The following is a 57,671-nucleotide window of genomic DNA, read 5'->3' on the forward strand; positions in this document are numbered from 1 at the left end:
TCTTCCGGGTTCTCCAGCACGTCGGCAATCAGGTTGCCCACCTGCTCGGCTTGCGCCGGCCCGAAGCCACGCGTCGTCATCGCCGGCGAACCGAGACGGATGCCGCTCGTCACGAACGGCTTTTCCGGGTCGTTCGGGATCGCGTTCTTGTTCACCGTGATGTGCGCCGCGCCGAGCGCCGCTTCCGCTGCCTTGCCCGTGATGTTCTTCGCGCGCAGGTCGACCAGCATCACGTGGCTTTCCGTACGGCCCGATACGATGCGCAGGCCGCGCTTCACCAGCGTTTCGGCCAGTACGCGCGCGTTCTCGACGACCTTCTGCTGATATTCCTTGAACTCCGGCGACAGCGCTTCCTTGAACGCCACGGCCTTTGCCGCGATCACATGCATCAGCGGGCCGCCCTGGATCCCCGGGAAGATCGCCGAGTTGATCGGCTTCTCGTACTCGGCCTTCATCAGGATCACGCCGCCGCGCGGGCCGCGCAGGCTCTTGTGCGTCGTCGTCGTCACGAAATCCGCGTGCGGCACCGGGTTCGGGTACACGCCCGCCGCGATCAGGCCTGCGTAGTGCGCCATGTCGACCATCAGGTACGCACCCACCGACTTCGCGATCTTCGCCAGACGCTCGAAATCGATCTTCAGCGCAAATGCCGACGCGCCCGCGACGATCAGCTTCGGCTTGTGTTCCTGCGCGAGCTGCTCGGCCGCTTCATAGTCGATGTCTTCGTTTTCGTTCAGGCCGTAGCTCACCACGTTGAACCACTTGCCCGACATGTTCACCGGCGAGCCGTGCGTCAGGTGGCCGCCATGCGCGAGGCTCATGCCCATGATCGTGTCGCCCGGCTTGAGCATCGCGAAGAACACGCCCTGGTTCGCCTGCGAACCGGAGTTCGGCTGCACGTTCGCCGCTTCCGCGCCGAACAGTTGCTTCACACGGTCGATCGCCAGCTGCTCGACCACGTCGACGTACTCGCAGCCGCCGTAGTAGCGCTTGCCCGGATACCCTTCCGCGTACTTGTTCGTGAGCTGCGAGCCTTGCGCGGCCATCACGGCCGGGCTCGTGTAGTTTTCCGACGCGATCAGCTCGATGTGATCTTCCTGGCGGCGGTTTTCCTGCTCGATCGCTGCAAAGATTTCGGGATCGACGTTCGCGATGGTGCTTTGGGCTCTGTCAAACATACGGTTTCCGTTAAGTGTGTACAGGTTGACCGGAGTGGCCAAGTACGGTGCGCTGCTGGCGAGACCAGCTCGACGTGGCGGAAGAATCCGTATGACGCGAGGCAGGACAGCCACCGGCGATGCACGCGACGGCGCACAACGGCTGCCCAGGCGAACGGCAAAAACAGCGCCCCGCGCTTCACGGTGGGATGCTCCACCTTGAACCCGAAGGGTTCTATCGCCAGTCACGCAGGGGTGATGAGCGCATTAGTGTATTGGATGCGTCATGAATAGGCAACCGCACGGCGGGGCGCCCGAATCAATTGGGGCCAGGTTTTACGCGCCCGTGCCGAAACGCTTCGTCGCCTTGCCGCGGTGCGGCATTCTCAGTAGGCTTGCGGGATTCCACCCGCTATCACGTCACCGACCAGGAGCAGCAATGATCGTGTTCGTCACAGGCGCGTCCGCCGGTTTCGGCGCCGCCATCTCCCGTGCCTTCGTCAAGGGAGGCCACCGCGTGGTCGCGACCGCGCGCCGCAAGGATCGTCTCGATGCGCTCGCCGCCGAGCTCGGCGACGCCCTTCTGCCGCTCGAGCTCGACGTGCGCGACCGCGCGGCCGTCGAAGCCGTGCCGGCCGCCCTTCCCGCCGAATTCGCGGCGCTCGACGTGCTCGTGAACAACGCCGGCCTCGCGCTTGGCGTCGAGCCTGCCCATAAGGCCAGCCTCGACGAATGGCAGACCATGATCGACACGAACTGCTCGGGCCTCGTGACCGTCACGCATGCGCTGCTGCCCGGCATGATCGAGCGCGGCCGTGGCCATATCTTCAATCTCGGCTCGGTTGCCGGCACCTATCCGTATCCGGGCGGGAACGTATACGGCGCAACCAAGGCTTTTGTCCGACAATTCAGCCTGAACCTGCGCGCCGATCTGATCGGCACGCCGTTGCGCGTGACCGACATCGAGCCGGGCCTGTGCGGCGGCACGGAATTCTCGAACGTCCGCTTCCGCGGCGACGACGCGAAGGCGGCGAACGTGTACCAGAACGTCCAGCCGCTCACGGCCGAGGACATCGCCGACACGATCTACTGGATCGCGACGCGCCCGGCGCACGTGAACATCAATACGATCGAGATGATGCCGGTCGCGCAGGCGCCGGCCGGCCTCGCGATCCATCGCGGCTGACGCATCGCGCACCGCCGCGGCGGCCTCCGGCCGGCCCGCGGCGTGCCGCGTCGTACTACATTCCGTTACGAAACCGTTACGAATCCGGTTCCTGCGTTCCGGTAGAATGCGCGCCATGACTCAGCCCACCCGCTCCCCGGAAGCGCCGTCCGGCTTTACCTGGCCGGTACGCGTGTACTACGAGGATACCGATGCAGGCGGCATCGTCTTCTATGCCAACTACCTGAAGTTCTTCGAGCGCGCCCGCACCGAGTGGCTTCGCGCATGCGGCGTCGACCAGCGCCGGCTCGCCGACGATACCGGCGCGATCTTCATCGTGCGCAGCACGTCGCTCGACTACCGCGCGCCGGCGCGACTCGACGACACGCTGACGATCACGAGCCGGCCCGGACGCATCGGCCGCGCGTCGGTGGAATTCACGCAGGAAGCTTGGTGTGGCGACACGCTGCTCGTGGCCGGGCACATCCGCCTCGGCTGCGTCGACCGTCACGGCATCCGGCCCGCGGCCATCCCGCCGGCCGTGCTCGACGCGCTGCAACGCGGGCCCGTCATCGACGACGCCGGGCAGCCTGACCTGTCAACGAAGCTCGCATGAGCGCCGTTTAGACACAGCCTATGAACTTGCCGTTCTGATTCGATACTAAGCAAGGTTCGGCGTCAGGCATGGCCGGCGCGCCGCGCCGCACGCACACCGGACGCCCTTGCCGGGCACTCCCGAAGGGACGTTACTCAAACCTCTATGAATACTGCTCAAGACCTGTCGATCATTTCCCTCGTCCTCAATGCGAGCGTGCTGGCCCAGGCCGTGATGGGACTGCTGCTGCTGCTGTCGCTGATGTCGTGGACCTTCATCTTCCGCAAGTGGTTTGCGATCCGTCGCGCGCGCGCGCAAACCGAACGCTTCGAGAAGGATTTCTGGTCGGGCGGCGACCTGCAGGCGCTGTACCAAAGCGCAGCCAACAACCGCCACACGATCGGCGCACTCGAGCGGATCTTCGAATCGGGGATGCGCGAATTCCTCAAGGCGAAGGAAAAACGCCTCAGCGATCCGGGCCTCGTGCTCGACGGTGCGCGCCGCGCGATGCGTGCGTCGTTCCAGCGTGAAATGGACGTGCTCGAAGCCAACCTCGCGTTCCTCGCGTCGGTCGGCTCGGTCAGCCCGTACATCGGTCTGTTCGGCACGGTCTGGGGGATCATGAACTCGTTCCGCGGCCTCGCGAACGTGCAGCAGGCCACGCTCGCGAACGTCGCGCCCGGTATCGCCGAAGCGCTCGTCGCCACCGCGATCGGCCTGTTCGCCGCGATTCCGGCGGTGGTCGCGTACAACCGCTACGCGCACGACATCGACCGCCTCGCGATCCGCTTCGAGACCTTCATCGAAGAGTTCTCGAACATCCTGCAGCGTCAGGCCCAGTAAGGAGCGCGCCATGGCAGGAAGCCCCATCCGATCCAGCATGCGCGGCGGCCGCTCGCGCCGCGCGATGGCCGACATCAACGTCGTGCCGTACATCGACGTGATGCTGGTGCTGCTCGTGATCTTCATGGTCACCGCACCGCTCGTCGCGCCGTCGATCATCAACCTGCCGACCGTCGGCAACGCCGCGCCGCAGGAGCAGACGCCGCCCGTCGTCGTCAACATCAAGGCCGACCGCACGATGAGCGTCAAGTACAAGGGCGACTCGGGCGCGACCCAGGAAGACACGATGACGAAGGCCGAGCTCGACAGCTTCATCTCGGCCCGGCAGGCCGATCACCCTGACCAGCCAGTCGTGATCGCAGCCGACAAGACCGTGCAGTACGATGCCGTCATGACCGTGATGTCCGATCTGAAGGCGCGCGGCGTCAAGCGCGTCGGCCTCCTCGTCAAATCGCAATGAACCGGCAGCAATCCACGCGCAGATCCGCATACCCGCTCCAGCCTCCCCGCGAGCGTGGGACGTGGCGCGCGTTCGCGCTCGCCGCGCTGATGCACGTGCTGCTCGCGCTGTTCCTCTATCACGGCGTGCAGTGGCAGAACAGCACGCCGGCCGGCGCCGAAGCCGAGCTGTGGACCGAAGTGCCCGACGTCCCCGCGCCGCGGCCCGTCGTCACGCCCACGCCGCCCGCGAAGGTCGCGCCCCCTCCCCCGGTGCGCGACGAACAGGCCGACATCGCGCTGCAGCAGAAGAAGCGTCAGCAGGAAGCGGCCGCGCGCGAAGCGCAGCTCGAGCAGCAACGCCGCGCGCAGCAACTGAAGGCCCAGCAGGAAGAAGAAGCGCGCCGCGCACAGCTCGCCGCGCAACAGGCCGCCGCGCTCGCCGCCCAGAAAGCCGCGGAACGCGACAAACAGAAGCAGGCCGAGAAACTCAAGCAACAGCAGCTCGCCGAGCAGCAGAAGCTCGAACAGCAGAAACTCCAGCAGCAAAAGCAGGCTCAGCTCGAAGCGCAGCAGGCGGCGAAGGCGAAGGCCGACGCAGCCGCGAAGGCAAAGGCGGAAGCGCAGGCCAAGGCGAAGGCCGAAGCCGCGGCGCGTGCGAAGGCCAATGCGGCGGCGAACGCGAAGCTCGACCGCGAGCGCAGTGCGCGCCTCGCGCAGCTGCAGGGGCTGTCCGGCGCCGGCGAAGGCGGCGGCGAAGGCCTCGCGAAAAGCGGCACGGGCACGGGCTCCGGCGGCAATGCCGCCACGCCCGGCTATGCCGACAAGGTGCGCCGCCGCGTCAAGCCGAACATTGTTTGGGGCGGCGAGCGGGCAGGCCTGACCACCGTCGTCAAGATTCGGTGCACGCCGTCCGGTGACGTATTGAGCGCATCGGTCTCCCGCTCGAGCGGGAATTCGGGGTGGGATCAAGCCGTGGTCAATGCGATCCACGCATCGGTCCCGTTGCCGCCCGATTCTAACGGTCGTACCCCGTCTGACATTACGATCACCTTCAAGGCGGCGGAGTGAAACGAAATGCGCTTACACTCCGGGCGTCGCTGTCAGATGGGAACGAATCGGGTATTTTTACTGTCTCTGCCGTTGCGCAGCGATCCAAGCCATACGGGAAGCAAGAAGCATGAGTTTGATGACAAAGCTAGGTTTCAGGGCACTCGTGGCCTCGTGTCTGATTACGGCCGGCAGCGCCGCTAACGCCCAGGTCAACGTGCTGATCACCGGTGTCGGGTCGACCCAGTTCCCCATCGCCACCGCGAACTTCACGAACGAGGCGAACCTGCCGCAGCAGGTCACGTCGATCGTGCGCGCCGACCTCGCCCGCAGCGGCAAATTCACCAACATCGACGCCGGCAGCACGCCCGTGCCCGAGACCGCATCGGTCGATCTCGGCGCATGGAAGGCCAAGGGCGCGAATGCGTTCGTGGCCGGCAGCGTGAACCGCGATGCAAACGGCCAGTACAAGGTCAACTTCATCCTGTACGACACCGTGAAGCAGCAAAGCCTCGGCGGCCTGTCGCTGACGGCCACCGACACCACGCTGCGCACGGCCGGCCACAAGATCGCCGACTACATCTACCAGAAGCTGCTCGGCGTGCGCGGCGTCTTCGCCACGCGCCTGTCGTACGTGATCAAGACCGGCAACCGCTACCAGCTGCAGATTTCGGATTCGGACGGCCAGAACGCGCGCATCGCGCTGTCGAGCACCGAACCGATCATCTCGCCGGCCTGGTCGCCGAGCGGCACGAAGGTCGCGTACGTGTCGTTCGAGCGCAAGAAGCCGATCGTCTACATCCATGACCTCCCGACCGGCAAGCGTTACATGGTCTCCGATCAGAAGGGCAACAACAGCGCACCGGCGTGGTCGCCGGACAGCAACACGCTCGCAGTCGCACTGTCGCTGACGGGCAATACGCAAATCTACACGGTCAACGCGAACGGCGGCGGCCTGCGCCGTCTCACACAGAGCAGCTCGATCGATACCGAACCGTTCTACTCGCCGGACGGCCGCTGGATCTACTTCACGAGCGACCGTGGCGGTGCGCCGCAAATCTACCGGATGCCCGCACAGGGTGAAAGCGCCGGCGCCGCACAGCGCGTGACCTTCACCGGCAGCTACAACACGAGCCCGCGCGTGAGTCCGGACGGCAAGCTGCTCGCATACATCTCCCGCACGGGTGGGGGCTTCAAGCTGTACGTTCAGGATCTGCAGACCGGCGCGGCGAACGCCATCACGAATACCAATCGCGACGAATCGCCGAGCTTCGCGGCAAACGGCCAGTACCTTCTGTACGCGACCCAGTCGGGTGGTCGCAATGTTCTGGCTGCAGTGCCCTCCGACGGCAGCGCGCCGCCGCAGATCCTGTCCGTCCAGGGCGGCTCCGTTCGCGAGCCGTCGTGGGGGCCCTTCATGCAATGACCACAAGGAGAGTAACCATGATGTCGAATAAAGCTCGTCTGGCCCTGGCCGTGATGATGATCAGCGCGCTCGCAGCGTGCAAGTCGGGCGTGAAGCTCGACGACAAGGCAAACAACGCGGGCGCAGTCAGCACGCAGCCGAGCGCCGACAACGTCGCGCAAGTGAACGTCGATCCGCTGAACGACCCGAACAGCCCGCTCGCGAAGCGCAGCATCTACTTCGACTTCGACAGCTATTCGGTGAAGGACGAGTACCAGCCGCTGATGCAGCAGCACGCGCAGTACCTGAAGAGCCACCCGCAACGCCACGTGCTGATCCAGGGCAACACCGACGAACGCGGCACGAGCGAGTACAACCTCGCGCTGGGCCAGAAGCGTGCGGAAGCCGTCCGCCGTGCGATGGCCCTGCTCGGCGTGAACGATTCGCAAATGGAGGCCGTGAGCCTCGGCAAGGAAAAGCCGCAGGCAACGGGTCACGACGAAGCATCGTGGGCGCAGAACCGTCGCGCCGACCTCGTCTACCAACAGTAAGTAACGGAAGAATCGCCGTATGACGCACCGTTTAACCTGGCTGCGCGTTGCCGCAGCATTCTGCGTCGCGGGCGCGGCGTGGTCGGCCGCGCCGGCGCACGCCGGCATGTTCGACGACAACGAAGCGCGCCGTGCCGTACTCGATCTGCGCAGCAAGAGCGACAACTTGTCGAGCCAGTTGTCGGCCGCCCAGCGTACGATCCTCGATCAATCCGGCCGTATCGACCAGCTGAATCAGCAGGTCGCGACGCTGCGCGGCGAGAACGAGGATCTGACGAACCGGCTGACGACGCTCGAGCGGCAGCAGAAGGAGTACTACCAGGATCTCGACACGCGGCTGAAGAAGTTCGAGCCGCAGCAGGCGACGATCGATGGTGTCGAAGGCACCGTGCAGCCGGGTGAAACGGATGCGCTCAGCGCGGCGCAGCAGCAGTTCCGCAACGGCAACTTCAAGGCGGCGGCGGCTTCGTTCCGCGCGTTCATCGCGAAGTATCCGCAGAGCCCCTATCAGCCGACCGCGCAGTACTGGTACGGCAACGCGCAATACGCGCTGCGCGACTACCGCGGTTCGACCGCGACGTGGCAGGGGATCGTCAGCAAGTTCCCGCAGCACCCGCGCGCGGCCGACGCCCTCGTGGCGATCGGCACGAACCAGCTCGAGCAAGGCCAGAAGGCGGCCGCGAAGAAGACGTTCGAGCAGGTCGTGTCGCAGTACGCCGGATCGAACGCGGCGCAGACGGCGCAGGGCAAGCTCGAAACGATCAAATAATTATCGTGACGGGTTGTTGACAGCCCTGCAACCCGTCGCTATAATCTTTTGCTCTTTAGGTCGTTGCCCAAGTTGCTGAAGCAACGAACCGACAGGTTTCAAGAACGTGGGGTGGTAACTCAGTTGGTTAGAGTATCTGACTTTTAATCAGAGAGTCGAGGGTTCGAGTCCCTCCCACCCTACCAACTATCTTCGATAGTGCAAACAAGCCTCCCTCGCGGAGGCTTTTTTGCGTCTGTTGTGTCGATGTTGAACCCCCCCCCCTCAACTGCCGACCGACAGGCCGACGAAGTCGCGTCCGTAAGCGTCGCGAGTACCGAGAGACAGCCCGGTGCAGCACCCGCAGCGTGCAATCGGCCGTCACTTCCTTGCCTCCAAGGGCCGCGCTACACAAACACAAAGCGACTCATCGCCCCTACTGAGGCGAGGATTCGGCAAATGCCTCAACGAGCGCTAATAGTGCCTCTCGTTTGCGCACATTAAGCGATCGAAACCCTGCAACTACTCGTTGCTCCTCATCATTCTCGAGGGACGTTCCTACCTGCCCTGTGAGCAGATAGTGAATGTCCACTCCTGCTGCGGCAATCGCAATCAAATAGTCCGAGTTAGGACGCCTCAAGCCCTTCTCGTACTGATATTGCGCGCGTTGTTTAACGGCCCCGAGAGCTGCGAACTCTGTTTGGTTGAGGCCCAATCGTGAACGCTCATGCCTCAGTCTCTCCCCAAATACGTCCATTCGAGGTAATTTCCTTCTTGACACAGGATCAATTGATCCTATAATTGGCGATACACAAGTCCGAATGAGTCATCATGGCAGCGCCCGAGGTCACCCCGTACGTCGGGCGGACAACAAGGGCGCCCCCCCCTTCACGGAGAACCACCATGTCGACGACTTACGAAATTTGCGGTGCATTGCCCGTTCTCGATCATTTTCGCCCTAGCCACGCGCAGCAATTCGTTGACAGGATCGGATTCGCCGCACGCGTCTACTTCGCCACGGATGCAGTCACGCATACGCTCATGCTCCGTATCAGCGGAGCACTCACGGATGCAGAGATGAAATCGATCGAAACCGCGCTAACCGGATTTTCCCAGAAATGGGCGCGAGGTGGAGCCTTCTTCCGTCGAACCCGCTATGGTGAATCGACATTCGTCCCTATCGGCATAGCGTTGCATGTCGGCTCATCGTGTCCCACCTCGGACAGCGTATGGAATTGATGTTGTTGCCCCACTTCAGCGGAAAAGCGAAAGCAATCGATCTGCTCAGGAGCCACCATGGAAGAGCCCGCAATCTATACGTTGTCTGGAGCGATTTCAGTCCAAGAGGACATCGAGAACGAACAACTTGATCGGGTTTCGCGCCATCTGTGCGGCATCGCGACCGTGCACCTCCACCATGATCCGATCGCAAACACGGTATCTTTGCGCATATCCGGCACGCTCATGCGTGATGATAAGCGCTATATCGAACAGCGCATCGAGCGATTCGCCGAGGAAAACGCCCGTGTCGCTGCGATTCTTCTAAGTGAGTGGAATGGCGTTACGAGCGAACTCGTCGTGGGAATGAACTGGGACGCCCAATGCCTCATTCACTTGGGAGCAGTACAAGAGCAACTGGCAAAGCTGTCGACTCGGTACTTCGACTTCATTCTCCGTCTTGAGCCGCCAAGCTCTCCGGCACACGGCGAACCGCTTATGTGCGTCTCAATTGAATCATCGGACACGCAACAGTCCTGACTCAGTCCACGGCAACCCGTCGAATGTGCGCGCGCAGCAGAAGCTCATGAATGACAACTTCAAACTCAGCACGCGCCCTCTTCCAGAGGGAGCAGCTACGCCCGGTCCTTTTGAAACCAGAGTGAGTCCAAGGGTCGCCGAACCCGCCTCGGTGACCAAATGTGCACGACTGCCCGCCGTGATACTCAATTGCTTTCATGAAAGCGATTTGCTCGACTTCATCGAACAAGCAGCCGATGTCGATCACGCTGAGCCAACTACGGAAGCATTAGTGCAGCGGCAGTCCAACGGAACGTTACCAAGCCACACCCCAGCACTGAAGTGTGCAGGCCGAACTATCCGCGGATAACCCAAGCGAAACGCATTGGCGTGGATCGGATGACATCGTCGATGCACCATCGATCCATATCATGACGCCTTGTCGATACAGAGCTGCTTGCGCGTCGCTGCAATTGTCCCTAGTGAGAAATGTCACTGTATCGCGCGACAAGCCCGCCCATACAGGTGGTCATCCAGAAAACCGTCCTTGCCTGAAAGTCGCTGATGGGGCAATTGCATTTCTCCGATGCGGCGCACCTCACGCGAGTCGCGGAACAATGTTGCACGCCTCCTACGGGCGGACTGCATCCGGCAGCATCGGTGCAGATGGAACTTCTGCGGCTTGCAAGTCGGTCAGCACGACAGCAATGCTCGCATGAGGAACCCTCCTGACTTTAGTAGTTGTCGCCTTCGCGATACTTGCTTAGATTAAAAGTCAACATCTCGGACCCGAACCGCTCGCCGCAGATAGCACCATTGATCTGCGGCAGCTCTGGGCTGTCTTTTCCGATTTTGAATCGCAGCGCGTCTTTATTGCAGCCAATCGAACGATCGAGCCGTTCGAGAAGCAATTGCCAAGACATCACCTTCGTTGCCATCTCGCAGCGAAGCGCATGAACTTACGGATGTCGGAGGACCATCGATGACTACGAGCGTACGACACAAGGCTGGTACACCTGGTCGGTCTCGACTAAGCGTGGAATTGGGAACGCTAAAATCCCGATGGGCAACATGGTGTGCGCAACGTGGTGTGACGCCGAGTGAGGAATTGAGGCGAATCATTACCGAAACAGTTGGTGTTGCAGAAACTCAACCCCGGGCGCCGCAGACGCTACCTGCTCGCAATGGGCCGTGCGCACGCGTCTCGATCGGACTTACCAACGCCGAACTGGAACGCGTTAGGGGGATAGCTTACGTTCGCGGTTTCACGCCGAACCGTTGGATCGTCGCCTTGGTTCGGGCGAAGCTTACCGGCGAACCGCAACTTAGCAGCAGAGAGATGGTGCTTGTTGCGGAGTCAAATAAGCAGCTCGCAATAATCCGAACGCTGCTCGGCGAATGTGCAAGAGAAGCAGCCACGAACGATTGCAATAAGTCGTTTAACTGGGAGCAAGTCCGCACCACAATAGAGGCACATTTGCGTACCACAGCGACGCTTTTGCGAAGCAATCTAGATCGCTGGAGTCGTTAAAATGCCGTTCCCAAAGACCTATGTTGATGCACTCTTGGTGAACTGGGGAGATCGGCTATTCCCCAGTGCACTTCGCCACGCCCGTGGCCTGCATCTGCCCCACTGGGCCTTACAGCAGGACGCGCTACATTTGCGCGAAAGGATCGCCCGAACGCTTCGAAGGGCGCCCGAAGTAATGGTGAAGATATCGAACAGAGCAACGGGCACGCAGGGAATGAAGGCGGTTCGGCGCCATCTGCGATACATTTCGCGACATGGTAGCGTTGATCTGGAGGATCAAGACGGACGCATGATCTCCGGAGAAATGGCATTGCAGGATCTTTTCGAGCAGTGGCACTGGGGCAGTTGGGGCATTCCAAATGAAAGCAAACGCAGGGAAACCCTCAATGTGGTGCTCTCGATGCCGCCTGGTACCGATAGCGAGGTCGTATGGGATGCAGCAAGGATGTTCGCCCAGGAAACATTTGGTGATGGACGACCATATGTATTCGCACTGCACAATGACGAAGCGCATCCCCATGTACATTTATGCGTCCATGCGCGTGGCCCCGACGGCCGTCGGCTCAATCCCCGAAAGCAGGATTTGCATCGTTGGCGAGAAGCATTCGCGCAGCAATTGCAGGCACGCGGCGTCGACGCGAACGCTACTTCTAGAACAGTACGCGGGCAAATACAGTACTTTCCTAAACAAGCGGCGCTCCGGGTGGCGTTACGAGGCGGTCACCCTTTCAATGGCACGCATGCCATCGACATCGAGACCCGATGTGCAATGTCGGGCGCCCACATGGAGACGCTAGGCAACTGGTATAAAGTCGCGCGCACCTTGGCTCATTCCGATTCCCCCGAAGACCGCGAAATGGCGATGAACATCGCAGACTTTGCTCGGCGAATGCCAGTCCGGACCCTAAACCCAGAGGCGCCACAGTCGCCTCGGGCTGTCACGCAGGGGTTTCGCGATTCGTATTACATGCAACGTACGCCATATGCGGACGAGCCGCGCCCTGAAAATAGTTGCGAGCCATCGATAGAGATAGGTCGCTAATTAGCGAGGCCGTCGGCATCCAAAGTATCTTCTTCGTCATGCACGATGGCATAACGAAACGAAAGGACGGCAGGCGCCCGCTGCACGCGATATCACTCGTGGACCGACGGCGCGGAATCGGCGTCGGTATAGCGCGGCTTCGCGTTCTGCAAATCGCGCGTGTTCTTCTGCACGGCCACCGAGCCGAACAGCGCGAGCACGAACGACATCGCGTAAAAGCCCTTCTCACTCAATTGAAGCGTCGCGTTGAAAAGGCCCACGATCAGCAGCGCGATCGACAGCAGCAGCGCGATCCAGCTGAGACCGTAGTAGATGCCGGTGACGGGAATGCCTTCCGCGCGGTCGCGCACGCTTTTCTGCAGCGAGATCGCCGCATAGAGGCCGAACACCAGCACGGTGAAGTAGTAGCCCTTCTCGTTGAGCTGCATGCCGGCGTTCCAGAGCCCGATCAGGAATGCCGCGAAACCGGCGAGCAGCGCGGCCCACGAGGCGGCCACGAACGCGAACGACGGTTGCTGGATGGTGGTCTGGTTCATTGCTTTGCCCTCTCTTTCTTGTTGTTCGAAATCGTTTTCGTTGAACTGTGTTTTGCGCATGGTAACAGCTTTGACGCGCGTCACGACGCGCGCGCTCGCACGCTCACGTTTCGCGCCGCGCGCGCCGCCAGCGCCCCGGCGTCGTGCCGAGCACCGCGCGAAACGCCTTGCCGAATGCGGCCTCGGACTGGTAGCCGACCGCTTGCCCGATTTCCGCCTGCCCGCGTTGCGTGTCCTGCAGCAGCGCGCACGCATGCATCATCCTGATCTGCGCGACGAATGCGCCGACGCTCATCCCGGCCTTCTCGCGGAAATGCCTCGCATAGGTCGCGCGCGACATCGCCGCCGCGGCGCCGAGCGATTCGACCGTCCACGGTTGCGCCGGCGCCTGCAGCACGGCCCGGACCGACGGGCCGAGGCGCGCATCGGCCGCCAGCGCGAGCCAGCCGGACGGCACGCGCGCGCCGCGGCCGTATGCACGCAGTGCATACGCGAGCAGCGTCTGCCCGAGCGCGTTCACGATCGCGCCGGCGCCCGGCTGCATGTTCGACGCCTCAGTACGCAGCACGCTCGTCAGCAGTTGCAGCGGCGCGGCACCCGATGCGTCGCGCAACCCGACGTGCAACACCTGCGGCAGCGTGCGCATCAGCAGTTCGCCCGCGCCGCGCGCATAGACAAACCGTCCGCAGAGCAGATCGACGCTCGCGCTGCCCGGGTCGGCCGGATCGAGATTCGATTTGACCGGCAGCACCGCGCCGTCGCCGGCACTCGAATCGCGCAGCGGCACGAGCGGCTTCGACCGGCTGCCCGCCGCATCGAGCAGGTCGTGCGCGCCGCCGGCGGGCAGCAGTACGAAATCGCCTTCCGCGAGTTGCAGCGTGCGCCCGTCGGCGACACGCAGCCGGCACGTTCCTGCGAGCACCAGATGGAACGCCGCCTCGCCGGGCGGCAGCGGGTCGTGCGGCATCGCGAACGGGCCGTCGAGCAGGCAGCGCACGTCGAGCTCGACATGGCTGCGACCGAGCGACAGCAGTTGACTCAATGCATCCATGAGACGATCGCACTAAAAAACAACACTCTAGCGTATCGAAACCCTCGGCGCGAGCGCTCAGAATAGCCATGCATCGCCTGAGATCGCGGCACCCGCCGCCCTCCTCACTCTTCTCGACAAGGACGCATCATGCTGAACTGGAACGAATACCGAAAGGAACTCTCGACGCGTATCGGCGACATCGCCAAGCTGTCGCCCGACACGCTGGCCGGCTACAAGGCGCTGTCCGGCGCAGGCGCCAAGACCGGCCATCTCGACGCGAAGACACGCGAACTGATCGCACTCGCGGTGGCCGTCACGACGCGCTGCGACGGCTGTATCGCCGTGCATACGGCCGAAGCCGCCAAGCATGGCGCGACCAAGGAGGAAGTGGCGGAAGCGCTGGGCGTCGCGATTGCGTTGAATGCGGGCGCGGCGCTCGTCTATTCGGCGCGTGTGATGGACGCGCTCGGCGATTGAGCCGGCGGCTGCGGCACGACCGTCGGGCCGCGTCGCATTGTCGTGTTGCGCCCGGTCGCATGGCCGGGCGGTTGCGCATCGCGCGGAAGGCCTGCGATGCGTGAAGCGCGTGCTGGCGACTCGCCTGGACGCGTCAGCGTCGCGGAGTCGGCTACCATGCGCGAACGATACATCGCGAAGGAGCGCTTCATGTGCCGCTGGCTCGCCTATACGGGTAATCCGATCCATCTGGAAACCGTGCTGTTCCGCGCGAAGCATTCGCTGATCGACCAGAGCCTGCATTCGGAGCTGGGCGCCACGACCACCAACGGCGACGGCTTCGGCATCGGCTGGTACGGGCATCCCGACGAACTCCCGTTCCGCTATCGCTCCGTGCATCCCGCGTGGAACGACCGCAACCTGCGCGAAGCCGCGCGGGCGATCCGCTCGCGAATGTTCATCGCGCACATCCGCGCGGCGACCGACACGCCCGTGCAGGAAACCAACTGCCATCCGTTCCGCCACGGCCGCTGGCTGTTCGCGCACAACGGGCTGATCCGCGACTTCCACAAGCTGCGCCGCGACCTGACGATGAAGGTCGATCCCGCGCTGTTCCCGACGCTCGAAGGCTCGACCGACTCCGAGCTGATGTTCCGCCTCGCGCTGACGTACGGTCTCGAGCAGGCGCCGCTACCGGCGCTCGAACGGATGGTCGGCATGGTGGAGGAAACCGCCGCGCGGCATCGCGTCGCCGATCCGCTCAACATGACGATCTGCGCGACCGATGGCGAACGAATCGTCGCGGTGCGTTACTCGAGCGAACGGCAATCGCGCTCGCTGTTCCACAGTACGTCGTTCAAGCACCTGCACGAGTTGTACCCGCATAACCCGCGTATCGCCGAGGTCGGCGACGATGCGTTCATGGTCGTGTCGGAGCCGCTCGTCGACCTACGCGGCGCGTGGGAGGAAGTACCGGAAGGAATGGCGATCGTTGCACACGGCGCCGATGTGCAGCAGCGGCCGTTCGGGCCGCGGCACAAGTAGGCAGACACGCGATCCGGATACGTACCGAATCGAGTTCGGCGCGCAGCAGCGCGAGCGCTGACGCGCACTCGTCATGGATCACCATCACCGGCCAGCACCGCGCCACGGGCGCCCACCGCGACCCGAGAACCTTCCACGACGAAACCGAAGTGCCTGTTGATCCATCGCCATGATTTTTTGCTCTTTGGATTGTTGGCGCAGTTGGCCGAGAGCGGACCTTCAATCCGTTGGTCGCGTGTTCGTGTCAGGCACGACCTATCATCAACGTGTACGCACGCCTCCGGGTACACCGGAATCCTCTGTGCCGATCGGCAATTGGTTGCGGTTCTGTTCCGCAAATCGCGACGGTCGCAGACATGCTTCATGCATTGCCCCCGGCAACTGATTCGCGCCTCGCTGCATGTCAAAATCGTCACAAAGACATCGCTTCTCGCGACTCTCACCGCCGAGTCTTCGTCGACAAATCGCCCTTTCCGTTCTCGTCGGTTGACCACCTCAGATGCGCCCTCTCGCTAAATGCAGATTTGTGACGACAGCGGCAGACAGTGGTACCGAAAAGCACAAAAGCGGCATGGCTTCTAAGGTACACTCCCGGCGATAACTATCATCTGGCCAATGAGGACGCGAATGCTGAAAGGGATTCTCAATCGGAACGTAAGAAACGCCTTTGATGAAACACCGGAAGCCGATGCGACTCTGTCGGAACGCGAACGCATGTCACGTGCCGGATTACGTGCCGCTTACGTCGGGATACTGGGCCGTGAGCCAGATGCAGCCGGCTTTGCGAGCAACCTTCGTTTTTTCGAGGACGCGGAATTTGAAGACGCGATGGCGACCGTCCTTGGTACGTTTCTGAAAGGCCCGGAAGCCGCTCCAATCCTGATGTCGCACCTTGTGAATCGCATGCGCCCGGAAGTCACCAAACACCGGATTGCCAACCTGCCGACCTTTCGACATGTGGTCAGCCTCGGGTGGAATTGCATGCCATCGTCACTGTTCAAGCGCCATGGCTTGAAACGTTACTCGCTCCCGTTCGACTGGATCTTCGGCGGTCCGGACGTTGTCGATCACATGATACGTGATGAGTTCCGCGAACTTATGTCGCCGCGGAACCATTTGCATGTTCCCGTCGAGAAGCGCCCCTCTCCGAACCTAGGTCTCTGCGACCATCGGTTCTACCTCGAGAATTTCGGCGTGAAGGACATGTTCAATCACTACGATCCCTCAATACCCGGGGACCGTGGCTATCTCGGCCGATGTGTCTATCGTTTCAAGAAACTCTATGAGATCGACGAGCCGAAGCTATATGTCGCAACCGTGAAGGACGAAAAGTATTCACCGCAAGTCGCCAGCAGGCTGAACGATGCTATTCATGCAAATTCAAAGAACGCAAAGCTGCTGTTTGTGCGTCTCGGGACCGCCCCGACTGGCTCGCTCACGCCGATCGTCACCTCCGAGAAGCACGGTGCAAATTTCGAGGTAGTTCGCTTCCTAGGACTTGGTAGCCTCGCGGATGTCATATTCCCAAACATGCTCGACGAAGCCGCTTTCATGTGGATGATTCTGCGACATGACATTCAACCGTCGGACACCATTCCCGGCTGATAGCAGTTTTCCCATCAATCCGGAATGGACGATACAGCTCGGTGTTGCCTAACGTTCTCGATAGCAACACGCGAGCTGCACGTTCGCCGACATCGTTGCCGATGCCGGCCTGCCAGAAAGATATCTAACGCCAGGGCAGCACTCGTCCAGATACCTCGATCGCCGTTCGCAGCGACAGAAACGAAACAGCTGGACCTCAAGCCATCCCTCCAGACTGCGCGTCGCGTCTGGTCGCGGTCTTTCCGGAGCGTATGAAACCCACCCACGCCGCCTTATAGGCCACGCGCTGCGCGGCGCATGGGAGGGCATACCCGAAAGCATCGCGATCATCACGCGGAGGGAGGATGTGCAGCTGCGGGCGTTCGGGCCGCGGTACAAGTAGGCGGGGAACGCGTTCGCGCCGTCAACCGCGGCGCGCGAGCCGCATGCGTACGGCATCGAGTTCGGCGGGCAGCCTGCGCGACCGCTGGCGCAAACGCGTCTGCGCAACAAAGTCGAGCCGCTCGTATAGCACACGCGCACGCACATTCCGGCTCAGCACGTCGAGCACGACGTCACGGCTGCCGTCGGTCGGCAACGCGCCGGTATCCAGCGCATCGCGAAACAGCGCGCTGAAGATGCCCGTGCCGCGCTGGCGCTCATCCGTCGCGCAATGTGCAATCAAAATCTGCGAACGCTTCGGCGCCGGAATCTCTGTCTCGAGCACCAGTCCGCGTAGCAGCTGACCAATCGTACGGCGCAGCCCAAAGAAGCGCATCAATGCCCACACGACGTGCACGTCGTCGAACGTCGTCCGCTGCCCGTCGTGAATCGCCATCACCGCGAGCACCGTGCCATCGTCTGCGACTGCGACCCGATGCCGGCGCCACGAGAAGCGTCCGTGGCGCGACCGAAATGCCTGTTGCAGGAACGCGATGCAGCGCGCGTCGCTTTCGCCAAGAAAGAACCCGAATTCGGCCACACCGGACGCAAATACCAGCGGCGCGCATGCTGCCGCGTCATCCGCATCGGCCGCGCGAAACCGCGCCGGTTCGCCGGCGCGCGGGACCGCTTGCGAAACCACGGCGCCCCGCGTCACGCACTGCGCCCTGCAAGACGCGACAACACGGCAACCGCCCGACTGATCTGCTCCGGCTCATGCGTCGAACAGATGAAAAAGCGCAGCCGCGCGGCCTTCTCCTCGACGGCAGGATAGAAGATCGGCTGCACGTTGATCCCTTCGTCGAACATCGCATTCGCCCACTGCGCGGCCTTCAGCGAGCTGCCCGTGATCACCGGCACGACCGCATACCCGGCGCTCGTGCCCGTATTCAGCCCGGCGGCACGCGCCTCGGTCAGGAACTGGCGCCCGCGCGCCTGCAGTTGCGCGACGCGCTCCGGCTCGGCCTGCAGGCGTTCGAGCGCGGCCAGCGACGCTGCGGCGAGCGTCGGCGCGAGTCCGACGCTGTACAGGAAACCCGGCGCCAGATGGCGCAGCATGTCGACGAGCGGCTGGCAGCCGGCGATGAAACCGCCGCAACCGGCCAGCGTCTTGCTCATCGTGCCCATCCACATGTCGACCTGGTCGGGCGCGACGCCGCCATGCTCGCGGATGCCCTTGCCGGTCGCGCCGAGCACGCCGAGCGAATGCGCCTCGTCGACCAGCAGGAATGCGCCGTGGCGCGTCTTCACGTCGACGAAGCGCTGCAGGTCGGGGAAATCGCCGTCCATGCTGTACAACCCTTCGATCGCGATCAGCACGTGCCGATATTCGCGGCGCACGCGCGACAGCAGCTCGTCGAGCGCCTGCCAGTCGTTGTGCGCGAAGCTCAGCCGCTTCGCACCGCTCAACTGCGCACCCTGCACGATGCTGTTGTGCGCGAGCGCGTCGTGGACCACCAGGTCGCCCGGGCCGAACAGCGCGCCGATCACGGTCACGTTGGTCGCGTGGCCGCTCACGAACGCGACGCAGTCGTCGGTCTCGTAGAACGCAGCCAGCGCCCGCTCGAGCTCGCGCTGCACCGGGCGCTCGCCCGCGACCATCCGGCTCGCCGAGGCCGACGTGCCGTAGCGGTCGATCGCGGCTTTCGCGCGCGCGGACACCGCCGGATCGCCGGCCAGGCCCAGATAGTTGTAATTCGCGAAGTTCAGGTATTCGCGGCCGCCGATCTGCGTGGTCGCTCCGGCGACGCCGTCGTGCACACGGAAAAACGGCGAGTCGACCCGCAGCTTCTCGCCCATCTCGCGCATGATCCGGACCTGCTGATACTGCGGCATCGATTCGAAGCGGCTGCGCGCCGACGTGGCCTGCGCCGCCGGCGTGCCCGGCACGCCGGGCGCCGCCGCGGCGTCGGTCGCGCGCTCCAGTTGCCGTTTCAGCGCTTTCGCCGCCAGTTGCTGGCGAAGATGCTCTCCCAGTGCCATTGCTTCCTTCGCGTTATCTCGAAAAGACGCTATGTTACGCCGCGTATTTTTAAAAGGCGTGGTGTCACGCGTCGGAAAAGTCAGCCCACTGCCACGCATCGGGCGTGGCCAGCAACGCATCGACCAACCGAAAATTCATCTCGTGGCTCGGCCGCAGCGCGCTCACGCGCGCGAGCAGCGGTGCGCCGGCCAACGCGAGATCGCCGATCAGGTCGAGCACGCGATGCCGGACGAACTCCTCCGGCAGCCGCATCCCGCCCAGCACGCGATTGCCGACGATCGACGCGGTGCACGACGGCCGCGCGCCGCGCAGGATCGGCACGCCGCGCAGATAGCCGGCGACGATCGCCGGCACGGCCCACTTCACGCGCCCGTACGAGCGCGACGGCGCGATGTCGGTCGCGAATGCGGCCGGCGTCAGCGCGCCGTCCCAATGCATGTCGCCGAAGCCGCGCAGGTCGTTGCGTACGCTCAGTTCGTAGCGCGGCGCCGGCTCGAGCCGCATTTCGCGCCGCTGGTCGCCATCGCCGTCCGTGACGACGACCGGCCGCAATACGCGGATGAAGCGCTTCGGCGCATCGAGCGCGACGCGGCCGCACGCGCGGATCGCATCCACCCATGGGGTTGCGCTGCCGTCGAGAATCGGCACCTCTTCCGCATCGAGCTCGACGATCGCATGATCGATCTCGCATGCGAGCAGCGATGCAAGCAGGTGCTCGACCGTGCGCACGCCGATGCCGTCGGCATTGCGCAGCATCGTGCAGAGCGGCTGCGCACGGCGCAGCGCGGGATCGACGGGCAACGTCGCAACCGTGCGCCCGTGCTCGACCCGACGGAACACGATACCCGTCACGCCGTCTTCCGGACGCGCGGGCAGAATCCGCACGGCGACCCGGCGGCCCGTGTGCAACCCGTGCCCGTCGATCGTCAGCGGGCGCGCCAGCGTGCCCTGCCGCGTCGCCCAGCCGGTCGGCGCGCTCACCGCGCCACCTCGAGCGACGGCGGCGGCGACGCCTGGCCGACAACCGATGCCGGCCGCGTATCGAGCATCGCACGCGCTTCGCCTTCGATCGCATGCTTCGCGGCGAGCGCCGCGACGGCCTCTTGAGCGGCATCGGTCGCCGCCACGGCATCGGCGCCGGTATCGGCCGACGCGCCGATCGAATCGACGATGCGCGCGGCCAGCGTCGTCACCGACGCGCCTTCGGCGATCGCCATCACCGACAGCTTGACCTCGAATGCTTCCTCTACCGCGAGGCCGAGCTCCATCCCCATCAGCGAATCCATGCCCATATCGAGCACCGACTTGTCGAGCGCGATGCGATCGGGTGTCATGTGCAGAATCCGCGCGATCTGCGCCTGCAGCGTCCGCGCGACCAGCGCGATCGCTTCGTCGCGCGGCAGCGCGAGCACCTCTTCGCGCAGCTGCGTGCCGCCATCGCGCGCATCGCCGCCCTTCGCTTGCGATTGCAGCAGCGCATACCGGCGCGCCTTCGCGGCCGGCATCCCGCGTGCGACCGCGTGCCAGTCGAGCCGCACCACCGCTTCGCCGGCCGCGCCCGCGGTCAGCACGCGCTCGAGCGCGGCCATCGCTTCGTCGGACGTGATCGACGCGCCGCCGATCCGCGACTGCAACGCTTCGCGCGTATCGGCGTGGCGTGCGAGGAAGCCGACGTCCTCGAGCGGCCCCCAGGCCATGAACGTGCCGGGCAAGCCCGCTGCACGGCGATGTTCGACCAGCGCCTCGAGGAAGGTGTTGGCCGCGACGTAGTTCGATTGCCCCGGATTGCCGAGATAGGTCGTCGCCGACGAATAGACGACGAACAGGTCGAGCGGCAGCCCGCGCGTCGCGCGATGCAGGTTCCATGCGCCGGCCACCTTCGGCGCGAGCACCGCGGCCATCCGCGCATCGTCGAGATTGCGCACGAGGCCGTCGTCGATCGACATCGCGGAATGCAGCACGCCCTTCAGCGGAAGGCCGCGCCGGACGATCGCGGCAATCATCGCGTCGACCGCCGCGGCATCGGTCACGTCGCACGACACGACGTCGACGGCGACGCCGAGCGTATCGCGCCAGCGCGCGACCTCGTCGCGCGCCGGCGTAGCGAGTTCGCCGGAGCGGCTCGCCAGCGTCAGCCGGCGTGCGCCGCGCTCGATCATCCAGCGCGCGCTCGCGAAGCCCAGGCCGCCCGTGCCGCCGACCACCAGGTATGCGCCATGCGGATCGAGCGCGAGCGCCTCCGCCCGCGCGACGCCGCGCGTCGGCGCGGGCGTACCGGACGGATAGGTCACGAGCACCTTGCCGATCTGGCGCGCCTGCTGCATGTAGCGGAACGCATCCTCGGCCCGCTCGGCAGGAAACGCGCGATACGGCAGCGGATGCAGCACGCCTTCCGTGAACAGCGCCATCACTTCACCGAACAGCCGTGCGGTCAGCGCCGGCAACGCGCCCATCAACTGATCGGCGTCGATACCGAAATAGCTGATGTTGTTGCGGAACGGCCGCAGGCCGATATGGCTGTTTTCGTAGAAATCGCGCTTGCCGAGTTCGAGGAAACGGCCGAACGGACGCAACGTATCGATGCTGCGCACCATCGCCTCGCCGGCGAGCGAATTCAGCACGATGTCGATGCCCTCGCCGCCCGTCATCGCGCGAATCTCGTCCGCGAAGGCCAGGCTGCGCGAATCGAGCACGTGATCGGCGCCGAGCAGACGCACGAACTCGCGTTTCTCGTCGCTGCCGGCCGTCGCGAACACTTCCGCGCCGAAGTGGCGCGCGAGCTGAATCGCGGCGATCCCTACGCCACCCGCGCCGCCGTGCACGAGCACGCGCTCGCCGCGGCGCAGCCGTGCGAGTTCGACCAGTGCGTAGTACGCGGTGAAGAACGTGGTCGGCACCGTCGCCGCTTCCTCGAACGACAGGCGTTCGGGCTTCGGCGCGATGGCCTGCGCGCGTGTCCTCACGCGCGTCGCGAACGATGCCGGCGCGAAGCCGAGCACCGCGTCGCCCGGCGCGAATTCCGTCACCGCGCGGCCCACCCGGACGACGCGGCCGGACAGTTCCATGCCGATCGTCGCGCCCGCGAAGCCGGTCTCGACCGCTTCGTCGGACAGGAGCCCCATCGCATACATCACGTCGCGGAAATTCAGGCCGGTGGCAACCGGCTCGATTTCCACCTCGTCGTCGCCCAGCGCGCTTTCCGGCAACGCGAACCATTCGAGATTGCGCAGCGAGCCCGGTGCATCGAACGCGAGCACCGACGCGCGCGCCATCGCGCCGTCGCTGCGCGCCGCGGCCTGCGCGGCCGTCAGCATGCGCGGCACCAGTCGCCCGTGTGCGCTCAGCACGACTTCTTCCTCGACCGCCGCGCCGGTCAGCTCGCGAATCAGCGCATCGGGAATCCCTTCCGCCGTGCGATCGACGTCGATCAGCCGGCACGCGAGTTCGGGATGCTCGTTCGCCAGCACGCGACCGAGGCCCCACAGCGTCGCCTGCTCCGGGTGCGCATGCGCGGCCCCGGCGAACGGCGCGCCGCCGCGCGTGACGACGGTCAGTCGCGTGGCCGCGTTCGGCTGCGCGCCGAGCGCGCGCACGAGTGCTGCCAGCGCGATCACGCCGTGACGCAGCGCGGCCATCAGGCCGTCTCCCGTCGTCGTATCGGCGAGCGGCGTCTCCGGCGCGCAGAACACGACATGCGCCGGCTGCCCGGCCGGCAACGACGCGATCGCGTCGGCCGCATGTGTGACGTCGACGATATCGGCCGGATAGCCCGCGTGCGCGAGCGCATCGGCCAGTCGCCCGCCGAAACCGCCGGCCGCGTCCGGGGCGTGCATCACGAGCCATTGTTCGCTGCGGGCGAGCACATCGAGATCGCTCGCGTCGCTGCCGTGTTGCGCGGCAGCGGTACTGGCCGGGTTGCGCGCGACGACGAACGTCGGCGTGCCATCCAGATCGAGCCCCTGCTCGACATGCCGCACGACGTCGACGTAGCCCGCGCGCGCCAGCGCTGCTTCGAGATCCGCCGGCGCCAGCGGCGCGGGCGCATCGGCCTCCGTCGTCGCCGCCTGCGGGGCGAACACGATGTCGGAGAAGCGGCCGCGACGCGACTCCGCCAGCAGCAGCAAGCCGCCCGACGCCAGCCACGACCGCATCGCATTCAGTGCATCGGCCGGATCGTGACGGCCGCTCAGCGCGCGATTCGCGACGATCAGGTCATAAGGCCCGGCATCGTCGGCGGACAGCGACAAGCGTTCGCCCGGTTGCAACGCCACCGTGCGCACCGTCGCTTGCGCATCCGTATCGAATCCGGCCAATTGCCCGGCCGTCGCGGCGATCGTGTGATCGCAGCGCGCGGCGGCGAGATGCATGCCGAGCGTTTGCAGCACGTCGCCGTCCGTCGCGCCCAGTTCGAGCACGCGCAGCCGGCGCGTCGGCTGCCACGCGTCGACCGCCTGCTCGACGCCGGCCGTCAGCAGCGCATGCACGTGCTGCCAGGTCGGCGATGCGGCAAGCAGTTGCTCGACCAGACTGTGCCCGGTCGGCGACAACCAGCGAGCATCGTCCTTCGCACCGTTGAGCACGTCGGGCAGCGCCGCGCCGCAATGGGCGAGCAACGTCAGCTCGGCCACGTGCCCCGGCGATTCGGCCAGCAGCCCGCGCCACAGATCGTCGAGCGGCGGCAGCGCCGCGCACGCCGCATCGTCGCGCACCAGACGCGCGCCGTCACGAGCGGCAAGACCATCCTCGACGAGCATGTCGGCCAGGCGTGCAGCGAACGCCGCCCGCTCCGGAGCAGGCTGCCACGTGCCGGCGAACACGCCGAGCGCATCGAACGCGCGGAGCACGTACAGGCTTGCCAGCACGTCGAGCAGCGGCAGGATTTCGGTCAAATGCTGCGTCCGGCGGCCGTCGAGGCCCGCGGCATCGACGCGCGCGACGGCTTGCGCGAGCAGCGCGTCGGGCGCCGGCAACGCGGCCGCGTCGACGTCGTTCGGCAGCGGCATCTCTTCGAGGCGGTAGACGAAATGCGAAGGCAGGTTCTGGCGGCGACCGACGAGATCCACGCGCCGGAACCGGCATGCGCCGAGCCGCGCCACGATCGCGCCTTGCGCGTCGAGGAATTCGAAATGCGCGACGATCGAATGCGGGCTACGCCGGTCGATCCGCGCGAGCACGCGGGCGACCGTCTCGCCGCGCAGATAATCGACCCGGCCGATCTGCACCGGCACGTAAGCCGGATGCTCCCCGTCGCGCGCCTGCGCCGTCAGCAGCGCGAACAGCGGATGAAACCCGCTGTCCATCAGCGCCGGATGCAGCAGATAGGCGGACAGCGCCCGCGCATCGCCGCATGCGGCCGGCGCGGCGACGTCGGCCAGCGCGACGTCCTCGGCCGCGGCAACCCGCACGGTGCGGACCCAGCGGAACGCCGGCCCGTAGCCGAGGCCGATCGCCGCGGTATTCGCATACAGCGTGTTGCCGTCGGCGGCCGGCAGCGCGAGCAGGCGCTCGAGCGTCTCGGCCGGCACGCTGCTCGCGGCGCCGAGCGCGTTGCCGCTTTCGAGCATCCGCCCCGTCACGTTCAGCGCCCATGCGCCGTCGGACATCCGGTCGCGCGTCTCGATCGTGAACGTCGCGGTGCGCGGCTCGATCACGAGCCGGAACAGCTTCGCCTGCTGCGGCTGGAACACGACCGGCGTGCGGATCTCGACGTTTTCGAGCGCCGCATCCGGCGTATCGAAGAAGGTCCGCGCCGCGGCGAGCGCCATTTCCACGTAGCCGGCGCCCGGGAACGCCACGCCGCCGTCGACGACGTGATCGGCCAGCATCGGCAGCTTCGCCGGATCGAGCTGGTTTTCCCAGCCGAATGCGTGTTCGTGCAGGCGATAGCCGAGCAGCGGATGCTCGCGGCGCCGATCGACGAGACCGTAGCCTTCGACGGTCGGCGTGAGCCAGAAGCGGTCGCGCTGCCACGGATAGGACGGCAATGCCGCACGCGATGCGCCGGGCGCGAAGCGGTCGGGATCGACGCTCGCGCCGTGCGCGATCGCCGCGAGAATCGCTTGCCGCAGCGTCGCCGCGCTGCCGTGATCGCGCTTGAGCGTCGGCAGCGCCACGCCCGTCACGCCGGCGGCCATCAACGCCTGCTTCACGTACGTGCGCAGGATCGAATGCGGCGAGACTTCGATGAACAGCCGGACGCCCTGCTCGATCAAGTGCGCGATGCCGTCGCCGAAGCGCACCGGCTCGCGGATGTTGCGCCACCAGTAGCGCGCATCCAGTTCGTTGCCGGCCAACGGGCCGCCGGTCACCGTCGACACGAATGCGCCATTGCCCGGTTGCGGCCGCACGCCCGCCAGTTCGGCCAGCACCACCGGCTCGATGCGATCCATGTGGCTGCTGTGGAACGCATAGTCGAGATCGAGCATCTGGAAGAACTTGCCGCTGCCGCGCAGCGCCGCTTCCAGCGCCTGCAAGCCCGGCAGTTCGCCTGCGAGCGTGACCGCATCGGGGCTGTTGATGCCGGCCACCTCGACCCGGCGCGCCAGCCCGTGGCGCGCGATCAGCTCGCGCGCCGCCGCCTCGCCGATGCCGACCGCTGCCATCCGGCCGCTGCCGCGCGTCATCGCCTGCGCGCGACTGCGGATCTTGATCACGCGCACCGCGTCGGCGAGCGACAGCGCGCCCGTCACCCACGCCGCGGCAATTTCACCGACGCTGTGGCCGATCGCCGCGTCGTAACGCATGCCGCGTGCGTCGATCACGCGAATCATCCCGACCTGGATCGCGAACAGCAGCGGCTGCGCGTTCTCCGTCGCGGCGAGCCATTCGGCGCCCGCGCCGGCCAGCCATTCCGCGCTCGGGCCGCCGCGCATCACGTCGACAAGCGACGGGCTGCCGTCCTCGCACCACAGCGCGTCGACTTCGTCGAGCGCCGCACGGAAAACCGCGTTCTCCGCATAGAGTTCGTTGCCCATCCCGACCCACTGGCAACCGTTGCCCGAGAACACGAGCGCGGTGCGCAACGCGTCGGCGGGCGCCTGGCCGGTCGCGACGCAGGCCGGCAGCCCTTCCTGCGCCGGCTGCGCGAGCGCCGCAAGCGCCGCACGGCCTTCCGTCACGTCGGCGGGCGCGACGATCGCGCGATGTTCGAACCATTGACGTCGTCGCGCGGCCGCGCCGGCAAGCGCCTGCCAGTCGGCGCCGTTGTCGAGCATGGCCAGATAGCGGCCTGCGAGTGCGACGAGCGCATTCGCGCTGCGCGCGGTCAGCACGAGCGGCGACGGTTGCGCTTGATTCGGCGCGGGCGCTGCCGTCGATACGTCGTTTGCGACCGGCGCCTCGGTCAGCACGACGTGGGCGTTCGTTCCGCCGAAACCGAACGAGTTGACGCCGATCGTCAGCGGCGCGCCGCCCGCGTCGAGCGGCATGTAGCGATCGACGACACGCAGACGCCCGCCGTCGAAATCGATCCCGGGATTGGGCGTGACGAAGTGCAGCGAGCGCGGCACCGCGCGATGCTTCAGGCACAGCACGGCCTTCAGCAGGCCGGCCATGCCGGATGCCGTTTCGAGGTGGCCGATGTTGGTCTTCACCGAACCGATCAGCAGCGGACGGTCCGCCGGGCGCTCGCCCGACACGACGTCGATCAGCGCGCGCGCTTCGATCGGATCGCCGACCGCCGTACCGGTGCCGTGCGCCTCGAGATAAGCGAGCGACTGCGGATCGATGCCGGCGCGTGCATACACGCTGCGCAGCAGCGCTGCCTGCGCGGCCGCGCCCGGCACGCTGATCCCGCCCGGCGAGTGGCCGACCGAGTTCACGCCGGAGCCGGCGATCACCGCATGGACCGTGTCGCCGTCCGCCAGCGCGCGATCGAGCGGCTTGAGCAGCACGACCGCACCGCCTTCCGAGCGCACGTAGCCATCGCCGGTCGCGTCGAATGCGCGGCAACGGCCGCGCGGCGACAGCATCGACGCCTTGGAGAAGCTGACGAAGCCGAACGGGTGCAGCAGCAGGTTGACGCCGCCCGCGAGCGCCACGTCGGCTTCGCCGGACTGCAGCGCCTTGACGGCCTGATGGAGGGCGACGAGCGACGACGAGCAGGCGGTGTCGACCGTCATGCTCGGGCCGTGCAGGTCGAACAGATAGGACACGCGGTTCGACGCGATGCTCAGCGTATTGCCGGTCGCCGAATACGGATCGATCACGTTCAGATCGTCCATGTTGCGGTTGCCGTAATCCATGCTGGCCGCGCCGACGAAGACGCCGCAGTTGCTGCCGCGCATGTCGGCCGGGCGCACGCCGGCGTCCTCGAACGCTTCCCATGCGAGTTCGAGCAGCAGGCGCTGCTGAGGGTCCATCTGGGCCGCTTCGCGCGGGGAAATGCCGAAGAACGCGGCGTCGAAGCCGGCGACGTTGTCGAGCACGCCGGCCGCGAACGTGTAGCTCTTGCCCGGTTCGCGTTTGGACGGGTGCTGGTAGAAATCGGTGCCGAAGCGGTCGGCGGGGATTTCGGTTACTGCGTCGCGTTCGTCGCGCAGCAGTTGCCAGAAGTCGCCAAGATTGTTTGCGCCCCCGGGAAACCGACAAGCCGCCCCAACAATTGCAATCTTGCTTTTCATTATTACGTCGTGCTCTCTAGTGCGCACGAATTTTTCAAACGACTTCGACACCCTTGCACCGTGTGCAACAGCAACGAGCCCAATTCATCCGCGCTAATGTTCTTGTCATGAGTGACCGCCGCGCCACGATTTCGCCAAACGAAATAATCGGTGCTCTCCGGAAGAACGCCCAGCTTTTCAAACATTGCCGGCATGGCGGGAACGTGGTCCCCATAAAAACACACTACTGTTTCGCGCTCTCGCTCGCGCAATCGGTCCAGCAATGAGCCAATCATTGCATCTGCGTTGGCAATATGCCGCAGGTAGGCCGTTAGGTCACGCCACAAGTCACCATCGCCAAGGGTATGCCGCGAAGCCGATTCACCAGGCACAACGTGTTCGAGATGCAATGGCCCATGATTCTCCATCGTCATGGCAAATACGAACCGAGGCCGATCTCCGGGCGCGTCTATCGCGGCAAGAATTGCGTCGGCAACAGCGGAATCTGCTATATATTGCCCTTCGCGTCGCGCATTCACGAAGTAATTAATATCGAGAAAGGTTTCGAATCCTAGCAGTGGAAAGGCGCGGTTCCGCCCAAAGAAGTCTGCGTAATACGGGTGAATTGCTACTGTCTCGTATCCGGCCCTGCCGAACCAGCTGGCAAGCGACGCGCATGCGTGCCTAACAAACGCATACGGGTAAAAACGAGCATATCCAAGGGATACCGGAGGCACGCCCGTCAACACCGCAAATTCGGTGCGCATCGTGTTCGCTCCCCACGCCGGCACGGCCAGTTCACCGCAATACTCGGCATCTTGTCTCGCGCGAGTGAAATTCGACAGTAAGGACGACTCGATGGCGCTACTGATGCGGCGCACATCAAAAAACGACTCACTCTGAATAACGATGACATCGGGACCGCTGTGCGACGCCGGTCCCGCGAATGGCCCTGCCGCCATTACACGCCGAAAGGCGGCAAAGGTCGCAGGACGCAGTCCATTCAGAAGGTACGCCACGAACACTGCAAAGCAACCGTGCGTCGCCTGGTCCGCGGATGGTTCAAGCGTCAGAGGAAGCCTTGCCGCAATGAGCCGAGCGACCACAAATATACATAGGGAGAATACCAATGCAATCGGCAGAGAATATAGCTTGACAGGCTGCTCGGCGATGCATCCAGCAAGCATGAAGGCAACACCACCAGCTATCGAAATTGCCTTGCCAGCACTTAAAAATGGCAGGTAGAGGCGCGGATGCGAGAACAGCTGACTGAACAAGCTCAGATCGGTAAAAACGAAAGGCTCGCGCAGCGATTCATATTTCGCGTTGCTGACCGTCGCTATCAAGCCAACCAGAGCGGCCGCAACGAAGGCGGCGAAGATCGGGCGACATGTTACAGCGAATACCACGTTGACTACCCATATCACCGAAAGAATGTGAAGCAGCAAAGGCGCGACGGACCGCGGCATCGGAGCCCGAGGAATCGCGATGCGATCCAGAGCGAATGACAGCATGAGTGCAACGCCAGTCGCCAGACAGAATATCCCGTTCACTTGGCACCTTCCTCCTGGGGCAAGTAGGATAACCGATCAAGAATCACATCAGCGATCACGGCGGGCAGGAGCGGAAGAAGACGCATGCCGAGAACGAGCAGTCCTGGAAATGCTATTTCCGCGCGGCCCGTACTGAGTTTGCGGCGAATGTACATTGCCGCCCGATCGGCACTCCACATTAACGGTTTGTCACCGGGAAACACGTCGCTCATCTCGGTTTTGACAAAACCAGGAAGGATGATTGACACGCCGACCCCATGGCCGCGGAGCAGAGGTCGAATCGAGTCTCCGTACGCCTTGATCGCTGCTTTGCTCGCGCAGTATGCGGGAGAAATCGCCATTCCTCGCAGCGCGGCAATCGAGCTCACCATCGCAATTCGTCCACACTTGCGTGCACGCATCCTGTCCACCACCGGTAAGATCGTGTGAACGGCCCCGTAGAAATTCGTATCCACGACCTCCGCAATTCGCTCAACCCCTTCCCAGTCACTGGCATCCTTGAGCGTACTCGCCACCCCGGCATTGGCAATCAACAATTCGATCGGGAATACGTCATCGAAAGAATGCAACCAAACCTTGAGCGCGCCCGAGTCGCGCACGTCGAGTACCCCAGTGATAACCTCCGCTCCACGCTCCTCGCAGGCATCGGCGCACGCCCGAAGCCGCTGCTCGTGACGTCCGACTAACCCTAGTTTCACGCCCGGATTCGCATACGCAAGCGCAAGCGCATAGCCGATCCCTGAACTCGCCCCGGTAATAACGATCCGCGTCGGCGCCTCAACCATTGGACGCCTCCAGACGTCGAACAGCGCCAGCAACCGCACGCTCGATTCCCGAACGCGTATAAAAATCGCCGTTGATCTGCGTATGGTGAATTACATAGTCAAGAAATGACTGGTAGAGTTGCTCGTCGGGTTGCACATTCGCCTCCCAGAATGCATCGATACCCGACTGCCAAGTCAGCCCCGGCATGTCATAAATCGCATCGCCAAGCGCGATTAACGGGCGCCGATGATGCAATGCCGACAATCCCACCGTACTGTTTACGACCACGACGCCGCGCGCATACTCGAGCAAGGTTGGCAAATGACCAGCATCAATAAAACGAATCCGATGGCCGACCCCCAACTCCAACGCGACGCTGTTCGCGTAACGGCGGTAATCGACCAGGCCAGTGTCCAGCGGGTGGTTCTTGATGGCAAGCAGCGTTTGACTGGGTGCATGACATGCGAATGACCCAATAACATGCCGGATCGCCGCGCAAACGCCCTCAAATGGCGAATGTACAACGATTTGCGCATCCGAATTCAGTTGTAACGGGAAAAGGTAGTACCCCCCCGGATCCTGCAGCAGTTCACTGGTGATCCCTCGCGCATAGCACTCGTACTTCCGCTGTGACATGGCTCGCCAAGCGAGTCCCGAATATTCCACGAAGCCGTTTCTGGGTCGATGGCTTCGATAGTGCGGAAAGCGCATTGCGAACAGCGAGTTGGCGCCTCGGTAGACAATATCGTGATATGCACGTTCCGCCAGATTGTAACCGGTCGGCGCAGCGGGCGGGCTTGCCGGCGTCTCCTTGCGGCGCGCACGATACCAGTCAGGATCTCGTGGCAACAACGACCGCCCGTTGACACCGTGCCGTTCGAGCGTCACCCAGTGCGGACGGACATAACCTTCCTCAAAGACATGCACGCGCAAGCCTGCGACATCCGCTATCGGATGCATATGACGATGCACCTCGCGACAATCGCCGAACATGATGACATCGGTGAATTCGCCGGTTTGCACCTTGTCTGCATACCAGCCAGGCAGTTCGGCCGAACGGCCCGCATAATTCCAAGCTTGCTCGCTGCGGCCGCCATAGGCAAGATCACCGCCGCAAAAGTTCACCCGTCTCACCAGGTGCCCTTTGGCACGCAGCCCATCAGCAAGTCGTCGAAAAAATGGGGACGCCGTGCCTTGCAAGGCGAGGAATGAACGACGCATGAATTATGTTGAGCAGTCGGGGGAATGCGGAATGATGCTGCTGCGAAACTGCCGCCCCGCAAAAGGCGAGTTCCACCCCGGACACAGTACGCCGTGTTTACGGACGCTGCATTATCGCACCGGCGCAGCGAACGACTATTAAATATTCAAAACTTTGCTGCAAAACGACAAACGATAGCGCGACCCGATCTGGCTGGCTATAATCACCCGCCCTCGTGGAATCTGGATGGCCCCCGGCGGCAATCAGACGCGTGGATCGCCCGGAACCGACATGGCAAACCGGATCTTAATATGCTTGACATGTGGCGCGTTTACAGATTTGTCAAGGACTTCAGCAACCATCTTTGACGGACACGACACGTTGACAGCGTCGCCCCGCCCCATCGCGAACGACGCTGGCGACCAGCCGCAAGATCGCACTCAGAGTATCTAGGACCAAGTTGGAAAACGTATCTGGCAGCACAGCGGACTCATCGCTGAAACCCAAGCGAAATGTGCTTGAGAAAATGAGCGGCATTAATCGACTGTTCGCCTTGACCGTGATCGCACCGACCGTGCTCGCGACTGCTTATTTTGCCGTGATAGCGTCGGACGTCTATGTGTCGGAATCGCGCTTTGTCGTTCGTGGCGCCGAACAGCGCCAACAGATGAGCTTAGTTGGCGCGATATTGCAAGGCACCGGCTTCGCACGCTCGCAGGATGACACGTATCCGATCATTGACTACATTCAGTCTCGCGATGCATTGCGCGAACTGAATCGCAGCAACGTGATCCACGATGCTTACTCCAGGCAGGGAGACTTCATCAGTCGGTTCCATACGAGCTTCAACGACAGCTTCGAATCCCTGTGGAAATACTATGGAAAGCACGTCGTCACCGTGGATCTGGATGCAACCTCCGGAATCACGACACTTCAAACTCGTGCTTTCACGTCGGACCAGGCGACGCGCTTCAATCGTGAATTGCTGGATCTAAGCGAACAGCTAATCAATCGAATGAATAAACGCGCTGCGGCCGACACGGTCGAGTTTGCGCAACGTCAGGTGGATACCACCGCCGAAAAGGCGAAAGATGCCGCTGCCGCACTGGCCGCATTTCGCACTTCGCACACAGTCTTCGATCCAGATAAACAGTCCGCACTCCAGTTGCAACAGGTCACGAGCCTGCAAACCCAATTATTTGCAGCACAAACGCAGCTGACCCAGTTGCTGGCTATTTCACCGCAGAACCCGCAAGTCCCGGTCCTCAAGGCCAGCATCGAAACGTTGCAAAAACAAATCAAAATCGCAACGGGCGGCGTCACGGGAGGACAAGATTCGCTCTCACAGAAAGCAAGCGGTTACGCTCGCCTGCAGCTGGATGCCCAATTTGCCGACAAACAGCTCGCGTCCGCAATGGCCGCGCTAGAGAGCGCACGCAGCGAAGCAGAACGCAAACAGCTTTATCTTGAACGATTGGTAGAGCCGAATCATCCGGATATTGCCATTGAGCCGAAACGAATCCGAGGGATCCTGACCACATTCATTGTCGGGCTAGTCACTTGGGGCGCGCTAAGCCTCTTGCTTGCAAGCGTCCGGGAACATCGAGACTAACATGGAGCGCAAGGAGGCAACCCCGCTGCTGCGATCGCTGACCATTCAAGGTCGAGTCATCTTTGCGCTCATCATGCGCGAAATCATTACCCGCTACGGGCGCCACAATATCGGCTTTGCATGGTTGTTTGCCGAACCAATGCTATTCACACTCGGCGTGATGTTGCTATGGGGACTATTTCATGACGTGAGTTCGGGTCACCGCGTCAGCCTCATTGCGTATGCACTGACAAGCTATTCAACTGTACTCGTCTGGCGCAACACCATCAGCCGGTGCGCTCTCGCGGTCGAACCCAACGCATCTCTGCTGTTCCATCGCAACGTGCGAGTGATCGATCTGTTCCTGGCACGTATTGCACTCGAACTTGCCGGGATAACGTTGTCCGCGATGGTGCTGTTATGCATCTTCGTCGGATCCGGCATCATCGCTCCCCCCGCTGACCCGCTGAACATGATCGCGGGGTGGGCGCTCCTTGCATGGTACTCGACCGCGATGGGACTCATCATCGGCGGCCTGAGTGAGTACAACGAAATGGTGGAGCGTCTCTGGCACCCGATCGCATATTTTCAACTGCCGATTTCCGGTGCGTTTGCGATGGCAAGCTGGCTTCCACCCAACATACGCAATATCGTTATGATTTTTCCCGTGCCGCACTGTGTGGAATTGTTTCGTTACGGGTATTTCGGAAATCAGATCAAACCCTACTACGACATACCCTATGTCAGCGTGATCTGCCTCGTACTCACTTGGATCGGCTTAGCTGTTGTTCGCGATGCTTCACGCCGCGTGGAGTCCCAATGATCGAGCTCACCGACGTCTGCAAGCGTTATCAGGTCCGTGCCGGAAAGCGTGCCGTACTGGATCGGATCAATCTGAAGATCGCAAAAGGCGAGCGAGTTGGGATATTGGGACGCAACGGTGCCGGTAAGTCAACGCTCGTTCGCTTAATCGGCGGATCGGAGCTGCCGACTTCAGGGAAGATCGAACGCAGGATGAGCGTTTCTTGGCCTCTGGCGTTTTCCGGAGGATTTCAAGGCAGCCTTACCGGCCTCGATAACCTCCGCTTCGTCTGTAGAGTGTATGGTGCGTCGTATAAAGCAGCCCAGCCGTTCGTCGAGGAATTTACGGGCCTCGGTCAATACCTGCGTGAACCCGTCAAGAAATATTCGAATGGCATGCGTGCTCGCCTCGCATTCGCCATCTCCATGGCGATCGATTTCGACTGCTTCCTGATCGACGAGGTGATTGCCGTCGGCGACGACGACTTTAAGCGGAAGTGCCACGTCGAACTATTCGAGAAACGGGCCGATCGAGCAATGATTATGGTTTCACATGACCCGCATATGATTCGCGAACATTGCTCGCGCGCATACGTCCTCGATTCAGGAGCACTGCATGCGTTTCCAGATGTCGATGCTGCATATGCCAGCTACGGGAAGTTGTAGATAGATCGACGCAACTCCGAACAGGGCAAACGGCCCTCTTAGCGCTACGGCCTTGAATCGCAGACCGAGCGAGCCCATGTCGGCATCACCGGAACGGCCGCAGAGGATGATGTCGCGGCCCCAACTTCCGGGAGGGCATTTGGGGCCGCTTGTTCATCGTGGCATCAGACGACTTGCATGTCCCGACGATCCATAATTTCGAGACGGAACTCGAAATCATCCGGATCACACAACCCGAATTCGCGGAAACCAATCCCGATATTTCGCCGATCTCCGCCGTCGGAGTACTGAGCCATACTGGTCAACTCGCGGTGGTCGACTGCCAGCACGTTATACAACTGACTCTGCGGATCGACGAGCCACGACTTCTTGGCACGAAAACGCACGTACTCGACCGCCGTTGCTGCCAAAGTCACCGAACCGAGGACATGAACGCCTAGACGGAACGTTGCGCTCAGCGGCTGAGGACCACAAGAAACCTTCATATAGACGAAAAACTCCTCGCGCTTCAGCGCCCGCTCTTCGGACAGTTTGAACGCAAGCTTTGCCGTCTTGTTCTTAGCCCAGCAACCCCACGGCTCGGACGGATACCACGTCAGCTCGTGCCGTAACGTTTCTGCCGTTGCGCGATTTTCGTTGGTCCGCTCCTCGAGCGCGAGGCTGTAGAGCACCCCCGGCACCACCCGCGCGACCGGTGATTCATCTCGCGCCTTCGCCACCGAATTTCGGAAATAGGTTGTCACGCCATCAACGAGATCGCGCAGCAATTCTTCCCAGCGACGCGGACGAAACTGAGATGCGATCTCGGCTTCGCGCGATTTCCGGTATGCCTCATCGGAAATGAGCTTCTCAAGCCCGCGCAACAGGTCCGACACCGAGTCGTTGTCGAAATAGTCGGCAAACTTACCGCCGGCTTCCGGCAATGAGGAATTACTCGCGCTGAGACACACCTTACCGAAACTCAAGCTCTCTGTGACCGGCAACCCCCAACCTTCATAGTGGCTGGCATACACGGTGAACAGACATCCTCGATAAAGCGATGCCAACTCATCATCCGAGATGCCTGACAACATCAGCACCTTGCTGGCGAGCTGGCCATCTGATTCGAGCACGGCATTGGCTTGATCAAACAACCATCCGCGCTTACCAACGCAGACGAGCATCGGCGCGTTTTCGATTCCGAGCTTCGCGATCATCCGCTTCCAGGCCTGGAAGACGCCAACATGGTTCTTACGTGATTCGAGCGTGCCGACGAAAAGTACATATCGGCCAGCCATCAAGCCGCAATCGGTCACGAAACTGTCGTCGGCGGCAAATGCGGGATTCCGCGCAAATTCCGCGTCAAGCCTCACCACCTGCGGATCGTAGGCAAGCGCCTTGCGTGTCTTTGCATAGTTGACGACGTCGGTTTGGGTATTGACCGAGTTCACTGCGATAAAGTCGGCCTGAAGCATGACGAGCTCGATCCATGCCTTGAACTCTTGAACGAGTCCCTTCGAGCAGTGTTCAGGCGTAAGCAGCGGTATCAGATCATGCACAAACGGTACATATCGCAATCCGTACTTTTGCTTCGCTTGGCGGATATATGCACCATAGTCCTTGATCCACCATGAAGTACCGATATTGATGAGCGTTGCACCACGCGGGAAACGCACCGGCATCTTTCGAGACAGATTATCCAGTACCTGGTTGAGTGCCCCGACCCAGACGGGATCGTCGGTTTCACCTGGCAAAGAGGACAGATCGCACAAACGGCGGAATGCAATCGGGTCGATCTCGACCCAGAAGTCGGTCCCGTCGACGAACGCGCATGCCCGGATCGGCACATCGAATGCAGCCTCCTGAGCCGCCTTGAAGAGTTCGATCTGAACACGTTGAATGCCCGTCGGAAATCGGTTGTGACGGAAATACTGTACGAGATCGCTGTAGTCGAAGTAAATCGGGGCCAAGCCGTTTGCTTCTGCGGTGGGTTGCGGAAGCTCAACTTCTCCCGCATGGCTGTCGAGGTAACTGAAGACAATGGAATCCTTCGACCCCAGGGTTACTGCCGAACGATAGTGTTTGACTGCATGGCGTACGTCACCACGCACCGAGAATAAATGTCCGAGTTGGGTGTGCGTATCGTCGTTATTTGAATTCAGCTCCAGCGCCCGTTTATAGCTCGCTTCGGCCTTGCCAAACATGCCCAGTTCTTTCTGCGCATGTCCGAGTTGCACCCAAATATTCTCAGCCTTGGGATTGACTTCCAGCGCTTCCTGATAAGCACTGACCGCCCGCTCCCACGCACGTGCGTCGCGCGCTGCATCACCGGTTTTCACACACTCGGTGAACTGTTGTTTCTTTGTGTTCGGAAAAACGGACAACCCCTGTAGCATGATTGCTCCCTCAGAAAGACGAGAATTTTGATTAGAAAACGCGTTGATATAACTCATTCAACCGCGCCCGGTAAATGGCCATGTTGAACCGACCCGCCCTCTCGATTCCGGCAGCAGCCAGGCGTGTGCGCAAAGCGCTGTCGCGATCAAGCTGGGTCAGACCGCGCGCTATAGCGGTGACGTCATATGGATCCACACTCAACGTAGCGTCTCCCGCTATCTCCGGGAGCGAACCTTCGGTCGAGCTGAGCGTTGGTGTGCCCAGTTGCATCGCTTCGAGCACCGGCAATCCGAAACCTTCGTATAGCGACGGAAATACGACGGCCTTCGCAGACCGCACCAGGCTCACGAGAAACGGTCTCGGCGCGTAATCGAACACGCGAATCCGATGCCGCAATTCCGGCCGCATCTTCAGAAGACTTTCGACGAGTTTCATCTCTTCGGCAGACTTCCAGGCGAGCGAACCGACAATAACAAGGCTTGCATCGAGCGGGACCGACAAAAACGCTTCGACAAGCCTCCCGACGTTCTTCTTCGGTTCAATCGCCCCAAAAAACAAAAAATAGCCGCCAGGTTGCAAACCATACAGCCCAGCGACTTCGTGTTCGACCTCGCTACGGCTTCGGTCCGCGTTACCCCACGACGACTCGACCGCCTGGTAAGTATTGAAGACCCGCTCCTCAGGAACGTCGAACAAATCCACAATGTCACGCTTCGACTGTTCGGATACCGTGCAAATCAGATCACCTGATCGCACACATTCTCGGATCAATCGAAAGTAATACCTTTTGTTGTCGAGCGTCGTATACGGCAGCTTGAGCGGAACGAGATCATGGATCGTATAAATGTTCGGTACGCCCGTATACCGAATTGGCAACGGATAAGTCCAGTGCATCACATCTGGCTTGAGCTCCCCCTTGATTTCGAGAAAGCGTCCGTAGCGCTGAAAGTGCCGTCGCGCTACACCGAACATGCCCTCGACATTCAAGACCGTAGCCTGCTGAGGCAGTCGCGACGCAAAGCGCCGAATCTCGACACTTCCCGTCACCGGAATCTCGACTGCAGTGCGCCCGAATGGACTGGTTAAAACCTCCTTCACCCAGCCCATCACTTCAGAGAATGCACTTCTCTTTGTTTGAATCCCTCCGAGATAATCGAAGAAAGAAACTTCGCGCAGCAACGCCGGCACCCGATGGGATACAGGCGCACCGTAGACGGTGTGCACCCCCCATCCCATAGATGCAATTGCATCAGCGAGATTCTTCGCATAGGTCGCAACTCCGGTTCCGTGCTGCAATGCCAGATTGTGACCATCGATCGCTATTGTCCGACTCATATTCCCTCGTGCCTCACGAGCCTCGTCCCCACACCCATCCAAATGGTCCTTGTGGCGTGTGTCGTTAATATTCGCAGCTGGCCGCTACCGATCATTTATTTCGCGTATAACGACGCAAATCACAAAATGTGGCATCATCGCAGCGCCACGTGCAGTTACATCATCGGAATGTCTGTACACCGGTTACAACGGGGTAGGCAACAGAAAACACCAAGTTCAGTACTTTTTGGATTTCCGTCACGGGTGCGTTCGACACGTACAGAACGTCCCTGTTATCCATCATGAAGCTCTGCGCAACAAAAAATGCGTTCGGGTCTTTCAGGTCGATTCGGTAAATGACCGGCACCCTGCCGTCAGCCGTCGCCCGTACTGGTGATATCGGCCATCGCATCGCATCAGCATGCTCGAGGCGAAAAATGAATACCCCGCGTGCATCCGACCGCGTATCCTCGAGACCACCAGCCCGTGCCAACGCCTGGGCGAGCGTGATACCCTGCGCTTCGAAATTGATTTCTTGATTCTTCCCGGTTGCGCCGAGCGCAGTGAAGCTGAACGGCTGGAACAACGCCGTAACGACGTCCCCTGCCTGAAGCGGCACATTCTGCCGGGGATCTCGAATAACGACGTCCAATGGCAACGACGCGACAGTTGAGCCTCGCGTGACCTGCAGCATGATCTTGTCGATCGGCTGGCGAACCCCTCCTGCTGATGCCAGCGCGTCGAGCAGACGTTCTCCGCGAGGCGTCAGTTGCATCCGATTGCTGCTTGCAACATCACCTACCACAGTGACATAGGACGTCACATTTCTCGATAGTTTGACAAGAACCTGCGGATCATGCGCAATCGGCCGCAGCTTCCTCGCAATCTGCTGCTGCAGTTCGACCGGCGTTCGCCCAGACGCCTTAATCGTGCCAATAAAAGGCACGTCGATGTTTCCGTCACTGTCGATCATCTGGTCCGGCAATACCGTTACCCGCGCGTTGCTCGGACTGCTTCGTGCGTCGACCTGCGCTGCTCCGAACAATGTCGCGGGCGGTGCCTCCCAAATCGACACCTCGATCGTGTCCCCAATACCGAGTTGCTGCTGAAACTTAGGGCGATCGCCGAAGACCGTCGAAAAGTCCGTGCCGCTGCGTTCCGCATGCAGCTTGCGCGCAACCTCATCCGTCAAGTCGATGACCTGGATGCCAAGTGGATTATTCTGCGAATCCGCCACGCCACCAATCTGCGCCGAGCTCGGGCCAGACGAAGGAATGCCGGCGCACCCCGTCAATACGATTGCCGCACCGACAAGCCAGGCAACCAACGCGCTACGAGACAAATGCAACATTTTCGAGACACATGATTAAGTTCGGAGCGAATTGTCTCATGCCGTAAATTACAATAGATGGTCGCTGACAAAAAAACGACGCACTCCGGTCGTCTCGCCCTAAACACAACGCTTCCGTAACAGTGTTAAAAATATTCCTGGACATCTCCCGGCTATTGTCACGTCTTTACGGCGGGTTATTGCCTACCGGGGTGGACCGTGTCGGCCTCGCATATATCGAGCGGTATCGCTCGAACGCCCGCGCCGTGCTGAGCGAGCGCGGCTTCGCCACGATTCTGACGGAAAGGAACTCGCAGCATGCGTTTGATGTCCTGTCCTCGGCCGTCCGCGATCGGCACACGATTCGTCGGATCGTGGCTCGTGCATGCACCGACCAGATAATATCGCCCCGAATGGATGCTGACCGTGCTGTGCTCCTGCATACCAGTCACAACGGCATGGAGCACCTGCGTTATTACGCGGCGATGAAACGCCGGAAAATTCGGCCAGTGTTCATGGTTCACGACCTGATTCCGCTCACGCACGCCGAATATTGCCGTGCGGGTGTCGATGCCATACATCGTCTACGTATACATACCGCACTCCAACATGCGGCCGGACTGATCGCCAACTCTGAAGCGACACTCGCATCTCTGCATGCAGAAGCGCACGACGCTGGTTTGCCAACCCCTCAATCTGTCGTCGCAAAGCTCGCTCCGGGCGTCAAATCTGCCACGAGCACGTCGCCCCCCCTCCACGAACCGTATTTCGTGATGCTGGGAACGATCGAACCTCGCAAAAACCACTGGTTCATTCTTCACATCTGGCGACGCCTAGTCGAACAACTCGGCTGCGAAGCACCGAAACTCGTCATTGTCGGCCGACGCGGCTGGGAATGCGAGAACGTCGTCGATATGCTCGAGCGGTGCGTGCCGCTACGCGATTCGGTAATCGAAGAATCCGACTGCAGCGACGAGCGGCTTCTCGCTTGGCTCCAACATGCGCGGGCACTGCTGTTTCCGTCGTTCGTCGAAGGCTACGGGATGCCCCTCGTCGAAGCTCTCACGCTCGGCGTACCCGTTCTCGCCAGCGACTTACCAGTCTTTCACGAGATTGCAGCAGATTCCCCGGATTACATTGATCCGCTCGACGGCCCGGGTTGGTTAGCGCGAATCCATGCGTATTCCCGTCCCAACAGCATCGAACGAGCGACGCAACTCGCGCGAATATCCGACTTTCGTCCGCCAACATGGGCCGAGCACTTTCGGCAAGTGGATGATTTCCTTGAGGCACTTCGATAATGGCCCCAGTGCCAGACAAGTCGCAGCGCGCGCCCGCCATACCCGCGTTTGACGTCCGGACCACTCCGCGCGGCCATCGACTGACCGGCTGGCTGACCGGGCATGCGCCATTCGCCTGGATTGAGGGACGAGCAAGCGCAATATGTGCTCGAGTCGCTGCAGCCGCCGGCTTGCCAGTACAACCCGTCTGTGCGGGCCCCATTTTTGCGAGACGCAAGCGACACGCGCCGCCCTTGTCCTGGTTCCACATTCCGATAGAACTGACTACCCGTGGCGGACTTCCTGCCGCGATCGAAAGGGCGCTGGTCGAAGCGCGGAGTAGCGCGGACGAGACGCGAACATATGCCCTGATGCAACGCATTTTGGCGACGAATGCATTGCACCCGCGGCGGCGCATCGCCGATCTCCCAACAACGTGGCACTCGACCGGTAATGCACCACGAATTGTCATCGTCGACGAACGCGATGCATCACATGCCGACATCTGCACACCGCGCCGCACTCGGCTATCCGCATTTACAGCGCTGATCAAGGCCGTTTGCTCCGAGCATCCTGGCGCACCGCTATGGATCTTGCGTTCGGCCGACGAAGGAGCGGGCCGCTGGTTATCTGAAAGAACGAATCTGCCGCTCGACGCTAGATTCCTCGGTGGCGGACACTCACTGGCGCAAATACTCGAGCAAACGGGAGCAATCTATACGATCGGCTCATCGGAAGGCATGGCAGCGCTACTTGCGGGCGTTCCTGTCCACACTTTCGGCACGCCATATTACGCAGGATGGGGCCTGACAACCGATCACGCGAAAATGTCAGGACGTACGGCACGTCCTACGCTCGCCACCTTCTTCAACACGACGTTTCTACAGCTCGCCGCCTACCTCGATCCGCGTTCGCGCACGATCGGCACGCTGGATGCCGTACTTGACAGCATTGAATTGCAACACTCCGTCGCAACACGTTATGGCGATCTAAGTCGAATCGCATGCGTCGGCTTTCAATGGTGGAAACGCAAATACGCAACCCCGTATCTCTCGGCGGGAGGCCATCGCTTACGCTGGGTAACCGGTGCGTCCCGCGTGCGCTCCGACGAATGTGCGGCGATCTGGGGCGGCCGATTGGCCACCGGGCTAGCCAGCAATATTCGCCATATCCGGATCGAGGACGGTTTCCTTCACTCCGCCGGGCTCGGATCGGACATGTCACCGCCGCGGAGCCAGGTTATAGACAAAAGCGGAATCTATTTCGATGCGAGTCGCCCGAGTGACTTAACAGCGATCCTCAACACGGCGGTGTTCGACGATGTCGAGTTGAGCCGAGCAGCAGCGTTACGGCACGAGATCGTGCGACTGGGGCTGACCAAGTACAACTTAGGACGCCGCGCGCCTACATGGCACGCGCCACCAGGTCGTCGCATTGCGCTCGTCGCCGGTCAAGTCGCCGATGATGCATCGATCCGGCTCGGCACCGGTACCATCGCCACATCGGAGGACTTGTTGCGTGAAGTCCGCCAGCGGCATCCGGAAGCATTTATCGTATACAAGCCGCACCCCGATGTACTCTCCGGCAACCGCGCCGGACTCATTGATGCGACTCGCTTGGCCAATATCGTTGATGCAAACGCTGATCTAGTCTCTCTGATCGAAGCCTCCGACGAAGTACATACATTGTCGTCCCTCGCGGGTTTCGACGCGATCATACGGGGAAAACCAGTCTTCACCTACGGTTTACCGTTCTATGCCGGCTGGGGATTGACTCACGACTTACTGCCCCAACCCTGGCGAGAGCGTAGCTTATCCCTCGATATGCTCACCGCAGGCGTACTCCTCCGCTATCCGCTCTATTGGGATTGGCAACTGAGTATCTTCACCACACCAGAAGCTGTCGTCCAACAGCTTGCCGAGGCAGCCGCGCGCCCGCTTGGCAAAATCAATGGAAATCGCTGGCGCCCGTTCATCAAGAGTTGGCGCTGGAGCCGTAACGTACTCTGTCACGCCATCTGTCGCAGCAGGCATGCAGTTACCGGAAATAATGATGAAAGATCCTATCAAATATCGGATTAATGCATCGCGCACAAAGCCATTCAATCGAATATCTATAGATATCAAAACCGGAGAAAAATCATGATTCATCCCGTCATTCTGTGCGGTGGAAGCGGAACGCGACTGTGGCCTATGTCTCGAGGTGGTTATCCAAAGCAGTATCTTAAACTGACGGGTAACGATACGCTCGTTCAGCAAACAGCTCTTCGTCTGAGGAACATCGACGACGTACGGGATCCGATCATCGTCACCAATAACGAGCAACGATTTCTCGTTGCCGAACAACTCCGCCAAGTCGGTGTGACACCATCATCAATCGTTCTCGAGCCCGTCGGCCGCAATACGGCGCCTGCCATCGCAACCGCTGCGCTGCTTGCGCTTCGGGACTCTCCCGACGCGCTTCTCCTCGTGCTCCCATCGGATCACGTGATAACGAACGACGCCGCGTTCACGGCAGCCGTAGACGCCGCATCGGCTGTCGCTCGCGACCAATATCTCGTGACATTCGGCATCACACCCACGGCCGCGCATACCGGATATGGCTACATTCGCCGCGGCGCGAAAATCGCATCGTGTGAATCGACCTATGAAGTCGAAGCTTTTGTGGAGAAGCCTGACGCTCCGACCGCCGAACATTTTGTTTGTGATGGGAAATACTACTGGAACAGCGGCATGTTTATGCTGAAAGCGTCCACCTACATCGATGAACTGAAGCGTCACGCGCCAGACGTCGCTCACCATGTCGAATCCGCTCTCGAGTCTTCGAAACGAGATAGCGACTTCATTCGACTCGACGCCGACACGTTCGGCGCGTGCCCGAATATCTCTATCGACTACGCAGTAATGGAAAAGACCGAGCGAGCCGCCGTAATCGCGACAACAAGTCTCGGCTGGAATGACATCGGCTCATGGAGTGCACTGGCGGATATCGCGTCGGCTGACGATCGCAACAACGCACTTATCGGTGACGTCTATACGGATACAACGACCAATTCGTACATCCGGGCAGAGCATCGAATGGTCGCTGTGATCGGCCTGGAAAATGTAGTCGTCGTCGAGACGGCAGACGCCGTTTTGGTCGCCAATCGGAACCAGACACAAAACGTTAAGAAGATTGTCGAGTGGCTGAATGCATCCGGTCGGCACGAATCGGTCACGCACCGTCGCGTGGTTCGCCCATGGGGATCATACGAGGGCCTGGATCAAGGTGATCGGTTCCAAGTCAAACGTATTATCGTAAATCCGGGCGCTCAATTAAGCCTTCAGATGCACCATCATCGAGCGGAACACTGGATTGTGGTCAAGGGAACCGCGCTGGTAACGAATGGCGACACAGAAATCATGCTGACCGAAAATCAATCAACCTACATTCCGCTGGGTGCAACGCACCGCCTCACGAACCCGGGCAAGATTCCACTCGAACTGATCGAAGTGCAATCCGGCGCGTATCTTGGCGAGGACGATATCGTTCGCTTCGAGGACACCTACGGCCGCGCGCCAAAGTAACAGGAACGGTTCCCGCATCGTCAGACTGAATTCTTGCCGGCCCGCCATGGCGGGCCGAGGACCTTCTGCGCGATGCGCGCCAACGAGCCGCCTCTCACGTGCCGCCCCATTCACAAGTCGTGCAGTAGCCATACATATCCGAGAATTCGTTAGCACGAACCCTACAAATAAACTACTTTCAACACCACAAGAATATTACTGAATATTTCAAAGACCTTTATTCCGTTTCGTTTCAATAGTATTGTTTCGAGCCAGGAACGACACGGGAGAAGTTGAGGTGGAAAGTAACGCGAGTACGGCACTGTCGAGAGACGCAGTCACGTGGCTCTACAGAATATTGCTTGGTCGGGACCCCGAGACCGACGAAACAGTGGCAGAAGCGTTGCAGGCGCCAAGCTTCGACGAACTCCGCAGGCGAATGCTGCGCAGCGCCGAGTTTCAGTCACTCTTCTCGGCCGCCCATGAACAGCCGGCACCCTACGGTTTTCAAAACACGGCCTCACTTCGCGCGGATGTCGTGTGGCATAGCCGGCTTGCGGGTCCTGAAGTCGATCTCGCATACAACGCGATTTTAAAGCGCAGCTTGACGGACGCGCGAGTTCGCGCTACCCACGTATCGAATCATCCGAATCTGTTTGAACTGGTTTGCGAGCTGCTCGAATCTGACGAATTCAATGACCGTATCCGGCGCGCCGTGCTGCTCGAATCGCTGGCGGAACAATTGCGCACCGAACGCCAAGTCTCCATCGAGCGAGCGCCACGCGTTCTTTCCTTCGGTGCATTTCTCAATGGCAACGTCGGTGACTTCTGTCAGGTCCGTGCCATCGACTCGCTATTGCGCCATATCTTTGGCGACACAAAGCCCGCCAACCTGTTCGGATGCTCCTGGGAACAAAAGATCGACGCGGCAGCGGGCGTGCCAATGCTGCCGCGCTCCGCACTCTTTGACACCGCACTGCTGCGAACGATGGATTTGATCGTCATCGGCGGCGGCGGGCTATTGTCAACGCCGCACTTTCCGCTCTATGAAGCAGGGTGGGTCGAAGCCCTGATTGCAAGCGGCACGCCCTATGCAATCGTCGGTGTCGGCGCATCGACAACGGAATTGGAGGATCCTGTTCGCGCGTCGGGATACCGTCAGCTCATAACCAATGCTTTTCACGTATCCGGGCGCGACGCGACGAGCATTGCAGCTCTGCGTCGCATTCGGTCGGACGCCACCTGGATGTTCGATCCATTCGTTTCGAACCGAAGCGTATCGAGACAAGCAGCCGGCCATCGCCGCGTCGAGCCCATCCGGGAAGTAGTACTTGTACCAAAATTCCCGGTCGATGATCTGGAAGAGCGCAGCTTGCGTCACCTAAAGGCGTTGGAATTCGCCCTGCTCGCGCAAGGAATCGCAACGAAAGCCGTGCTAATGGAACCCGCTCTCGATCGAAATATGCCGATTGCTTTTCAGCATGTCGTCCATACGGCGCACGAACGCGAATTCCTCGATGCAATTCAACATAGCGAACACGTGTACACGATGCGCTATCACGGTGCAATTTTTTCCCTGTCGAACGGTGTCCCGTGTTCAGTCTATCCAGTCGCAAAAATCAAAGAGCTGTTTGAAGAAATCGGATTGACAAACCGTATATTGTCCGCTGACAACGAAGCTGCGCTGCCGACCCACTACACGCCCGAAGAATGGAATCGCTTCGCGGATTTTCTGGTTCGCGCTCGCCATTTCGTCGAAAATTTGAGAACCGAATTCATCAGTGCCACGGCACAATCCGCAATACAGGGGGCCACTCCAGTTCTACAAGCGTAACAATTGACGTGCCCCTCACGGACTCAAGTCTGATGGTCAAACAACCGCAACACATCAAACACCCCGGTGACATGCCTGATCCCGCACTTACGGGCGGCATGGTCACCATATCTGCGCCTCTACAGCGATTAAATCGACATAGTCAATATCTATGTGTTGGCTATGTCGTCCGCCGGGACTCCAATGATTTCCCGCCAGCAAATTATCAGTTCGTGCGATGGACTTCGGGCGAGAAATTCGAGTCGTTGCCTCATGTCCCAAGGTCGGTTATAACGGCAATCGACTGACGCCTTCAACCAGTCTTTGACGCACTAAGGAGAATCGTACGTTGAACATCGCTACCGTTCAGGAGTTCGTCATGACCCGCGGCCTCGACTTCGGCCTGAACCTCCTCGCGGCGATCGTCCTATGGTTCGTCGGCCGCTGGGCGATCCGCATCGGTACCCGCCTGCTCGGCAAGGTCGTCCGCCGCAGCGGCAAAGTCGACCCGACGCTCACTGACTACCTGACCTCCGTCGTCAGCGTGCTGCTGACGATCCTGCTGATCCTCGCGATCCTGCAGATCTTCGGCGTACAGACCACCTCGTTCGCCGCGTTGCTCGCCGGCCTCGGCCTCGCGATCGGCACGGCCTGGGGCGGCCTGCTCGCGCATTTCGCCGCCGGCGTGTTCATGCAGGTGCTGCGCCCGTTCAAGATCGGCGACGTGATCAGCGCGGGCGGCGTCACGGGCACCGTGAAGGAGCTCGGCCTGTTCGGCACGACGATCATCACCGCCGACAACATCGTGACGATCGTCGGCAACAACAAGATCTTCTCGGACAACATCGCGAACTACAGCGCGACGCCGCACCGCCGCGTCGACCTGACCGCGAAGATCGCGAACAGCGTCGACGCGGCCGATGCGATCAACCGCCTGAAGACGCAGATCCAGTTGGTTCCGAACGTGCTGAAAGTGCCGGCACCGGACGTCGGCGTGCTGCAGTTCACGCCGGAAGGTCCGCTGCTGTTCGTTCGCCCGTCGACTCAGCCGGAGAACTACTGGCAGGTGTACTGCGACACCAACCGCGTGATCCTCGAAACGTTCCGCGACGCCGGCTATCCGACGCCCGAAACGCCGATCTCGCATCGCAACACGTAACGGAAACAGCAGCGCAACCGCACGAACGAAAAAAGCGTGGCACTGAACTGGCCACGCTTTTTCACTGCGCCAAAAAAGAAGGAACGCGCTCAGCGCCCGCCCGCCTTCGGCGCCCCATCCGCCCGCCGCCCGCGCACGAGCTTCCACACCGCGCCGAGCGCGACCGGCACGATCGCCGCGCCGATCCCGACCAGCACGATCACGTTCAGGTACTGGCGAATGAACGGGATGTTGCCGAAGAAATAGCCGAGCAGCACGAGCAGCAGCACCCACACCAGCGCGCCGATCACGTTGAACAACTGGAAGCGCGCGACGCTCATCGACGATGCGCCCGCGACGAACGGCGCGAACGTGCGCACGACCGGAATGAAGCGGGCGAGCACGATCGTCTTGCCGCCGTGCTTGTCGTAGAACGAATGGGTCTTCTGCAGCGCGGCGCGATCGAGGAACCGCTCGAGCACCGGAATATGCGTATTGAACACCTTCGGGCCGATCCAGCGGCCGATCAGGTAGTTCACGGTGTTGCCGGAAATCGCCGCGACGAGCAGCAGCACGATCAGCAAGCCGACGTTCATTTCGCCCGTCGCCGCGAACGCGCCGCCGATGAACAGCAGCGAATCGCCGGGCAGGAACGGGAACACGACGAGCCCCGTCTCGCAGAACACGATCAGGAACAGGACGAGATAGACCCACGCGCCGTACTGCCGGATGAAATCGCCGAGGAAAGCGTCGATATGCAGGACAAGGTTGACGAAATGCAGCAGCGTATCCAAATGCGATTCCTCGAAGGCGGTAGGGCCGGAACGGCCGGAACAGGCCAGGGATGGCCGAGGCGCCCGCCAGCCAAGGCGGCGCGTGCAACGGGGTGATGATACCGAAACTACCTTAAGGCTCCGTGAAAAAACGTAACGGCCGGCCGCCCCGGCACGCGTTCGCGGCCTCGCTATAATTCGGCCATGTCCGATATCACCGAAACGGCCGCGGGCGCCGCGCCCGCCCCCGCCGCGCGCCCGCTGCGCGCGATCCAGCCCTTGCCCGACCAGCTGATCAGCCAGATCGCCGCCGGCGAGGTCGTCGAACGCCCGGCGTCGGTCGTCAAGGAACTGCTCGAGAACGCGATGGACGCCGGCGCGACGACGCTGCGCATCGTGCTGGAAGAAGGCGGCGTCAAGCGCATCTCGATCACCGACGACGGCTGCGGGATTCCGCCCGACGAACTGCCGCTCGCGCTGATGCGCCACGCGACCAGCAAGATCCGCTCGCTCGAGGAGCTCGAGGCGGTCGCGACGCTGGGCTTTCGCGGCGAAGCGCTCGCGTCGATCGCGTCGGTGGCCGAGATGTCGATCACGAGCCGGACGGCCGATGCCGCGCACGCGACGAAGATCGACGCGCAGACGGGCGTGCTGTCGCCCGCCGCCGGCTCGACCGGCACGACGATCGAGGTGCGCGAGCTGTACTTCAACACGCCCGCGCGGCGCAAGTTCCTGAAGAGCGAGCAGACGGAATTCGGCCACTGCCTGGAAATGATCCGCCGCGCGGCACTCGCACGGCCGGACGTCGCGATCTCGGTGCTGCACAACGGCAAGGCCGTCGAGCACTGGAATGCGACCGAGCCCGCGCAGCGCGTCGCGAAGATTCTCGGCGAAAGCTTCGCGACGGCGCACCTGCCGCTCGACGAGCAGGCCGGCCCGCTCGCCGTCTACGGCTGCGCCGGCCTGCCGACCGCGAGCCGCGGGCGCGCCGACCAGCAGTATTTCTTCGTGAACGGCCGCTTCGTGCGCGACAAGCTGCTGACGCACGCGGTGCGGGCGGCCTACGAGGACGTGCTGCACGGCGACCGCTACCCGTCGTACGTGCTGTTCCTCGACCTGCCGCCCGAAGCCGTCGACGTGAACGTGCATCCGTCGAAGATCGAAGTGCGGTTCCGCGATTCGCGCTCGATCCACCAGTACGTGTTCCACGCGGTGCAGCGTGCGCTTGCTCGCCATGCGGGCGCATCGCCGGAAACCACCGCGGGCGGCCATGCCGCGCATATCGAACCCGCGTCGCACGGGCCGGCATCGTTCCTCGATACGCCGCTCGGCCAAAGCCCGAGCGGCGCGAGCGGCGGCAGCGGTTTCTCGGCGCCGTCGTCTTCGTCGTCGGCGGGCAACACGTGGATGCGCCAGGCGCGGATGACGCAGGGCACGCTGCCCGTCGCGCAGCCGCTCGCGCTCTACGATGCGCTGTTCGGCCGCAAGGACAGCGGCGCGGGTACGCCGGACGGCACGACGTTCGTGGCGCGCGATGCCGCCGACGCCCCAGCCGCGCCGCTGCCGGGCTTCGCCGCGTCGCCGCCCGCGCACGACGAGCAGCCGCTCGGCTTCGCGCTCGGCCAGATCCACGGGATCTACGTGCTCGCGCAGAACGCGTACGGTCTCGTGATCGTCGACATGCACGCGGCGCACGAGCGGATTCTGTACGAGCAATTCAAGAACGCGCTCGCGGATCGCTCGGTCGCCGTGCAGTCGCTGCTGCTGCCGATCTCGATGACGGCCACGCCGGTCGAGATCGGCACGGTCGAGGAAGAGCGCGACACGCTCGAATCGCTCGGCTTCGACCTCGCGGTGCTGTCGCCGACGACGCTGGCGATCCGCGCGGTGCCGGCGCTGCTGAAGGATGCCGACCTGCAGTCGCTCGCGCGCGCGGTGCTCGCCGACCTGCACGCGTTCGGCGGTTCGCGCGTGCTCACCGAGCGCCAGCACGAACTGCTCGGCACGCTCGCGTGCCATCACGCGGTGCGGGCGAACCGGCGGCTGACGCTCGACGAGATGAACGCGCTGCTGCGCCAGATGGAGGCGACCGAGCGCGCGGACCAGTGCAATCACGGCCGGCCGACCTGGTATCAGCTCACGCTGAACGATCTCGACCGTCTCTTCATGCGCGGGCAATGAGCGCTTCTTCGCAGTCCAGTCCGACGACGATCGCCTGCCTGCTCGGCCCCACCGCTTCCGGCAAGACGGCCGCGGCGCTGGCGCTCGCCGCGCGCCGCCCGATCGAGATCGTCAGCGTCGATTCGGCGCTCGTCTACCGCGACATGGATATCGGCACCGCGAAACCGTCGCGCGACGAGCGCGCGAGCGTTCCGCATCACCTGATCGACATCATCGACCCGGCCGACGCGTATTCGGCCGCGGAATTCCGCGCGGACACGCTGCGCCTGATCGGCGAGATCGTCGCGCGCGGCCGCACGCCGTTGCTCGCGGGCGGCACGATGCTGTACTACAAGGCGCTGACGCAAGGGCTCAACGACCTGCCGGGCGCCGACGCGGAGATCCGCGCCGCACTCGACGCCGACGCCGCGCGCGACGGCTGGCCCGCGCTGCACGCGCGGCTCGCGCAAGTCGACCCCGATACGGCCGCGCGGCTCGCGCCGAACGATTCGCAGCGGATCCAGCGTGCGCTGGAAATCTTCATGCTGAGCGGGCAGCCGATGTCGGTGCTGCTCGCCGCGCCGCGCCGCACGGACGATGCGGCCGCCGCGTACCGCTTCGTGCCGGTCGCGCTCGAGCCGTCGGATCGCGCGATGCTGCACGCACGGATCGCGCAGCGCTTCGACGCGATGCTCGACGCGGGCTTCATCGACGAAGTCGAACGGCTGCGGCGCCGCGACGATCTCCATCCCGACCTGCCGTCGATGCGCTGCGTCGGCTACCGGCAGGCGTGGGAATTCCTCGACGGCGTCACCGACTACCGGACGATGCGCGACAAGGGCATCTTCGCGACACGCCAGCTGTGCAAGCGCCAGATCACGTGGCTGCGCGCGATGCCGGAGCGGATCGTGGTCGACTGCATCGCGCCGGATTCGACGGCCCGCGCGCTCGACGCGCTCGAACGCGTCCTCGACGGCCGCAAGCCGGGCTGACGCGTCAGCCCGCCCGACGCGCCGCCAGGCGCGCGCGGGCGCCGTCGACGATCCACGCGATGCCGCGTTCGAACGCTTCGTCGCCGCTGCGTTCCCGCAGCGCGGCCCAGCCTTGCGCGAGCCGCGGGTACTCGGCCGCGTCCGGCAGCGGCGCATCGGCTTCGCCGTCCGGCGCCGCCTGCTCTTCCAGCACCCATCCGACCACGAAGCGGCCGATCGCGACCATCACGTCGACCGCTTCGTCCGGCGTGAATCCCGCGTCGCCGAGCAGCGCGACCTTGCGTTCGATCGAGCTGAAATGCAGGGCGCGCGGCCGCGTGCCGGCATGCAGGCGTGCGCCGTCGCGATAGGCCAGCAGCGCTCGGCGAAAACTGCGCGCATTCTCCGCGAGCCATGCATCCCACACGTCGCCCGGCCGCGGCAGCGACGCGCCGTGACGCTCCAGCATGATCGCCTCGGCCATTGCGTCGAGCAGCTCGGCCTTGTTCCTGAAATGCCAGTACAGCGTCGGCGATTGCACGCCGAGCCGCTCGGCAAGCCGTCGCGTCGACAGTCCGTCGATCCCCACTTCATCCAGCAATTCGAGCGCCGCGCGCAATACCGTGTCGCGCGTCAGCCGCGCCCCCGTGTCCTTCATCTCTATCACCGATAGGGAAACTGTGGAATACTTCGCACTCTATCATCGATAGAGTGATCCTCTTGAACCCGTCCCTGATTGCCATCCTGGCCACGGTCCTGCTCGACGCGATCGGCGTCGGGATCGTGATGCCGATCCTCCCCGGGCTGCTGCGTTCGCTCGCCGGCGCGGGCAGCACCGACACCCACTACGGAATCCTGCTCGCGCTGTACGCGTTCGCGCAGTTCCTGTGTGCGCCGCTGCTCGGCGCGCTGAGCGACCGTTTCGGCCGCCGCCCGGTGCTGCTCGCATCGCTCGCGGGCGCCGCGCTCGACTATCTGCTGATGGCGCTCGCGCCGACGCTCGCGTGGCTTTACGTCGGGCGGCTGATCGCGGGCATCACCGGCGCGAACGTCGCGGTCGCGACCGCGTACGTGACCGACGTGACGGCCGAACCGGATCGCGCCCGGCGCTTCGGCCAGCTCGGCGCGATGATGGGCATCGGCTTCATCGCCGGCCCGCTGATCGGCGGGCTGCTCGGCGTGCTGCACCTGCGTGCGCCGTTCGTCGCGGCCGCGTTGCTCAATGCGCTGAACCTCGTGCTCGTGTGGCGCGTGCTGCCGGAATCGCGGCCGCGGTCGGCCCGGGAAGGCCGGACGGTCGGCGCGCTGAACCCGTTCGCGAGCCTACGCCGGCTGAGCGGCGCGCTCGCGCCGCTGGTCGGCATCTACGTGATCGTGGCGCTCGTGTCGCAGGCGCCCGCGACGCTGTGGATTCTGTACGGCCAGGAACATTTCGGCTGGTCGACGCCGGTCGCCGGGCTGTCGCTCGCCGGCTACGGCGCATGCCACGCGCTCGCGCAAGCGTTCGCGATCGGGCCGTTGATCGCGCGGCTCGGCGAGCGGCGCGCGCTCGCACTGGGCCTGGCAGGCGACGCGCTCGGGCTGGCGATCATCGCGTGCGCCACCGCCGCCTGGGTGCCGTTTGCGCTGCTGCCGCTGTTCGCGGCCGGCGGCATGACGCTGCCCGCGTTGCAGGCGATGCTCGCCCGGCGGGTCGACGATGCGCGCCAGGGCGAACTGCAGGGCACGCTGGCGAGCGTGGCGAGCCTGATCGGTGTCGCGGGGCCGCTGGTCGTCACCGCGACCTACGCGGCGACGCGCGCGACCTGGCCGGGGTTCGTGTGGGCTGCGGCCGCGCTGCTGTACCTGCTCGTGCCGCCGTTGCTGGCCGGCGCGCGCCCGGCGAATGCGCCGCGGGCATCCGCGTAAGCGTAAGCGCGAGCGTGCGCCGTCGCGCTCAGCTCGCGAGCGTGACGAGATTCGCGTCGCGCACGAGCTGCCAGCGGCCGTCGGTCTTGCGGAAGATCGTCAGCGTGTGGCCCGACCGGCGGATCGTCTCGCCGCCCGGCGGCGTCGCGTCGATCTCGATGAAATTGCGCATGTATGCCCAGTCGCCGATCACACGCAGCTCGTCGATCCGGTAGCGGCCGTCGATCTTCGGCGCGTTTTCCGCGCCGGCGTTCGCGTCGCGCGACGCGGCCGCGAACGCCGCCTTGTCGAACGGCGGCTTGCCGGCCACCATGAAGATCGCGTCGTCGGCGATCAGGTCGAGCACGGTCGCCAGATCGCCGCGCCGGCTCGACACGAACCAGGTTTCCACGAGCTCGCGGATCGCGCGTTCGTCTTCGGTCATCGTCGCCCCTCCTTCGTCGGCGCGCGTCCGTACGCACGCGGCGCCCGAAAAAAAACCGCCCGGAGCGATTCCGGGCGGCTTTCCGTACTGCATTCTGCTGCTGCCGTGCGTCAGACCACGACCGTCTGCGCCTCGCCTTCGCGGGTCGCACGCACGGTGCCGATCTTCCACACCTGTTCGCCGGCGGCGGTCAGGTCGGCGATCGCTGCGTCGGCGTCGGCCGCCGAGACGATCACGGCCATGCCGATCCCGCAGTTGAACACGCGGTGCATTTCCGCGTCGGCGACGCCGCCGTGCTCCTGCAGCCACTTGAACAGCGGCGGCAGCGGCCATGCCTGCTGGTCGAGCTCGGCGGTGAGGCCTTCGCGCAGCACGCGCGGGATGTTCTCGACGAGGCCGCCGCCCGTGATGTGCGCCATGCCCTTCACCGTCAGCTTCTGCATCAGCGCGAGCAGCGGCTTCACGTAGATGCGCGTCGGGGCCATCAGCGCGTCGGCCAGCGAGCGGCCGTGGAAATCCGCCGACAGATCGGGATTCGCGCGCTCGATGATCTTGCGCACGAGCGAGAAACCGTTCGAGTGGATGCCGCTCGATGCGAGGCCGAGCACCACGTCGCCTTCGGCGATCGTGCTGCCGTCGATGATCTTGCTCTTCTCGACCGCGCCGACCGCGAAGCCGGCCAGGTCGTATTCGCCGTCCGGGTACATGCCCGGCATTTCGGCGGTTTCGCCGCCGATCAGCGCGCAGCCCGACAGTTCGCAGCCCTGCGCGATGCCCTTGACGACGGTCGCGGCCGTGTCGACGTCGAGCTTGCCGCACGCGAAGTAGTCGAGGAAGAACAGCGGCTCGGCGCCCTGCACGAGGATGTCGTTCACGCTCATCGCGACGAGATCCTGGCCGACGGTGTCGTGTTTGTTCAGATGAAACGCCAGCTTGAGCTTGGTGCCCACGCCGTCGGTGCCCGAGACGAGCACGGGCTCCTTGTACTTCTTCGGCACTTCGAACAGCGCGCCGAACCCGCCGATGCCGCCGAGCACGCCGTCGCGCAAGGTTTTCTTCGCAAAAGGCTTGATCTTGTCGATGAGCGCGTCGCCTGCGTCGATGTCGACGCCTGCGTCGCGGTAGGACAGACCCTGAGCGTCGGGAGCGGATTTCGGAGGATTCATGGGGGAATGCGAGAAGGTCGGTAAAATGCGATTTTACCCGAAGCCGGCCCGTTGGCCGGAATTCCCAGCACCGAATCGTCAGGGATCGCATCTTGGTCAACACGTCCCCGTTTTCATCGCCGGGCGAAGCGCGCCGAAAGCCGCGCCGCGCCGCGCGTACGGTCGCGCGTGAAGCCAGCCGGGGCGCCTTCCCTCGCGCGTGCCCGGCGTACGGCACGCGTTTTTTCAACCGACCCGCATTGTGACTGCTGTGTCCCGTCAACTGACGCTCGATCTCGGCACGCCGCCGCCCGCCACGTTCGACAACTTCATCATGAGCGACGAGAACGACGAGCTCGTCACGCGCCTGCAGAAGCTCGATCTCGCGCTCGCGGCCGGCCCCGTGCCGGATCGGTCGTTCTATATCTGGGGCGAACCGGGCAGCGGCCGCACCCACCTGCTGCAGGCGCTCGTGAGCGACGCGTCGTACGGCTACGCGCGCTACCTGACGCCGCAGAGCCCGCTCGGTGCGTTCACGTTCGACCCGCGCATCGGCATCTACGCGATCGACGACTGCGACCGGATGAGCGACACGCAGCAGGTCGCGCTGTTCAACCTGTTCAACGAAGTGCGCGCGCACCCGTCGAGCGCGTTCGTCGCGGCGGGCCCGGCGGCGCCACTCGCGCTCGACGTGCGCGAGGATCTGCGCACGCGGCTCGGCTGGGGGCTCGTGTTCCACCTGTCGCCGCCGTCCGACGCCGGCAAGGTCGCCGTGCTCAAGCTCGCGGCGAAGGAGCGCGGGATCGCGCTCACCGACGACATCGCCGCGTACCTGCTGACCCATTTCCGCCGCGACATGCCGAGCCTGATGGCATTGCTCGACGCGCTCGACCGCTTCTCGCTCGAGCAGAAACGCGCGGTCACGCTGCCGCTGCTGCGCCGGATGCTCGCACGTCCCGGCGACGACATCGCACCACCGGGCACGGGCCCGAACCGCTTCGAGTAAAATGCGCTTCCATGACTAATCTGGCACTCTTTGACCTCGATCACACGCTGATCCCGACCGATAGCGACCACGAATGGGGTCGCTTCATGGTGAAGCTCGGCATCGTCGACGCGGAAAGCTTCTCGCGTCAGAACGATCAGTTCTTCGCCGACTACAAGGCCGGCAAGCTCGACATCCACGCGTACCTGTGCGCGATGCTCACGCCGCTCGCGAAGTATTCGCGCGCGCAGCTGGCCGAATGGCACGAGCAGTACATGCACGAGGTGATCCGCCCCGCGATGACGCCCGCCGCGCTCGAACTCGTGCGCAAGCACGTCGACGCCGGCGACCTGTGCTGCGTCGTGACGGCCACCAACGAATTCATCACGCGCCCGATCGCGACCGCGTTCGGCGTCGACACGCTGATCGCGTGCGAGGTCGAAACGACCGACGGGCATCCCGATTCGCCGTACACGGGCCGGCCGACCGGTACGCCGAGCTATCGCGAAGGCAAGATCGTGCGCACCGAAGCGTGGCTCGCGTCGCTCGGCAAGCACTGGGACGACTTCGAACACAGCTATTTCTACAGCGACTCGCACAACGACATTCCGTTGCTCGAGAAAGTCACCGACCCGATCGCGACCAACCCCGACGACACGCTGCGTGCGCACGCAAGCAACCGCGGCTGGCGCATCCTGGATCTCTTCTGAACGTCGTGATCAAAAAATTCATTCGCAAGCTGCTCGGGCAGGACGAAACCGAGCAAACGCCCCCCGCCGCGGCCCCGGCCGACGTAGCGGCCCCTGCTGCCCCGCGCGCGCCGAAGGGCGCCCGCGGCGGCGCGAAGCAATCGCGCAGCAACCATGAGCCGACCGTCGTGCCGGCCAGCGTGCACGGCATCAATCCGGCGCTGATCTCGAGGAACGCGGTGCGCGTGACCGACACGCTGCAGCAGGCGGGTTTTCGCGCGTTCATCGTCGGCGGCGCGGTGCGCGACCTGCTGCTCGGCATCGCGCCGAAGGACTTCGACGTCGCGACCGACGCGACGCCGACCGAGGTGCAGCGCCTGTTCCGCCGCGCGCGCCTGATCGGCCGCCGCTTCCAGATCGTCCACGTGCAGTTCGGCCAGGAACTGATCGAGGTATCGACGTTCCGCGCGCTGGTCGACGCGCCGCCCGAGGCGGCCGCGGCCGAGCCGCCGAAGCGCCTGAAGCGCGACGAACTCGATCGCCGCACGCACGCGGTCGATGCGAGCGGCCGCGTGCTGCGCGACAACGTGTGGGGCGAGCAGCACGAGGACGCCGCGCGCCGCGACTTCACGATCAACGCGATGTACTACGACCCGTCGACGCAGACGGTGCTCGACTATCACGACGGGATGGCCGACGTACGCGCGCGCTTGCTGCGGATGATCGGCGATCCGGCCACCCGCTTCCGCGAGGATCCGGTGCGGATGCTGCGCGTCGTGCGCTTCGCGGCGAAGCTCGGTTTCGAGATCGAGCCGCATACGCGCGAGCCGATCCACGCGCTCGCCGACCTGATCAACAACGTGCCGGCCGCGCGCCTGTTCGACGAAATGCTGAAGCTGCTGCTGTCGGGGCACGCGCTCGCGTGCCTGCAGCGGCTGCGCAAGGAAGGCCTGCATCACGGGCTGCTGCCGCTGCTCGACGTCGTGCTCGAACAGCCGCAGGGCGAGAAGTTCATCACGCTCGCGCTGAACAACACCGACGCGCGGGTGCGCGCCGGCAAGCCGGTGTCGCCGGGCTTCCTGTTCGCGACGCTGCTGTGGCACGACATGCGCCAGCGCTTCGAGCAGTACACGGCCGCGGGCGAAATCCCGGTGCCGGCGCTCCATCGCGCGATGGACGACGTGCTCGACATGCAGACCGAGAAACTCGCGATCCACAAGCGTTACTCGGCCGACATGCGCGAGATCTGGGGCCTGCAGTTGCGCCTCGAGAAGCGCTCGGGCCGCAGCGCGATGCGGCTGCT

General features: G+C 63.0%; 47 protein-coding genes, 1 tRNA gene and 1 riboswitch (2 of these 49 running past the window's edge). Of the genes, 30 read left to right on the forward strand and 18 right to left on the reverse strand.

Going from position 1 to position 57,671, the window contains the following annotated elements; genetic code table 11:
- Positions 1–1,178, reverse strand: partial view of a serine hydroxymethyltransferase gene (gene glyA, locus WS89_RS15190; RefSeq protein WP_059791732.1) — the 5' portion only. Its footprint begins 70 nt before the window's first position; the window shows 1,178 of its 1,248 coding nt (coding positions 1–1,178); it begins with the start codon at positions 1,176–1,178; its stop codon lies off the left edge, out of view.
- 137 nt (positions 1,179–1,315) lie between these two features.
- A riboswitch (ZMP/ZTP riboswitch) is annotated at positions 1,316–1,416 on the reverse strand.
- Between the two features lie 180 nt (positions 1,417–1,596).
- Here glyA and WS89_RS15195 point away from each other — a divergent pair.
- The 12 genes from WS89_RS15195 to WS89_RS33785 all read left to right on the forward strand — a co-directional run bounded on the left by WS89_RS15195 (position 1,597) and on the right by WS89_RS33785 (position 10,059).
- Positions 1,597–2,343, forward strand: coding sequence for an SDR family NAD(P)-dependent oxidoreductase (locus WS89_RS15195; protein WP_059501073.1), 747 nt, complete (start codon positions 1,597–1,599; stop codon positions 2,341–2,343).
- 106 nt (positions 2,344–2,449) lie between these two features.
- The gene (ybgC, locus tag WS89_RS15200) at positions 2,450–2,938 is read left to right on the forward strand and encodes a tol-pal system-associated acyl-CoA thioesterase (RefSeq protein WP_059779331.1); all 489 of its coding nucleotides are present in this window, start codon (positions 2,450–2,452) and stop codon (positions 2,936–2,938) included.
- Positions 2,939–3,082: 144 nt separating this feature from the next.
- Entirely contained in the window at positions 3,083–3,760 is a 678-nt protein-coding gene (gene tolQ / locus WS89_RS15205) for a protein TolQ (protein ID WP_027783647.1), read from the forward strand.
- A gap of 10 nt (positions 3,761–3,770) precedes the next feature.
- Positions 3,771–4,220 (forward strand): protein TolR, encoded by a 450-nt coding sequence (gene tolR, locus WS89_RS15210; RefSeq protein WP_006484943.1) that lies wholly within the window; start codon positions 3,771–3,773, stop codon positions 4,218–4,220.
- The gene (tolA, locus tag WS89_RS15215) at positions 4,217–5,269 is read left to right on the forward strand and encodes a cell envelope integrity protein TolA (RefSeq protein ID WP_059791734.1); all 1,053 of its coding nucleotides are present in this window, start codon (positions 4,217–4,219) and stop codon (positions 5,267–5,269) included. The genes tolR and tolA overlap by 4 nt, the downstream gene beginning before the upstream one ends.
- 109 nt (positions 5,270–5,378) lie before the next feature.
- Positions 5,379–6,674, forward strand: coding sequence for a Tol-Pal system beta propeller repeat protein TolB (gene tolB, locus WS89_RS15220; protein WP_034206517.1), 1,296 nt, complete (start codon positions 5,379–5,381; stop codon positions 6,672–6,674).
- Positions 6,675–6,691: 17 nt separating this feature from the next.
- On the forward strand, positions 6,692–7,204 hold the full coding sequence (pal, locus tag WS89_RS15225) for a peptidoglycan-associated lipoprotein Pal (RefSeq protein ID WP_006484980.1): 513 nt from the start codon (positions 6,692–6,694) through the stop codon (positions 7,202–7,204).
- A gap of 19 nt (positions 7,205–7,223) precedes the next feature.
- Positions 7,224–7,973, forward strand: a complete 750-nt coding sequence (ybgF, locus tag WS89_RS15230; protein WP_011544679.1) for a tol-pal system protein YbgF — start codon at positions 7,224–7,226, stop codon at positions 7,971–7,973.
- Positions 7,974–8,081: 108 nt separating this feature from the next.
- A tRNA-Lys gene (locus WS89_RS15235) sits at positions 8,082–8,158 on the forward strand.
- Positions 8,159–8,855: 697 nt separating this feature from the next.
- Complete coding sequence (locus tag WS89_RS32450; RefSeq protein ID WP_179949863.1) at positions 8,856–9,191, forward strand: hypothetical protein; 336 nt, start codon at positions 8,856–8,858, stop codon at positions 9,189–9,191.
- 57 nt (positions 9,192–9,248) lie between these two features.
- Positions 9,249–9,710, forward strand: a complete 462-nt coding sequence (locus WS89_RS15240; protein WP_059791735.1) for a hypothetical protein — start codon at positions 9,249–9,251, stop codon at positions 9,708–9,710.
- A gap of 46 nt (positions 9,711–9,756) precedes the next feature.
- On the forward strand, positions 9,757–10,059 hold the full coding sequence (locus WS89_RS33785; RefSeq protein WP_156440552.1) for a hypothetical protein: 303 nt from the start codon (positions 9,757–9,759) through the stop codon (positions 10,057–10,059).
- Between the two features lie 364 nt (positions 10,060–10,423).
- Here the strand turns inward: WS89_RS33785 and WS89_RS15250 are convergent, their stop codons facing one another.
- Positions 10,424–10,627 (reverse strand): hypothetical protein, encoded by a 204-nt coding sequence (locus WS89_RS15250; RefSeq protein WP_059791739.1) that lies wholly within the window; start codon positions 10,625–10,627, stop codon positions 10,424–10,426.
- A gap of 594 nt (positions 10,628–11,221) precedes the next feature.
- Here WS89_RS15250 and WS89_RS32460 point away from each other — a divergent pair.
- Positions 11,222–12,262 (forward strand): relaxase/mobilization nuclease domain-containing protein, encoded by a 1,041-nt coding sequence (locus WS89_RS32460; protein ID WP_082741869.1) that lies wholly within the window; start codon positions 11,222–11,224, stop codon positions 12,260–12,262.
- Positions 12,263–12,354: 92 nt separating this feature from the next.
- On the opposite strand, the gene yiaA is transcribed toward WS89_RS32460, so the two are convergent.
- Together yiaA and WS89_RS15260 are read right to left on the reverse strand one after the other, a co-directional pair.
- A complete protein-coding gene (yiaA, locus tag WS89_RS15255; RefSeq protein WP_059779324.1) occupies positions 12,355–12,798 on the reverse strand; it encodes an inner membrane protein YiaA in 444 nt (147 codons plus the stop codon).
- A gap of 103 nt (positions 12,799–12,901) precedes the next feature.
- Positions 12,902–13,849, reverse strand: coding sequence for a cupin domain-containing protein (locus tag WS89_RS15260; RefSeq protein WP_059791741.1), 948 nt, complete (start codon positions 13,847–13,849; stop codon positions 12,902–12,904).
- Between the two features lie 129 nt (positions 13,850–13,978).
- Here WS89_RS15260 and WS89_RS15265 point away from each other — a divergent pair, with 129 nt between their 5' ends.
- From WS89_RS15265 to WS89_RS15275, 3 genes are all read left to right on the forward strand, one after another.
- Complete coding sequence (locus WS89_RS15265; RefSeq protein ID WP_006484989.1) at positions 13,979–14,308, forward strand: carboxymuconolactone decarboxylase family protein; 330 nt, start codon at positions 13,979–13,981, stop codon at positions 14,306–14,308.
- A gap of 189 nt (positions 14,309–14,497) precedes the next feature.
- Positions 14,498–15,331: a class II glutamine amidotransferase gene (locus WS89_RS15270; RefSeq protein WP_059791967.1), complete on the forward strand. Its 834-nt coding sequence runs from the start codon at positions 14,498–14,500 to the stop codon at positions 15,329–15,331.
- A gap of 627 nt (positions 15,332–15,958) precedes the next feature.
- Complete coding sequence (locus tag WS89_RS15275; RefSeq protein WP_179949864.1) at positions 15,959–16,936, forward strand: DUF1796 family putative cysteine peptidase; 978 nt, start codon at positions 15,959–15,961, stop codon at positions 16,934–16,936.
- A 403-nt stretch (positions 16,937–17,339) separates the two neighbouring features.
- Here the strand turns inward: WS89_RS15275 and WS89_RS15280 are convergent, their stop codons facing one another.
- The 7 genes from WS89_RS15280 to WS89_RS15305 all read right to left on the reverse strand — a co-directional run bounded on the left by WS89_RS15280 (position 17,340) and on the right by WS89_RS15305 (position 31,479).
- The gene (locus WS89_RS15280; RefSeq protein WP_059791745.1) at positions 17,340–18,014 is read right to left on the reverse strand and encodes a GNAT family N-acetyltransferase; all 675 of its coding nucleotides are present in this window, start codon (positions 18,012–18,014) and stop codon (positions 17,340–17,342) included.
- Complete coding sequence (locus tag WS89_RS15285) at positions 18,011–19,339, reverse strand: aminotransferase class I/II-fold pyridoxal phosphate-dependent enzyme (protein WP_059791747.1); 1,329 nt, start codon at positions 19,337–19,339, stop codon at positions 18,011–18,013. Before WS89_RS15285 ends, WS89_RS15280 begins: the two co-directional genes overlap by 4 nt.
- Positions 19,340–19,403: 64 nt before the next feature.
- Positions 19,404–20,321 carry a UDP-3-O-acyl N-acetylglycosamine deacetylase gene (locus WS89_RS15290; RefSeq protein WP_059791749.1) on the reverse strand — a complete coding sequence of 306 codons (918 nt, stop codon included), beginning with the start codon at positions 20,319–20,321 and terminating at the stop codon, positions 19,404–19,406.
- Entirely contained in the window at positions 20,318–27,961 is a 7,644-nt protein-coding gene (locus WS89_RS15295; protein ID WP_059791751.1) for a type I polyketide synthase, read from the reverse strand. The genes WS89_RS15290 and WS89_RS15295 overlap by 4 nt, the downstream gene beginning before the upstream one ends.
- 2 nt (positions 27,962–27,963) lie before the next feature.
- A complete protein-coding gene (locus WS89_RS32465) occupies positions 27,964–29,454 on the reverse strand; it encodes an LTA synthase family protein (protein ID WP_082741871.1) in 1,491 nt (496 codons plus the stop codon).
- Between the two features lie 35 nt (positions 29,455–29,489).
- Complete coding sequence (locus WS89_RS15300) at positions 29,490–30,278, reverse strand: SDR family NAD(P)-dependent oxidoreductase (RefSeq protein ID WP_059791753.1); 789 nt, start codon at positions 30,276–30,278, stop codon at positions 29,490–29,492.
- A complete protein-coding gene (locus WS89_RS15305; RefSeq protein WP_059791755.1) occupies positions 30,271–31,479 on the reverse strand; it encodes a capsule biosynthesis protein in 1,209 nt (402 codons plus the stop codon). Before WS89_RS15305 ends, WS89_RS15300 begins: the two co-directional genes overlap by 8 nt.
- Positions 31,480–31,919: 440 nt before the next feature.
- Here WS89_RS15305 and WS89_RS15310 point away from each other — a divergent pair, with 440 nt between their 5' ends.
- Genes WS89_RS15310 through WS89_RS15320 form a run of 3 tightly spaced genes read left to right on the forward strand, consistent with a single transcriptional unit; the run spans position 31,920 to position 34,517 of the window.
- Complete coding sequence (locus WS89_RS15310) at positions 31,920–33,071, forward strand: hypothetical protein (RefSeq protein ID WP_059791757.1); 1,152 nt, start codon at positions 31,920–31,922, stop codon at positions 33,069–33,071.
- Position 33,072: 1 nt separating this feature from the next.
- The gene (locus WS89_RS15315) at positions 33,073–33,873 is read left to right on the forward strand and encodes an ABC transporter permease (RefSeq protein WP_059791759.1); all 801 of its coding nucleotides are present in this window, start codon (positions 33,073–33,075) and stop codon (positions 33,871–33,873) included.
- A complete protein-coding gene (locus WS89_RS15320) occupies positions 33,870–34,517 on the forward strand; it encodes an ABC transporter ATP-binding protein (RefSeq protein ID WP_059791762.1) in 648 nt (215 codons plus the stop codon). Before WS89_RS15315 ends, WS89_RS15320 begins: the two co-directional genes overlap by 4 nt.
- Positions 34,518–34,681: 164 nt before the next feature.
- Here WS89_RS15320 and WS89_RS15325 read toward each other — a convergent pair whose 3' ends face one another.
- The 3 genes from WS89_RS15325 to WS89_RS15335 form a co-directional block, all read right to left on the reverse strand.
- The gene (locus WS89_RS15325) at positions 34,682–36,949 is read right to left on the reverse strand and encodes a glycosyltransferase (protein ID WP_082741872.1); all 2,268 of its coding nucleotides are present in this window, start codon (positions 36,947–36,949) and stop codon (positions 34,682–34,684) included.
- Complete coding sequence (locus tag WS89_RS15330; protein WP_059791765.1) at positions 36,924–38,228, reverse strand: glycosyltransferase family 4 protein; 1,305 nt, start codon at positions 38,226–38,228, stop codon at positions 36,924–36,926. The genes WS89_RS15325 and WS89_RS15330 overlap by 26 nt, the downstream gene beginning before the upstream one ends.
- A gap of 160 nt (positions 38,229–38,388) precedes the next feature.
- Positions 38,389–39,558, reverse strand: a complete 1,170-nt coding sequence (locus WS89_RS15335; protein WP_059791767.1) for a polysaccharide biosynthesis/export family protein — start codon at positions 39,556–39,558, stop codon at positions 38,389–38,391.
- Between the two features lie 122 nt (positions 39,559–39,680).
- Between WS89_RS15335 and WS89_RS15340 the strand changes: the two genes are divergently transcribed.
- The 5 genes from WS89_RS15340 (at position 39,681) to WS89_RS15350 (ending at position 47,334) form a co-directional block, all read left to right on the forward strand.
- Positions 39,681–40,838: a glycosyltransferase family 4 protein gene (locus WS89_RS15340; protein WP_059791769.1), complete on the forward strand. Its 1,158-nt coding sequence runs from the start codon at positions 39,681–39,683 to the stop codon at positions 40,836–40,838.
- Positions 40,839–41,071: 233 nt separating this feature from the next.
- The gene (locus WS89_RS32470) at positions 41,072–42,898 is read left to right on the forward strand and encodes a capsular polysaccharide biosynthesis protein (RefSeq protein ID WP_441294214.1); all 1,827 of its coding nucleotides are present in this window, start codon (positions 41,072–41,074) and stop codon (positions 42,896–42,898) included.
- Between the two features lie 57 nt (positions 42,899–42,955).
- Positions 42,956–44,383 (forward strand): mannose-1-phosphate guanylyltransferase/mannose-6-phosphate isomerase, encoded by a 1,428-nt coding sequence (locus tag WS89_RS15345; RefSeq protein WP_059791771.1) that lies wholly within the window; start codon positions 42,956–42,958, stop codon positions 44,381–44,383.
- Positions 44,384–44,753: 370 nt separating this feature from the next.
- On the forward strand, positions 44,754–46,196 hold the full coding sequence (locus WS89_RS32475; protein ID WP_156440553.1) for a polysaccharide pyruvyl transferase family protein: 1,443 nt from the start codon (positions 44,754–44,756) through the stop codon (positions 46,194–46,196).
- 358 nt (positions 46,197–46,554) lie between these two features.
- Entirely contained in the window at positions 46,555–47,334 is a 780-nt protein-coding gene (locus tag WS89_RS15350) for a mechanosensitive ion channel family protein (protein ID WP_059791773.1), read from the forward strand.
- Between the two features lie 89 nt (positions 47,335–47,423).
- On the opposite strand, the gene WS89_RS15355 is transcribed toward WS89_RS15350, so the two are convergent.
- On the reverse strand, positions 47,424–48,107 hold the full coding sequence (locus WS89_RS15355) for a DedA family protein (protein ID WP_059779282.1): 684 nt from the start codon (positions 48,105–48,107) through the stop codon (positions 47,424–47,426).
- A 183-nt stretch (positions 48,108–48,290) separates the two neighbouring features.
- Here WS89_RS15355 and mutL point away from each other — a divergent pair, with 183 nt between their 5' ends.
- Both mutL and miaA read left to right on the forward strand, forming a co-directional pair.
- Entirely contained in the window at positions 48,291–50,267 is a 1,977-nt protein-coding gene (gene mutL / locus WS89_RS15360) for a DNA mismatch repair endonuclease MutL (protein WP_059791775.1), read from the forward strand.
- The gene (gene miaA / locus WS89_RS15365; protein ID WP_059791778.1) at positions 50,264–51,238 is read left to right on the forward strand and encodes a tRNA (adenosine(37)-N6)-dimethylallyltransferase MiaA; all 975 of its coding nucleotides are present in this window, start codon (positions 50,264–50,266) and stop codon (positions 51,236–51,238) included. Before mutL ends, miaA begins: the two co-directional genes overlap by 4 nt.
- Before the next feature lie 4 nt (positions 51,239–51,242).
- Here miaA and tetR read toward each other — a convergent pair whose 3' ends face one another.
- The gene (tetR, locus tag WS89_RS15370) at positions 51,243–51,875 is read right to left on the reverse strand and encodes a tetracycline resistance transcriptional repressor TetR (RefSeq protein WP_059791780.1); all 633 of its coding nucleotides are present in this window, start codon (positions 51,873–51,875) and stop codon (positions 51,243–51,245) included.
- Between the two features lie 62 nt (positions 51,876–51,937).
- Here tetR and tet point away from each other — a divergent pair, with 62 nt between their 5' ends.
- Entirely contained in the window at positions 51,938–53,125 is a 1,188-nt protein-coding gene (gene tet / locus WS89_RS15375) for a Tet(A)/Tet(B)/Tet(C) family tetracycline efflux MFS transporter (protein WP_082741875.1), read from the forward strand.
- A gap of 28 nt (positions 53,126–53,153) precedes the next feature.
- On the opposite strand, the gene WS89_RS15380 is transcribed toward tet, so the two are convergent.
- Entirely contained in the window at positions 53,154–53,549 is a 396-nt protein-coding gene (locus WS89_RS15380; RefSeq protein WP_059791971.1) for a YybH family protein, read from the reverse strand.
- Positions 53,550–53,659: 110 nt separating this feature from the next.
- Complete coding sequence (gene purM / locus WS89_RS15385; protein ID WP_059501045.1) at positions 53,660–54,715, reverse strand: phosphoribosylformylglycinamidine cyclo-ligase; 1,056 nt, start codon at positions 54,713–54,715, stop codon at positions 53,660–53,662.
- Between the two features lie 250 nt (positions 54,716–54,965).
- Here purM and hda point away from each other — a divergent pair, with 250 nt between their 5' ends.
- The 3 genes in view from hda to pcnB are tightly spaced (at most 11 nt apart) and all read left to right on the forward strand, a layout consistent with a single transcriptional unit that may run on beyond the window.
- Positions 54,966–55,700 (forward strand): DnaA regulatory inactivator Hda, encoded by a 735-nt coding sequence (hda, locus tag WS89_RS15390; RefSeq protein ID WP_059791781.1) that lies wholly within the window; start codon positions 54,966–54,968, stop codon positions 55,698–55,700.
- Positions 55,701–55,711: 11 nt separating this feature from the next.
- Positions 55,712–56,389: an HAD family hydrolase gene (locus tag WS89_RS15395; protein ID WP_011656045.1), complete on the forward strand. Its 678-nt coding sequence runs from the start codon at positions 55,712–55,714 to the stop codon at positions 56,387–56,389.
- 5 nt (positions 56,390–56,394) lie between these two features.
- Positions 56,395–57,671, forward strand: partial view of a polynucleotide adenylyltransferase PcnB gene (gene pcnB / locus WS89_RS15400; protein WP_059791783.1) — the 5' portion only. It continues 259 nt past the right edge of the window; the window shows 1,277 of its 1,536 coding nt (coding positions 1–1,277); it begins with the start codon at positions 56,395–56,397; the stop codon falls past the right edge of the window.

It is taken from the genome of Burkholderia sp. MSMB1072 (assembly GCF_001524725.1).
GTDB lineage: Bacteria > Pseudomonadota > Gammaproteobacteria > Burkholderiales > Burkholderiaceae > Burkholderia.

What these genes read in the sequence shown, in the direction of transcription:
- WS89_RS15195 (WP_059501073.1), top strand. Translation starts at nt 1,597, where the DNA reads ATGATCGTGTTCGTCACAGGCGCGTCCGCCGGTTTCGGCGCCGCCATC.
- ybgC (WP_059779331.1), top strand. Translation starts at nt 2,450, where the DNA reads ATGCGCGCCATGACTCAGCCCACCCGCTCCCCGGAAGCGCCGTCCGGC.
- tolQ (WP_027783647.1), top strand. Translation starts at nt 3,083, where the DNA reads ATGAATACTGCTCAAGACCTGTCGATCATTTCCCTCGTCCTCAATGCG.
- tolR (WP_006484943.1), top strand. Translation starts at nt 3,771, where the DNA reads ATGGCAGGAAGCCCCATCCGATCCAGCATGCGCGGCGGCCGCTCGCGC.
- tolA (WP_059791734.1), top strand. Translation starts at nt 4,217, where the DNA reads ATGAACCGGCAGCAATCCACGCGCAGATCCGCATACCCGCTCCAGCCT.
- tolB (WP_034206517.1), top strand. Translation starts at nt 5,379, where the DNA reads ATGAGTTTGATGACAAAGCTAGGTTTCAGGGCACTCGTGGCCTCGTGT.
- pal (WP_006484980.1), top strand. Translation starts at nt 6,692, where the DNA reads ATGATGTCGAATAAAGCTCGTCTGGCCCTGGCCGTGATGATGATCAGC.
- ybgF (WP_011544679.1), top strand. Translation starts at nt 7,224, where the DNA reads ATGACGCACCGTTTAACCTGGCTGCGCGTTGCCGCAGCATTCTGCGTC.
- WS89_RS32450 (WP_179949863.1), top strand. Translation starts at nt 8,856, where the DNA reads ATGTCGACGACTTACGAAATTTGCGGTGCATTGCCCGTTCTCGATCAT.
- WS89_RS15240 (WP_059791735.1), top strand. Translation starts at nt 9,249, where the DNA reads ATGGAAGAGCCCGCAATCTATACGTTGTCTGGAGCGATTTCAGTCCAA.
- WS89_RS33785 (WP_156440552.1), top strand. Translation starts at nt 9,757, where the DNA reads ATGAATGACAACTTCAAACTCAGCACGCGCCCTCTTCCAGAGGGAGCA.
- WS89_RS15250 (WP_059791739.1), bottom strand. Translation starts at nt 10,627, where the DNA reads ATGGCAACGAAGGTGATGTCTTGGCAATTGCTTCTCGAACGGCTCGAT.
- WS89_RS32460 (WP_082741869.1), top strand. Translation starts at nt 11,222, where the DNA reads ATGCCGTTCCCAAAGACCTATGTTGATGCACTCTTGGTGAACTGGGGA.
- yiaA (WP_059779324.1), bottom strand. Translation starts at nt 12,798, where the DNA reads ATGAACCAGACCACCATCCAGCAACCGTCGTTCGCGTTCGTGGCCGCC.
- WS89_RS15260 (WP_059791741.1), bottom strand. Translation starts at nt 13,849, where the DNA reads ATGGATGCATTGAGTCAACTGCTGTCGCTCGGTCGCAGCCATGTCGAG.
- WS89_RS15265 (WP_006484989.1), top strand. Translation starts at nt 13,979, where the DNA reads ATGCTGAACTGGAACGAATACCGAAAGGAACTCTCGACGCGTATCGGC.
- WS89_RS15270 (WP_059791967.1), top strand. Translation starts at nt 14,498, where the DNA reads ATGTGCCGCTGGCTCGCCTATACGGGTAATCCGATCCATCTGGAAACC.
- WS89_RS15275 (WP_179949864.1), top strand. Translation starts at nt 15,959, where the DNA reads ATGCTGAAAGGGATTCTCAATCGGAACGTAAGAAACGCCTTTGATGAA.
- WS89_RS15285 (WP_059791747.1), bottom strand. Translation starts at nt 19,339, where the DNA reads ATGGCACTGGGAGAGCATCTTCGCCAGCAACTGGCGGCGAAAGCGCTG.
- WS89_RS15295 (WP_059791751.1), bottom strand. Translation starts at nt 27,961, where the DNA reads ATGAAAAGCAAGATTGCAATTGTTGGGGCGGCTTGTCGGTTTCCCGGG.
- WS89_RS32465 (WP_082741871.1), bottom strand. Translation starts at nt 29,454, where the DNA reads ATGCTGTCATTCGCTCTGGATCGCATCGCGATTCCTCGGGCTCCGATG.
- WS89_RS15300 (WP_059791753.1), bottom strand. Translation starts at nt 30,278, where the DNA reads ATGGTTGAGGCGCCGACGCGGATCGTTATTACCGGGGCGAGTTCAGGG.
- WS89_RS15305 (WP_059791755.1), bottom strand. Translation starts at nt 31,479, where the DNA reads ATGCGTCGTTCATTCCTCGCCTTGCAAGGCACGGCGTCCCCATTTTTT.
- WS89_RS15315 (WP_059791759.1), top strand. Translation starts at nt 33,073, where the DNA reads ATGGAGCGCAAGGAGGCAACCCCGCTGCTGCGATCGCTGACCATTCAA.
- WS89_RS15320 (WP_059791762.1), top strand. Translation starts at nt 33,870, where the DNA reads ATGATCGAGCTCACCGACGTCTGCAAGCGTTATCAGGTCCGTGCCGGA.
- WS89_RS15325 (WP_082741872.1), bottom strand. Translation starts at nt 36,949, where the DNA reads ATGAGTTATATCAACGCGTTTTCTAATCAAAATTCTCGTCTTTCTGAG.
- WS89_RS15330 (WP_059791765.1), bottom strand. Translation starts at nt 38,228, where the DNA reads ATGAGTCGGACAATAGCGATCGATGGTCACAATCTGGCATTGCAGCAC.
- WS89_RS15335 (WP_059791767.1), bottom strand. Translation starts at nt 39,558, where the DNA reads ATGTTGCATTTGTCTCGTAGCGCGTTGGTTGCCTGGCTTGTCGGTGCG.
- WS89_RS15350 (WP_059791773.1), top strand. Translation starts at nt 46,555, where the DNA reads ATGACCCGCGGCCTCGACTTCGGCCTGAACCTCCTCGCGGCGATCGTC.
- mutL (WP_059791775.1), top strand. Translation starts at nt 48,291, where the DNA reads ATGTCCGATATCACCGAAACGGCCGCGGGCGCCGCGCCCGCCCCCGCC.
- miaA (WP_059791778.1), top strand. Translation starts at nt 50,264, where the DNA reads ATGAGCGCTTCTTCGCAGTCCAGTCCGACGACGATCGCCTGCCTGCTC.
- tetR (WP_059791780.1), bottom strand. Translation starts at nt 51,875, where the DNA reads ATGAAGGACACGGGGGCGCGGCTGACGCGCGACACGGTATTGCGCGCG.
- WS89_RS15380 (WP_059791971.1), bottom strand. Translation starts at nt 53,549, where the DNA reads ATGACCGAAGACGAACGCGCGATCCGCGAGCTCGTGGAAACCTGGTTC.
- purM (WP_059501045.1), bottom strand. Translation starts at nt 54,715, where the DNA reads ATGAATCCTCCGAAATCCGCTCCCGACGCTCAGGGTCTGTCCTACCGC.
- WS89_RS15395 (WP_011656045.1), top strand. Translation starts at nt 55,712, where the DNA reads ATGACTAATCTGGCACTCTTTGACCTCGATCACACGCTGATCCCGACC.